The sequence below is a fragment of the Acinetobacter sp. 22512 genome (assembly GCF_052044755.1).
In the GTDB taxonomy this organism is placed as follows: domain Bacteria; phylum Pseudomonadota; class Gammaproteobacteria; order Pseudomonadales; family Moraxellaceae; genus Acinetobacter; species Acinetobacter pittii.
Genome location: NZ_JBQENP010000006.1, coordinates 57672 through 115342, shown reverse-complemented (window position 1 = coordinate 115342; position 57671 = coordinate 57672). Strand labels below are relative to the sequence as shown.

The 57671-nt window shown below is 39.2% G+C and carries 51 protein-coding genes (2 of these 51 cut by a window edge); 21 read left to right on the top strand and 30 right to left on the bottom strand.

Annotated features, from left to right (window positions below; all coding sequences use genetic code 11):
- A protein-coding gene (locus ACTJJG_RS08720; protein WP_002117749.1) for a hypothetical protein crosses the window boundary here: on the bottom strand, positions 1-265 show its 5' portion. It extends 248 nt beyond the left edge of the window; the window shows 265 of its 513 coding nt (coding positions 1-265); it begins with the start codon at positions 263-265; its stop codon lies off the left edge, out of view.
- Between the two features lie 213 nt (positions 266-478).
- Between ACTJJG_RS08720 and ACTJJG_RS08715 the strand changes: the two genes are divergently transcribed.
- Positions 479-1036 (top strand): DUF2239 family protein, encoded by a 558-nt coding sequence (locus ACTJJG_RS08715; protein ID WP_080776927.1) that lies wholly within the window; start codon positions 479-481, stop codon positions 1034-1036.
- 48 nt (positions 1037-1084) lie between these two features.
- Here ACTJJG_RS08715 and ACTJJG_RS08710 read toward each other — a convergent pair whose 3' ends face one another.
- The 6 genes from ACTJJG_RS08710 to lysS all read right to left on the bottom strand — a co-directional run bounded on the left by ACTJJG_RS08710 (position 1085) and on the right by lysS (position 7631).
- Positions 1085-1441, bottom strand: a complete 357-nt coding sequence (locus ACTJJG_RS08710; protein WP_032056837.1) for a hypothetical protein — start codon at positions 1439-1441, stop codon at positions 1085-1087.
- A gap of 90 nt (positions 1442-1531) precedes the next feature.
- Entirely contained in the window at positions 1532-3145 is a 1614-nt protein-coding gene (gene cysN, locus ACTJJG_RS08705; RefSeq protein WP_032056838.1) for a sulfate adenylyltransferase subunit CysN, read from the bottom strand.
- A gap of 30 nt (positions 3146-3175) precedes the next feature.
- Positions 3176-4084: a sulfate adenylyltransferase subunit CysD gene (gene cysD, locus ACTJJG_RS08700; RefSeq protein WP_000140408.1), complete on the bottom strand. Its 909-nt coding sequence runs from the start codon at positions 4082-4084 to the stop codon at positions 3176-3178.
- Positions 4077-4208: a hypothetical protein gene (locus ACTJJG_RS08695; protein WP_002117520.1), complete on the bottom strand. Its 132-nt coding sequence runs from the start codon at positions 4206-4208 to the stop codon at positions 4077-4079. Before ACTJJG_RS08695 ends, cysD begins: the two co-directional genes overlap by 8 nt.
- A gap of 253 nt (positions 4209-4461) precedes the next feature.
- On the bottom strand, positions 4462-5916 hold the full coding sequence (locus ACTJJG_RS08690) for a capsule assembly Wzi family protein (RefSeq protein ID WP_002117621.1): 1455 nt from the start codon (positions 5914-5916) through the stop codon (positions 4462-4464).
- 185 nt (positions 5917-6101) lie between these two features.
- Positions 6102-7631: a lysine--tRNA ligase gene (lysS, locus tag ACTJJG_RS08685; protein WP_002117806.1), complete on the bottom strand. Its 1530-nt coding sequence runs from the start codon at positions 7629-7631 to the stop codon at positions 6102-6104.
- 256 nt (positions 7632-7887) lie between these two features.
- Here lysS and ACTJJG_RS08680 point away from each other — a divergent pair, with 256 nt between their 5' ends.
- Positions 7888-8376 carry a YqiA/YcfP family alpha/beta fold hydrolase gene (locus tag ACTJJG_RS08680; RefSeq protein ID WP_014206073.1) on the top strand — a complete coding sequence of 163 codons (489 nt, stop codon included), beginning with the start codon at positions 7888-7890 and terminating at the stop codon, positions 8374-8376.
- Positions 8377-8391: 15 nt separating this feature from the next.
- Here the strand turns inward: ACTJJG_RS08680 and ACTJJG_RS08675 are convergent, their stop codons facing one another.
- Positions 8392-8832, bottom strand: a complete 441-nt coding sequence (locus ACTJJG_RS08675) for an SRPBCC family protein (protein WP_032056840.1) — start codon at positions 8830-8832, stop codon at positions 8392-8394.
- 446 nt (positions 8833-9278) lie between these two features.
- On the opposite strand from ACTJJG_RS08675, the gene rubA reads away from it, so the two are divergent.
- The 4 genes from rubA (at position 9279) to oxyR (ending at position 12631) form a co-directional block, all read left to right on the top strand.
- Positions 9279-9443: a rubredoxin RubA gene (gene rubA / locus ACTJJG_RS08670; RefSeq protein WP_000760495.1), complete on the top strand. Its 165-nt coding sequence runs from the start codon at positions 9279-9281 to the stop codon at positions 9441-9443.
- A 94-nt stretch (positions 9444-9537) separates the two neighbouring features.
- Positions 9538-10719, top strand: a complete 1182-nt coding sequence (gene rubB, locus ACTJJG_RS08665) for a rubredoxin reductase RubB (RefSeq protein WP_032056841.1) — start codon at positions 9538-9540, stop codon at positions 10717-10719.
- A 52-nt stretch (positions 10720-10771) separates the two neighbouring features.
- Entirely contained in the window at positions 10772-11716 is a 945-nt protein-coding gene (estB, locus tag ACTJJG_RS08660) for an esterase EstB (protein ID WP_032056843.1), read from the top strand.
- Positions 11717-11722: 6 nt separating this feature from the next.
- A complete protein-coding gene (gene oxyR, locus ACTJJG_RS08655; RefSeq protein ID WP_005070616.1) occupies positions 11723-12631 on the top strand; it encodes a LysR family transcriptional regulator OxyR in 909 nt (302 codons plus the stop codon).
- 29 nt (positions 12632-12660) lie between these two features.
- Here the strand turns inward: oxyR and ACTJJG_RS08650 are convergent, their stop codons facing one another.
- A complete protein-coding gene (locus tag ACTJJG_RS08650) occupies positions 12661-13245 on the bottom strand; it encodes an SPOR domain-containing protein (protein ID WP_039757134.1) in 585 nt (194 codons plus the stop codon).
- A gap of 57 nt (positions 13246-13302) precedes the next feature.
- On the opposite strand from ACTJJG_RS08650, the gene ACTJJG_RS08645 reads away from it, so the two are divergent.
- Positions 13303-13431 (top strand): hypothetical protein, encoded by a 129-nt coding sequence (locus ACTJJG_RS08645; RefSeq protein ID WP_081318620.1) that lies wholly within the window; start codon positions 13303-13305, stop codon positions 13429-13431.
- Between the two features lie 60 nt (positions 13432-13491).
- Here the strand turns inward: ACTJJG_RS08645 and ppk1 are convergent, their stop codons facing one another.
- Together ppk1 and mtgA are read right to left on the bottom strand one after the other, a co-directional pair.
- Positions 13492-15570: a polyphosphate kinase 1 gene (gene ppk1, locus ACTJJG_RS08640; protein ID WP_002117516.1), complete on the bottom strand. Its 2079-nt coding sequence runs from the start codon at positions 15568-15570 to the stop codon at positions 13492-13494.
- Positions 15571-15675: 105 nt separating this feature from the next.
- A complete protein-coding gene (mtgA, locus tag ACTJJG_RS08635; RefSeq protein WP_372552576.1) occupies positions 15676-16353 on the bottom strand; it encodes a monofunctional biosynthetic peptidoglycan transglycosylase in 678 nt (225 codons plus the stop codon).
- A 76-nt stretch (positions 16354-16429) separates the two neighbouring features.
- On the opposite strand from mtgA, the gene ACTJJG_RS08630 reads away from it, so the two are divergent.
- Positions 16430-17239, top strand: a complete 810-nt coding sequence (locus ACTJJG_RS08630; RefSeq protein ID WP_033848616.1) for a rhomboid family intramembrane serine protease — start codon at positions 16430-16432, stop codon at positions 17237-17239.
- Position 17240: 1 nt separating this feature from the next.
- Here ACTJJG_RS08630 and ACTJJG_RS08625 read toward each other — a convergent pair whose 3' ends face one another.
- Together ACTJJG_RS08625 and ACTJJG_RS08620 are read right to left on the bottom strand one after the other, a co-directional pair.
- Complete coding sequence (locus tag ACTJJG_RS08625; RefSeq protein ID WP_372552574.1) at positions 17241-19700, bottom strand: ABC transporter permease; 2460 nt, start codon at positions 19698-19700, stop codon at positions 17241-17243.
- A gap of 3 nt (positions 19701-19703) precedes the next feature.
- Positions 19704-20396, bottom strand: a complete 693-nt coding sequence (locus ACTJJG_RS08620) for an ABC transporter ATP-binding protein (protein WP_005802976.1) — start codon at positions 20394-20396, stop codon at positions 19704-19706.
- 44 nt (positions 20397-20440) lie between these two features.
- On the opposite strand from ACTJJG_RS08620, the gene ACTJJG_RS08615 reads away from it, so the two are divergent.
- A complete protein-coding gene (locus tag ACTJJG_RS08615; protein ID WP_005075467.1) occupies positions 20441-21064 on the top strand; it encodes an arylesterase in 624 nt (207 codons plus the stop codon).
- A gap of 35 nt (positions 21065-21099) precedes the next feature.
- Here ACTJJG_RS08615 and ACTJJG_RS08610 read toward each other — a convergent pair whose 3' ends face one another.
- Positions 21100-21714, bottom strand: coding sequence for a carbonic anhydrase (locus ACTJJG_RS08610; RefSeq protein WP_002117769.1), 615 nt, complete (start codon positions 21712-21714; stop codon positions 21100-21102).
- Between the two features lie 284 nt (positions 21715-21998).
- Between ACTJJG_RS08610 and ACTJJG_RS08605 the strand changes: the two genes are divergently transcribed.
- Both ACTJJG_RS08605 and ACTJJG_RS08600 read left to right on the top strand, forming a co-directional pair.
- The gene (locus ACTJJG_RS08605; RefSeq protein WP_206261125.1) at positions 21999-23024 is read left to right on the top strand and encodes an alpha/beta fold hydrolase; all 1026 of its coding nucleotides are present in this window, start codon (positions 21999-22001) and stop codon (positions 23022-23024) included.
- Positions 23025-23049: 25 nt separating this feature from the next.
- Positions 23050-24057, top strand: a complete 1008-nt coding sequence (locus ACTJJG_RS08600) for a hypothetical protein (RefSeq protein WP_069119994.1) — start codon at positions 23050-23052, stop codon at positions 24055-24057.
- 23 nt (positions 24058-24080) lie between these two features.
- Here ACTJJG_RS08600 and ACTJJG_RS08595 read toward each other — a convergent pair whose 3' ends face one another.
- Positions 24081-26345 (bottom strand): TonB-dependent siderophore receptor, encoded by a 2265-nt coding sequence (locus ACTJJG_RS08595; protein WP_057062135.1) that lies wholly within the window; start codon positions 26343-26345, stop codon positions 24081-24083.
- Positions 26346-26514: 169 nt separating this feature from the next.
- Positions 26515-27153: a Fe-S biogenesis protein NfuA gene (gene nfuA / locus ACTJJG_RS08590; RefSeq protein ID WP_002117617.1), complete on the bottom strand. Its 639-nt coding sequence runs from the start codon at positions 27151-27153 to the stop codon at positions 26515-26517.
- A gap of 158 nt (positions 27154-27311) precedes the next feature.
- On the opposite strand from nfuA, the gene ACTJJG_RS08585 reads away from it, so the two are divergent.
- The 5 genes from ACTJJG_RS08585 (at position 27312) to ACTJJG_RS08565 (ending at position 33153) form a co-directional block, all read left to right on the top strand.
- On the top strand, positions 27312-27929 hold the full coding sequence (locus ACTJJG_RS08585; RefSeq protein WP_002117778.1) for a rhomboid family intramembrane serine protease: 618 nt from the start codon (positions 27312-27314) through the stop codon (positions 27927-27929).
- Positions 27930-28099: 170 nt separating this feature from the next.
- The gene (locus ACTJJG_RS08580) at positions 28100-29776 is read left to right on the top strand and encodes an arylsulfatase (RefSeq protein WP_372552573.1); all 1677 of its coding nucleotides are present in this window, start codon (positions 28100-28102) and stop codon (positions 29774-29776) included.
- Entirely contained in the window at positions 29773-30777 is a 1005-nt protein-coding gene (locus tag ACTJJG_RS08575) for an SUMF1/EgtB/PvdO family nonheme iron enzyme (protein WP_372552571.1), read from the top strand. Before ACTJJG_RS08580 ends, ACTJJG_RS08575 begins: the two co-directional genes overlap by 4 nt.
- 109 nt (positions 30778-30886) lie before the next feature.
- Positions 30887-31051, top strand: coding sequence for a hypothetical protein (locus tag ACTJJG_RS08570; RefSeq protein WP_000854552.1), 165 nt, complete (start codon positions 30887-30889; stop codon positions 31049-31051).
- A 554-nt stretch (positions 31052-31605) separates the two neighbouring features.
- The gene (locus tag ACTJJG_RS08565) at positions 31606-33153 is read left to right on the top strand and encodes a hypothetical protein (RefSeq protein WP_372552570.1); all 1548 of its coding nucleotides are present in this window, start codon (positions 31606-31608) and stop codon (positions 33151-33153) included.
- Between the two features lie 47 nt (positions 33154-33200).
- Here ACTJJG_RS08565 and ACTJJG_RS08560 read toward each other — a convergent pair whose 3' ends face one another.
- Both ACTJJG_RS08560 and ACTJJG_RS08555 read right to left on the bottom strand, forming a co-directional pair.
- Positions 33201-34535, bottom strand: coding sequence for a D-serine ammonia-lyase (locus ACTJJG_RS08560; protein WP_372552569.1), 1335 nt, complete (start codon positions 34533-34535; stop codon positions 33201-33203).
- Between the two features lie 166 nt (positions 34536-34701).
- The gene (locus ACTJJG_RS08555; protein ID WP_032055079.1) at positions 34702-36333 is read right to left on the bottom strand and encodes an inorganic phosphate transporter; all 1632 of its coding nucleotides are present in this window, start codon (positions 36331-36333) and stop codon (positions 34702-34704) included.
- 462 nt (positions 36334-36795) lie between these two features.
- Here ACTJJG_RS08555 and metH point away from each other — a divergent pair, with 462 nt between their 5' ends.
- Positions 36796-40482 (top strand): methionine synthase, encoded by a 3687-nt coding sequence (gene metH / locus ACTJJG_RS08550; RefSeq protein ID WP_372552568.1) that lies wholly within the window; start codon positions 36796-36798, stop codon positions 40480-40482.
- A gap of 79 nt (positions 40483-40561) precedes the next feature.
- On the opposite strand, the gene ACTJJG_RS08545 is transcribed toward metH, so the two are convergent.
- From ACTJJG_RS08545 to ACTJJG_RS08525, 5 genes are all read right to left on the bottom strand, one after another.
- Positions 40562-41161 (bottom strand): hypothetical protein, encoded by a 600-nt coding sequence (locus ACTJJG_RS08545; protein WP_017387128.1) that lies wholly within the window; start codon positions 41159-41161, stop codon positions 40562-40564.
- Between the two features lie 329 nt (positions 41162-41490).
- Positions 41491-42495, bottom strand: a complete 1005-nt coding sequence (locus ACTJJG_RS08540) for a transketolase family protein (protein ID WP_032056859.1) — start codon at positions 42493-42495, stop codon at positions 41491-41493.
- Positions 42496-42505: 10 nt separating this feature from the next.
- Positions 42506-43351 carry a transketolase gene (locus ACTJJG_RS08535; protein ID WP_080631221.1) on the bottom strand — a complete coding sequence of 282 codons (846 nt, stop codon included), beginning with the start codon at positions 43349-43351 and terminating at the stop codon, positions 42506-42508.
- Between the two features lie 19 nt (positions 43352-43370).
- The gene (locus ACTJJG_RS08530; protein WP_069120006.1) at positions 43371-44672 is read right to left on the bottom strand and encodes an MFS transporter; all 1302 of its coding nucleotides are present in this window, start codon (positions 44670-44672) and stop codon (positions 43371-43373) included.
- A 78-nt stretch (positions 44673-44750) separates the two neighbouring features.
- Positions 44751-45500 carry an SDR family NAD(P)-dependent oxidoreductase gene (locus tag ACTJJG_RS08525; protein ID WP_069120008.1) on the bottom strand — a complete coding sequence of 250 codons (750 nt, stop codon included), beginning with the start codon at positions 45498-45500 and terminating at the stop codon, positions 44751-44753.
- 184 nt (positions 45501-45684) lie between these two features.
- Between ACTJJG_RS08525 and ACTJJG_RS08520 the strand changes: the two genes are divergently transcribed.
- Positions 45685-46560 carry a LysR substrate-binding domain-containing protein gene (locus ACTJJG_RS08520; protein WP_081037658.1) on the top strand — a complete coding sequence of 292 codons (876 nt, stop codon included), beginning with the start codon at positions 45685-45687 and terminating at the stop codon, positions 46558-46560.
- Positions 46561-46571: 11 nt separating this feature from the next.
- On the opposite strand, the gene ACTJJG_RS08515 is transcribed toward ACTJJG_RS08520, so the two are convergent.
- Entirely contained in the window at positions 46572-47018 is a 447-nt protein-coding gene (locus ACTJJG_RS08515) for a hypothetical protein (protein WP_440608922.1), read from the bottom strand.
- Positions 47019-47210: 192 nt separating this feature from the next.
- Here ACTJJG_RS08515 and ACTJJG_RS08510 point away from each other — a divergent pair, with 192 nt between their 5' ends.
- The gene (locus ACTJJG_RS08510; RefSeq protein WP_069120013.1) at positions 47211-48356 is read left to right on the top strand and encodes an aldose epimerase family protein; all 1146 of its coding nucleotides are present in this window, start codon (positions 47211-47213) and stop codon (positions 48354-48356) included.
- Between the two features lie 67 nt (positions 48357-48423).
- Here the strand turns inward: ACTJJG_RS08510 and ACTJJG_RS08505 are convergent, their stop codons facing one another.
- A complete protein-coding gene (locus tag ACTJJG_RS08505) occupies positions 48424-49644 on the bottom strand; it encodes an MFS transporter (protein ID WP_069120016.1) in 1221 nt (406 codons plus the stop codon).
- 106 nt (positions 49645-49750) lie between these two features.
- Here ACTJJG_RS08505 and ACTJJG_RS08500 point away from each other — a divergent pair, with 106 nt between their 5' ends.
- Entirely contained in the window at positions 49751-50539 is a 789-nt protein-coding gene (locus ACTJJG_RS08500; protein WP_005075440.1) for an AraC family transcriptional regulator, read from the top strand.
- Here ACTJJG_RS08500 and ACTJJG_RS08495 read toward each other — a convergent pair.
- Together ACTJJG_RS08495 and def are read right to left on the bottom strand one after the other, a co-directional pair.
- A complete protein-coding gene (locus tag ACTJJG_RS08495; protein ID WP_114259783.1) occupies positions 50506-51828 on the bottom strand; it encodes a glutaminase in 1323 nt (440 codons plus the stop codon). The genes ACTJJG_RS08500 and ACTJJG_RS08495 overlap by 34 nt on opposite strands.
- A gap of 178 nt (positions 51829-52006) precedes the next feature.
- Positions 52007-52489, bottom strand: coding sequence for a peptide deformylase (gene def, locus ACTJJG_RS08490; protein WP_069119735.1), 483 nt, complete (start codon positions 52487-52489; stop codon positions 52007-52009).
- A 235-nt stretch (positions 52490-52724) separates the two neighbouring features.
- On the opposite strand from def, the gene ACTJJG_RS08485 reads away from it, so the two are divergent.
- Positions 52725-54023 carry an MFS transporter gene (locus tag ACTJJG_RS08485; protein ID WP_069119733.1) on the top strand — a complete coding sequence of 433 codons (1299 nt, stop codon included), beginning with the start codon at positions 52725-52727 and terminating at the stop codon, positions 54021-54023.
- 61 nt (positions 54024-54084) lie between these two features.
- Here ACTJJG_RS08485 and ACTJJG_RS08480 read toward each other — a convergent pair whose 3' ends face one another.
- The 3 genes from ACTJJG_RS08480 to ACTJJG_RS08470 form a co-directional block, all read right to left on the bottom strand.
- Positions 54085-55281: a hypothetical protein gene (locus tag ACTJJG_RS08480; RefSeq protein WP_069119731.1), complete on the bottom strand. Its 1197-nt coding sequence runs from the start codon at positions 55279-55281 to the stop codon at positions 54085-54087.
- Positions 55282-55436: 155 nt separating this feature from the next.
- Positions 55437-57077: a thiamine pyrophosphate-binding protein gene (locus tag ACTJJG_RS08475; protein WP_069119729.1), complete on the bottom strand. Its 1641-nt coding sequence runs from the start codon at positions 57075-57077 to the stop codon at positions 55437-55439.
- A 38-nt stretch (positions 57078-57115) separates the two neighbouring features.
- A protein-coding gene (locus ACTJJG_RS08470) for an aldehyde dehydrogenase (RefSeq protein WP_069119727.1) crosses the window boundary here: on the bottom strand, positions 57116-57671 show its 3' end. 911 nt of this gene lie beyond the right edge of the window; 556 of the gene's 1467 nt are visible here — the last part of the coding sequence; its start codon lies beyond the right edge, outside the window — the gene reads right to left on this strand; its stop codon occupies positions 57116-57118.

The following is a 57671-nucleotide window of genomic DNA, read 5'->3' as shown; positions in this document are numbered from 1 at the left end:
AAATACGAATTCGATCTTTTTTATAGCGAATTTTTTTAGCTTGAGCTGCATTTAAACCTAGTGCAAGAGTAACTGCCTCTACAAACTTTTCTTCAAAATTTGTATTCAGTGCCACTAAAGCCTGTTTATGTGCTTCCTGGCGTCCTGCTTTTCCCCCGTTACGGATGATCTCATTTGCTTCCGTATCTAGCTTATCTTTTTTCATCGACTGTAAAATGTCTAAAATTTCGATATCGCTTAAAGATTCAGGAGATTGCTCAAACATAGGAGTCTCTATACATACAACTAAAGGCGTATTCTCTCATAAAAGCAATACTAAAGCAGAGTAAAATTTTAAATAGCTCATTATCTTGACTATTTTTATAGTCCTAACTTCATCGACTACACTCATAAAATCAAATAATTCTTTGGTTATAATTTTAATTATTTGCCAAATTAATTTTACCCTGATAATATTATTTTACCCAGATAAAAATATATGGCTAAAATGAATACTAAAATCACCTATACTGCCTTCACTGGAAGCACGCTTATTGCGAGTGACTCCCTTATTGAACTTGCAAAAAAACTCAAAGATCTTCCGAAAACAACGGAAAATATTCTGATTTTTAATGATCAAACAGGTCAACAAATTGATCTTGATCTTTCTGGTTCGGAACAGGAAATTCAACAACGTTATGCTGAACCAGAAGAAATTAAAAAAGTTGGACGACCTAAACTCGGAGTAATTTCTCGTGAAATCACTTTACAGAAAAAACATTGGGATTGGTTAGATCAACAAAGTGCGAGTGCATCAGCAGTAATTCGTAAGTTAATTGATAAAGAGTTAAATAACTCAAATTCTGAAGGTAATATTATGCTCGCTAAACAAGCCATCGACCGTTTTATGTCTGCCATGTTGGGCAATATGCCAAATTACGAAGAAGCAACACGTGCCTTATATCAAGGTGATCGAGATATATTTTTAAAGATGATTCAGAACTATCCTAAAGATATAAAAGAGCATCTGATTCAAAAAACCCAAAATATTTTTTAATTTTTTGATTATTCCAGCTTCTTGATAAGCGGAACAATCAGACATAATCTATAAATCATCTTCATCATTTATTGAAGATGTCATTTTCATATCAAGATTTTTATAATCAACCCCCTGCAAACAACTTAGACATCTCTCTTTCAATTCATCAATCATTTGCTGTTGCTTTACCTCTCCTCCATCAAAGCTAGATAAAGCATCAATCTCATCAAAACATGCGATTACATATTTTAGATCGTTAGAAATTATTGTAGATTTTAAAAGTTCATTAGAAAAGCTCGACCTTGCTAAAGACCATATTCCAGCTTCAGGAGAAAGAATTCCCTGTTTCATTCCCTCTAAAACTCCCAAAGCTAGTGAAGCGATATAGAATTCAGCATTTTTATTAAGGGTTTCAAGTTTCATATATTAGAGATGTAGTTATATAAAAATATAGAGTATACACAATACAAAAAAACCCGCTTACGCGGGTTTTTTCAAAATCAATTCAGTCTATTAAAGACGAACTAATTCCACAACTTTTTCAGCTGCCTCTTCAACGGTTTCAGCAGTAACTTCTGTATCTGTACCATCCACAGCCGTAGTAATAACTACAACACCTGTCTCACGCAATAAAGTAATTTGATCAGCAGTTAAGTTGGCTTTTGCAATCGCAACTACACCTTGTTGGATCAATAAACTTTCTAAAACTTGAGCTTTCTCGATTAACTGTGCAGAAATCCCAATCACCGCTGGCTTTTGGCCCAAACGTGCAGCACGATCTTCAGCTGTTACAGGATTGCTATGTGCAGTCCATTCAACAGCAGCCTCAACCATACCTGCACCAACAGTTACGTTGCTTAAGCGGTCAATGAAGATGAATGAACCTGTATAACGAGAATCTTGATATTGATCAAACACAACTGGCGCATCGAACTCAACTACAACATCTGCAATTGCATTTAACTCAAGCTCTTCCACATGAGTATGTTCAAGTGTATTCACATTCACTCGATAGTGAATATTAGTGACTTTAGCAGGAACAGTCTGGGTACCAATCTTAACGTTGTATAACTTACCTTTCACGAGCGGATGTTCATTCATCCACACCACTGAAGCACGAACACTACGTGAAATTAACGGTTGCTCGCCAGCACGTACCAAAACGTTACCACGGCTAATATCAATTTCATCATTCAGGGTCAATGTAACCGCTTGACCCGCTACAGCCTGCTCAAGGTTTCCATCAAAAGTAACGATTTCTTTAACTGTTGAACGCTTACCTGATGGCAGTGCAACAATCTCATCACCAACATTGATTTCACCTAAAGCAACAGTACCCGCAAAACCACGGAAATCAAGGTTTGGACGATTTACATACTGAACAGGGAAACGGAATTCGTGTTTGTTTGATTCACGACTAATTTCCACCGACTCAAGAATGCTCATCAAGGTTTGACCCTTGTACCACGGCGTATGAGCTGACGGATTCACAACATTATCGCCATTTAAGGCAGAGATTGGTACAAACTGAATATTGGCTGGACGACGATCACCTAATTGGCTTACGAAAGCATCATATTCAATCTGAATTTCAGTGAAACGCTCAGGTGAATATTCAACCAAGTCCATCTTATTGATTGCAACAACAATATTTTTAATACCAAGCAAACTTGCAATAAACGTATGGCGACGAGTTTGAGTTTGTACACCATAACGTGCATCGATCAGGATGATTGCCAAGTCCGCAGTTGACGCACCTGTTGCCATGTTGCGTGTATATTGCTCATGCCCTGGAGTATCCGCAATAATAAACTTACGCTTTTCTGTTGAGAAATAACGGTATGCTACGTCAATGGTAATACCTTGTTCACGTTCTGCTTGAAGGCCATCTACTAGTAACGCCAAGTCTGGTGCATCACCCGTAGTTCCTACTTTTTTACTGTCTCGCGTTACAGCTTGCAATTGATCTTCATAAATCAATTTTGAATCGTAGAGTAAACGTCCAATAAGCGTACTTTTACCATCGTCTACGTTACCGCAAGTCAAAAAGCGTAGAAGGTCTTTTTGTTCATGTTGCTTTAAATAGGCCAAGATATCTTGACTGATTAATTCTGATTGATGAGACATTGCTCAAACTCCACAAATTTAGAAATTGTCTTAGAAATAGCCTTCTTGCTTTTTCTTTTCCATTGAGCCCGCTTCATCATGGTCAATCATACGACCTTGACGCTCAGAACTCGTGGCTAAAAGCATCTCTTGGATAATTTCAGGTAACGTATCTGCTTCAGACTCAACTGCACCAGTTAACGGGTAACAGCCAAGCGTACGGAAACGTACAGACTTCATCTGTGGAACTTCACCCTCTTTTAGACGCATACGCTCATCATCAACCATGATTAACGTACCGCTACGCTCTACTACTGGACGAACAGCAGAGAAATAAAGAGGAACGATTTGAATATTTTCTAAATAGATATATTGCCAGATATCCAACTCAGTCCAGTTAGATAAAGGGAATACACGAATACTTTCACCTTTGTTCACTTTACCATTGTAAAGATTCCAAAGTTCAGGGCGTTGGTTTTTCGGGTCCCAACGGTGTTTGCTATCGCGGAATGAGTAAACACGCTCTTTTGCACGTGATTTTTCTTCATCACGACGTGCACCACCAAAAGCAGCATCAAATTGATATTTATCCAAAGCCTGTTTTAAAGCTTGGGTTTTCATAATATCGGTATATTTTGAACTACCATGATCAAATGGGTTGATCCCAGCTTCACGGCCTTCTTTGTTCTGATGAACAATTAAGTCAAAACCATGAGTTTTTGCCATGTTATCGCGAAACGCGATCATGTCTTTAAATTTCCAACCCGTATCTACATGTAATAATGGGAATGGAAGTTTAGCTGGATAAAATGCTTTTAACGCAAGATGAAGCATAACAGCCGAGTCTTTACCAATTGAGTAAAGCATGACTGGGTTTTCGAATTCTGCAGCAACTTCACGGATGATATGAATGCTTTCCGCTTCAAGCTGTTTGAGATGTGTGAGTCTTGATTCAGTCATGAACACGTCCTTCTCTATCCATTTTGCCCATAAAATCTAGAAGTAGTATTAAACCACCACCTAGAAGACCATGTGGAGGAACGAGTGCCATAACAACTCCAATTTTTCGTGATAGATAATCCAACCACAAGCCTTTATATGGCTTATAGCATTAGTTATGCATTATAGTGATTTAAAACCGATTCCTTTTGCTTGTTTTTTCATATTGATATTCGATTTAATCATATACATGTAATATGCTGATTCACTTGCATAACTTTGTAATCCTAGCTTGTGTAACCAACTTAAGCAAATCATGTTCTAGTCTTTAGTTTTCTTTAAAAGCCATAAAAAAGAGAAGCATTAATCGCTTCTCTTTTCTAAAACATGATCTAATCTTAGAAACCAAACATTTTACGTTCTAATGGAATTTCAACACCAATAGATGCACCTGCATCATTACCCTCAAGATCCGAATCACTTACCCATCCATTAATTTTTAATGGAAGATCAGGTTTGATGAAATGCGTCCACGTTAAATCAAGTGCTTTAATTTCATCATCTTTAGGGAATGCTTTATTGATTGCCAAGTTAGATTGGTTAACTTTAACCACCATAGCGCGACCACTTAAACGGTTCATGACATCAAAGCGGATATCGCCACCCACCGAATACATTTGCCCGTCACCACCCATCGCATGACCTAACGAGAAACCATGTTGATAATAGCCATCTGTATATTGGTGGTGATTATATGAAATCCCTCTTGCATCACCATTTGTACGTGTATCTGCCCATTCAGCATAGAGTTGATAAGGCATATTATTAACTATTGAAGAATAATCTGCTCCAGCCAAATACATTTTTTTAGATGGTAAACCACCCGCCTCATCTTCCCCTACATATTGCCCGTAAACACTGACTGGGATATTAAACAACGGTTGTAATTGTAAACGAGCATCAAAACCTGCTAACTGATTAGATGCATTATCTTCGCCTACACAACTACTTTCAGTACAACCATTATCTTTACCGATAATCGCATTCCAATAGGCTTTAAAACTATTTGGCTGACCATCTCCACCAATTTGAATCGCTCTAGAAGCACCAAGTTCTAAAGCAGGAAATGGTTGTGCAGTTAAACGCATCCCAATTAATTTTGCATTATGTATTTTATAATCATCTAATTGACCAGCAAAAGCTTGATATTGCCAAGGTCCAATCCAAGACAACCATTTTGTCTCAAAAGCATTTTGCACAGCACGTTGTGCAGTTACCCCATAAACTGGTCGACTTGCATCACCACGAATTAAGCTACCATCATGTCCAGGTCCCCACCATGTTGGAATTTGACCTGCAACTACCCATTGATTCCAAAGTTTACCAGCGACATATGAACCCTCAACATTGACATCTTGACCATTATCAATTTGTGGGTCTTTTTCTGCATTTACTCGGATTTTAGCGTCCCAGTTTTCACCGCCAGCATTAAACTCTAATGAACCTTGGTACTGTGATTTTTGGTTATCGCCAAATGCTTGTGGAATATTTTTAATATCAGATTCAGCAAAAGCACCCACTTTAACTGTATTGTTATCTGCTTTTAACGCATTAAGTACTGAATTAATAACTTTTTGTTGAGCTGGATGCGTCACTTTTGCTTGAGAAAGTGCTCTTTGAATTTCATCACCACTTAACGGCCAAGTTGAAGTGCTAATACTGATAACACCTTGTTGATTTAACCAGTTTAAGTCGGTACGTAAGTCTTCATTATTTAGCACTAAACCTTGTGCAAAAATAGCGGATGAAGCAGTTGCCAATATTGCAATTGAAAGTGTTTTTCTTAGAAACATGCCAGCCAATTCTCAAAGTTATTTATGAGCAACACCTTAAATTTTTTATCACAACTTTGCAATTGTTAAACTGTGCAATTACATTTTTTAACGCTATCTTAAGATTAGTATAATTAGGTAAGTTTCTAGATATAAAAAGTAATAAAAAAGGCAGTATAAATACTGCCTTTTTGCATCTTAGAAGATTAACCTTCTTTACGGCGCATATGCGGGAATAAAATTACATCACGAATACTTGGTGCGTCAGCAAATAACATAACCAAACGGTCAATACCAATACCTTCACCTGCTGTTGGAGGTAAACCATATTCAAGTGCTTCAACAAACTCTGCATCGTAATGCATTGCTTCATCATCACCAGCGTCTTTTTCAGCAACTTGCGCTTGGAAACGCTCAGCTTGATCGATTGGGTCATTTAACTCGCTGAAGCCATTTGCTAACTCACGACCACCGATGAAGAATTCAAAACGATCTGTAACGTGTGGATTGTCATCATTACGACGCGCCAATGGAGAAGTTTCCGCTGGGTAATCAGTAATAAATGTTGGCTGACGAAGTTTAGTTTCAACAGTTTCTTCAAATACGATTGTTTGAAGCTTACCTAAACCAAAACCTGGCTTAACCTCTTCTTTCAACTCTTCACGAATAAATTTTGCAAGAAACTCGCGATCACCTACATTTTCAGGTGTGAACTGCGGATTATTCTCTAAGATCGCATCGAACATAGAGATTTTCTTGAATGGTCCTTTGAAGCTAAATACTTCACCTTGGTAAGGAACATCAGTTGTACCTAGAATATCCAAAGCCAACTTTTCAAGCATATTTTCAGTCAATGCCATTAGGTCTTTATAATCAGCATATGCCTGATAAAACTCGATCATCGTGAATTCAGGGTTGTGACGTGTTGACACCCCTTCATTACGGAAGTTACGGTTGATTTCAAACACACGCTCAAAACCACCCACAACTAAACGCTTCAAATAAAGTTCAGGCGCAATACGTAAGAATAAAGGCATATCCAAAGCATTGTGATGTGTTTCGAATGGACGTGCAGAAGCACCACCTGGAATCACATGCATCATTGGCGTTTCAACTTCCATGAAACGCTCATTGTTTAAGAATGCTCGAATACCTGCAACAACTTTGGCACGGATTTCAAAAGTCTTACGTGTTTCTTCATTCACAATTAAGTCAAGGTAGCGTTTACGGTACTTAACTTCTGTGTCATTTAAGCCATGAAATTTATCTGGTAACGGACGAAGAGATTTTGTAAGAAGTTCAAAACCTTCAAGATGAACATATAAGTCACCTTTGCCTGAACGTCCGATATAACCTTCGGCAGCAATAATGTCACCGAGATCTAAACCTTTAATGGTTTCAAGAATATCTTTTGGTAAGCCTTTACGGTCAACATATAACTGAATACGACCTGTCATGTCTTGAATCACCATGAAAGAACCACGGTTTAACATGACACGGCCGGCCACTTTTACATAGACATGCTCAGCGCTTTCAATTTGTTCTTTCGACTGATCTTTAAATTGTTCTTGTAGATCAGCTGCGTAATGTTCACGCTTAAAAGTATTTGGCCAAGGACTCTTTCCAGTTTCCTTTGCAACATCTTGGATTTGCTTTAATTTGGCATGACGCTGTGCAATTAAATCGTTTTCGGAAATAGTTGGTTCAGAAGTCGATTGAGCGTTTTGTTGCGTCATCTCTGCCTCGATTAAGTAAAAATGAAGTGGCATAGCTTAACAGATTGCAGGAGTTTTTCGAATGATTTCAATCAAACAAAAATGAAAAAAGACAATTTATGGAAACGAGCCGTACTTTTTAAAGGCAAAATGACTTAGACCAATCGCTAAGATCATTTTTTAAAGCTTTTAGTAAAATATAAAAAAATCCAAATAACCTCGATATTCAAAGGCCCTTTTTGCCTTTTATTTTATCAATGAGATTGTGTCGTAAATAATGAAAATTCTATTTTTACATGGCTTGGATTCTTCTCGTGAATCGACAAAGTTCCACGCCATTTTACATCCTGAAAAATTTTGTATTGACGTTGATTATCGTAACCTAAGTTATGCGTCTGTTGAGTACTTCTATCATCAGGCTATTCAGACGATTAAACCAGATTTACTGGTTGGTCACAGCCTTGGAGGATATTGGGCCTTAAAAACTGCCGCTCAACATAAATTAGCTGTGATTGTGGCAAATCCAAGTCTTACGCCTAGTTTTCGACCTGATTATCCTCAGCTTTCCGAAGAGGAACTTACCCTCTCTAATCCTAAAATGGCTTATTTAGAATTAGGAGATGAGCAACTTGATATGTATCAGGTTCAAGAAACACTTGCACCCTACATGAATATTGAAACCTTTGAAGGCGGACATCATCGTTTGGCCTACCCTTCTCGTATCAATGATTTGATTATGAAAATTTATAAAAAATATTTGGCTTAAATTGATGCCGATTGCCTATTTTTCTTCTGCTAATTTCTTAATCACCTCAAAACCTTGAACGAAGCCACTTTTCAACATACCCATATATTCAGGTAAGGTGGCTAATTCAACTTTTAAAGTAGTTACATTATCGTATTGGCTTAAAAAATATTTTTCTAGAGAACCACTCCAGCCTTTAACTTCTTCACTTTCTAAATCTTCCTTATCATCCTTAATCATTCCTAAATGTTTAAAAATCAAGATTTCCGGCTTTTTCAATTCTTCAATGGTGGAAACCATGCCATTGCCTTCACCATCTAGGAAATAAGTTTTGCCACCGATTTGCCAATCGGTACGCATTGAGGAATCTGGAGCAAAAAATTTTGTCCAAGCATTATATGTCTCGTTATTCCAAAGTAATTCCCATACTTTTTCTATAGGTGCCTCAATTTCTACTTCGTATACTAAATTTTCCATACTTAACTTCCCTGATTTATTCCGTTCTTATACTGCCGAATTTTAATTTTCGCGTTTAATGATGACATCTGTTGAATCTTTATTTGTTGTTATTTAGCTTTCTTATTATATAAATGTTTTAAATGAGCAGAAACTTTTTATCTCTTAATAATTTCACAAACAAGATTAAGTTTAAAATTAACGTTAAGAATGTATTAGTTATTATTAATTTATGCTCAAGTTTTGCCTAAAAAACCACTTATTTGTCCTAACCTGCCATTCATCTTTGCTTACGAATGATTAAACTCCGTTATTTGCTTTACATTAAATGTAGAACTGCGTAAAAATTTGATATCCGATCAAAGGCACATTGGTTATTATTGACCGGATCGTGGTTACATTATTAATAGATGGAATAGTTTTACTGAAAGGCAGCTTTGAGCAAACTTATCAGTGCGGAGAGTCTCATGAAAAAATATCAATGTATCGTTTGTGGATGGATTTACGATGAAGCAGAGGGTTGGCCACAAGACGGCATTGCAGCTGGAACAAAATGGGAAGATATCCCTGATGACTGGACTTGCCCTGATTGCGGCGTTTCAAAAGCTGACTTCGAAATGATCGAAATCTAATGATTTAAAGCAAAAGGCCATGATTGACATGGTCTTTTTTACGAATATTCCCAATCACCGTATTAAATAAACAATTCTAACTCTGGAGAGAAAAATGCATCCTATCGTCATTATCGGATCAGGCATGGCAGGTTATACCTTAGCACGTGAGTTTCGTAAGCTTAGCCCAGAGCAAGAACTTGTGATGATTTGTGCGGATGATGCAGTGAATTATGCAAAACCAACATTATCAAATGCATTTGCAGGTAAAAAAGCACCTGAACAGATTGCTTTAGGTGATGCTGCTAAAATGGGTACCCAACTCAATATGCGTATTGAGCCTTTCACTTTTGTAAAAGAAATTTTAGCTGAACGTCATGAGCTTGTTCTTGAAAAAGACGGGGTAATTTCGAATCAACCCTATTCAAAACTGATTTTAGCTGTTGGTGCTAACCCAATTCGTCTTGCAATTGCAGGCGATGGCAGCGATGACATTCATGTAGTGAACTCACTCATTGACTATCGTGCTTTCCGTGAAAATCTAGCTCAACGTAAAGACAAACGTGTTGTTATTTTAGGTGCTGGTTTAATTGGTTGTGAATTCGCCAATGACTTACTTCACAGTGAATATGACATTACTGTCATTGATTTGGCACCTCAACCATTAGGTCGCTTATTGCCAGGTCATATTGCTTCTGCATTCCAGCAAAATCTCGAAGAGGCTGGTGTTAAATTTGCATTAGGCACAACCGTTGAAAAAGTTAGTAAAATTAATAATGGCGAAGATTATGCGATTACACTCGCAAACGGCCAAACTTTGGTAGCCGACATCGTTCTTTCAGCGATTGGTTTACAGCCAAATATTTCACTTGCTAAAAGTGCAGATATTCAAACAAGCCGTGGAATTATTACCAATAGTTTACTTGAAACAAATCAAGCCGATATTTATGCGATTGGCGATTGCGCTGAAGTAAATGGCACGCTACTTCCGTATGTAATGCCGATTATGCAGCAAGCTCGTGCTCTTGCAAAAACCCTCAGCGGACAACAAACTGCCGTGCACTATCCTGCTATGCCAGTTGCAGTAAAAACTCCTGCAGCTCCACTTACAGTGTTACCAGCTCCAATGGATGTAGAAGTGAACTGGGAAACAGAAGAGTTCGACGATGGTATGCTTGCTAAAGCAATTGACAATGAAGGAACATTGCGTGGTTTCGTATTGTTAGGTGCAACAGCAGGTAAACAACGCTTAACTTTAACAAAGCTTGTTCCAGATCTTATTCCAGCCCAAGCATAAGGTTTGAATCAGGAATACTCTTTTGTGAGTATTCCTTTAAGGAATGAATAACATGAATAGTGCCTTACAGTTTAACATTTCGCCGTACACATCCTTCATGCAAGAAACCAAGGTCAACTTAGGCAATGGTATTGAGCTACATGTAGAAGTAGGTGGAAAACCGGAACATCCAACCATTTTGCTGATTATGGGTCTTGGCGCTCAAATGCTTTTCTGGCCGGATTTCTTCTGTAAATCACTCATTGATCAAGGTTTTCGTGTTATTCGTTTTGATAACCGTGATATTGGCCTTTCTTCAAAAGTACGTCATGAAGGTAAACGGCTAAATACGGTTAAATTGATGGGTCGCTTTGCGCTCGGACTAAGTAATCAAGGTGCCCCTTATACTCTGCATGATATGGCAGATGACGTATCAATGCTCATTGACCGCTTAGGCGTGGCTAAGACACATGTCATTGGTGCATCAATGGGCGGGATGATCGCTCAAATTCTTGCAGCAAAATATCCTGAAAAGGTTGAGAAATTAGGGCTCATGTTTACAAGTAATAATCAGCCTTTTTTACCCCCTCCTTTTCCGAAACAGCTTTTGAGTTTAATTGGCAAACCTGAGTCACGTGACGAAGAAGGTATTGTTAATCACAGTTTAAAACTATTTCAATTGATTGGTTCACCTGGTTACGTCAACCAGATTGAAGCAATGCAAACTGCACGCAAACTTTATCAACGTAGCTATTATCCTGCTGGTGTACTTCAACAGTTTTTAGCAATATTATGTACAGGCTCCTTACTTCAACTGGACCGTGAAATTAAGCAACCCGCGTTAGTCTTACATGGCTCTCGTGATCGCTTACTTCCACCTAGTCATGGTAAGGCTGTAGCAAAAGCAATTTCCGGTGCTAAGTTTGAATTAATTGATGGAATGGGGCATGATATCCCTGCACATTTTATTCCTCAGCTTAGCGGTTTATTTGCGCATCATTTTAAATCATCATACTAGGACACTATGGCTGCATTACCCTCACTAAGACAGCTATCATATTTAGTTACGTTGTCGGAAACTTTGCATTTTACTGAAGCAGCACGCCGCTCTTTTGTCACGCAATCGACGTTATCAGGCGGCATCATGGAGCTTGAACGATTGTTAGGTGGCGTTCTGGTAGAGCGTGACCGTCAGAATGTGCGTTTAACACCATTGGGTGAACAAGTTGTTGCTCGTGCCCGTGTATTACTAGCAGATGCTCAAGATTTAATGCGTTTGAGCCGTGAAATGAGTGAACCGTTAACAGGTGATTTGCATTTGGGCGTTATCCCAACCATTGCACCTTTTATCCTGACACGGTTACTTGATGAAGTGCATCAGCAGTTACCTAAAATTCAGTTGCATCTGCATGAAGCTCAAAGTGAAAAAATTGTAGAGCGTCTAGAACACGGTAATCTAGACATGATTGTTCTTGCTCTACCGTTTGATACTAGAGGCCTAAAAGTCGCTGAAATCTCGAAAGAAAATTTGTACCTTGTATGTAGTAAGCAAGATACAAATGCTTTGCAAGCAAACTCCCTAGATGATCTTGATTTATCGAGATTAATTTTGCTTGAAGAAGGCCACTGTTTACGTGACCACGTTTTAAGTGCATGCCCTATCGGTGAACGTAAAAACGACAACCGTTTAAAAGCAAGCTCTCTACCAACTTTAGTTGAAATGGTTTCTTCTGATTTAGGTTTTACCCTTTTACCAGAAATTGCAATTGATAACAGTATGATCAAGTTTAATGATCAAATTACTGCAAAACCAATTGAAGATGCCCCGAGTCGCACTTTAGCGCTAGTCACTCGTAAAAGTACGCCGCTACAAAGTGAATTCGACGTGTTACTGCAAATTATGCAGAAAATCACGACAAACCTACATGAATAAAAAAAGGAGTCTTCGGACTCCTTTTTATTTTATTGAGGTGTAAGGGATGCCCACTTAAACACCCAAGCAGATTGCATATTCAAACTATTATCAGCAATAATTTTTTCTCTAATAATCTGTGCTATAGCATAGTCGTTGGCTGGATCTATCATGACTCGTATTCCTTTAGTGGTTGAGCTGGTTACAACCTTATAGCCCTTTGCTTCAAGCTGTGACTGAATCTTATTTGCTTTATTTTGATTAGAAGCTAGCGCAACTTGTACCATCCATTTTTTTTCACCATTTTCTAAAATTTCTTTAGCGATCGCAGCATCAAGTTGTTTTTTATTTTCAGAATTTTTCTTTTCTTCTTTTGTGTGAACTTCCTCATTTTTCTTTTGCGCTAAAAACTCATCTTGCTTTTGTTTTCTTTTTTGGATGATTATTGTTTTATTCCTTACCTCACTCTTTTTAGTTTTATCATTGGAAACGGGCGCAAAATAAGGATATATCGCTTGATCATCAAACCTTTGAAATACGATAATATCCCCATAACACTTCTGATCTGCGTAGGCGGTCACTGGCATTATCCCCAAAAGTATTCTAATAAGTAAATTTCTAATAAAGCATTGCATCTTATTCATTTACCGAAGTTAAGTATATTTAATGCGGCGTATTAAAGTAGATTTCACATGATTTGTATATTTATAAAATTCAATGTTTTATGGAAAAAATCACATATTTTAAAAACATCTTGCTGTGCTTCAAATTATTATCGTTTACCCAACAACCATTTAGAAAAACTAATTAAATTATTTTGAATTTCAGTGAATTAAAAAAGCCGACATTTTGTCGGCTTTTTTAATTAAATTTAAAACTTATTATTTAATCATTTCTAATAGTGCCCGTTGAGCATTATGCAATTTTTCACCCTCTGCTGGCTCAGCACGCACCCAAGTACCATCTGACTGTAACAACCAAGCTTGCTGGTTATCTTGCAAATAGTTCACTAGGCCTTGTTGATAAATACGTTTTTTCAATGCAGGATCTTCCACAGGGAAACATGCTTCAACACGGTTAAATAAATTACGATCCATCCAGTCTGCGCTTGAGCAGTAAATACGTGCATCACCATTATTACTAAAGTAATAAACGCGAGTATGCTCAAGGAAACGCCCTACAATTGAACGTACACGAATATTTTCTGATAAGTTGGGCAAACCTGGACGTAAACAGCAAATAGAACGAATAATCAGATCAATCTGAACACCCGCTTGAGATGCTTCATATAATTTATTGATTAATTGAACTTCCGTTAAGGCATTTACTTTCACAATAATTTGAGCTTTACGCCCCGCCTTAGCATTGGCAATTTCTTCATCAATAAAGTTGATGAGCTGAGCATGTAAGGTAAATGGTGCATGTAATAGCTTTTTCAATTTCGCCATTTTGCCCATACCAGTCAACTCTTGGAAGATACGGTGCACATCTTCACACAGATCTTTATCGGTCGTCATGAGACCATAATCGGTATAAATTCGAGCATTCATTGCATGGTAGTTACCAGTGCCTAAATGAACGTAACGCACAAGTTTGTTATTTTCACGGCGTACCACCATAATCATTTTGGCGTGAGTTTTATAACCAACAATACCGTAAACAACCACAGCCCCTGCTTCTTGTAAAACGTTAGCCACTTCAATATTTGATTCTTCATCAAAGCGGGCACGCAATTCAATAACCGCGGTCACTTCTTTTCCATTACGCGCAGCTTCCGCCAAAATTTGTACAATTTCAGAGTCAGCACCACTACGGTAAAGTGTCTGCTTGATTGCCAATACTTGTGGATCGCGAGCAGCTTCACGAAGTAGCTGAATCACGGGAGCGAAAGATTCAAACGGATGATGAAGCAAAATGTCTTGCTTCTGCATTGCAGAGAAAATGCTCTCGGTCTTTTTAAACACTTTAGGCACAACCGGCGTATGTGAGTCATAACGCAAATGAGGGCGTTTAAAATTTGAAACCAGACGAGCCAAGTTTACAGGGCCATCAACTTTGTATAATTGCTCATCGGTTAAATCAAATTCTTCTAATAAGTACTCGTAAATATGCTGCGGACAGTTATGAGTTACTTCTAAGCGAACAGCACGGCCAAAACGTCGAGAACTTAATTCACCTTTTAAAGCTTTTGCTAAATCTTCAACATCTTCATTTAATGCCAAGTCTGCATTACGTGTAACACGAAATTGATAACATCCCGTTGCTGTCATGCCAGGGAATAAATCGGACACATGCTCGTGGATAATTGCAGATAGCATGACGTGATGTTCTTTACCACCTGTTAACTCATCTGGCAGTCGTACAACGCGAGGTAATGAACGTGGGGCTGGAACCACGGCTAAATCAATTTGACGGCCAAAAGCATCTTTACCTTCTAAGGTAATAATAAAGTTTAAGCTCTTGTTTACGAGACGTGGGAACGGATGCGCTGGATCTAAGCTAATTGGGGTTAATACAGGTGCAACTTGTTCTTGAAAATACTTCTTAATCCAAGCTGACTGTGCTGGCGTTAGTTCACCACGACGGAGGAAGCAAATATCTTCTTCACGTAATTTAGGTAAGATTTCTTCATTTAAAATACGATATTGACGTTCAATCGCAGCGTGAGCAGTTTCAGAGATTTTTTGTAAGACTTGTCTTGGCGTCAAACCATCAGGGCTACGACTCTCATTGCCCAGAGAAAATTGCTCCATCACCCCCGCAACACGAATTTCGAAAAACTCGTCTAGATTACGTGAAAAAATGAGCAAGAAATTCATTCGCTCAAGTAATGGATGTAAAGGGTCTACCGCTTGCTCCAATACACGCAAATGGAAGTCAAGAATAGACAATTCACGATTTATATAACGGTCATTATAACTATATTCTGTTGGGGTCGTTGGTGTAATCGCTGTATTCATGTCTAACTCAATTCTCTATCCAGCCAAAATCTCTATAAAACAGTATGCTGCAAAAATATGACAATTTGGTAAAAACTAAAAAATTTACACATCTTTAAAACATCATTATTCAGGAATCTGGGTGCTATTCATATAACGTAGAATAACGCGTTTTCTATACTGTAGTTTACGATCGTTGCGGTGATCTTGATAATATTTCGGATCAGGCAATAATGCGGCCAAAAAAGCAGCTTGTTCGCGCGTTAAGCTTCTCGCACTTTTACCATAATAATATTGCGCGGCTGCTTCTACACCATATCGTTTTTTGCCAAATTCAACAGAGTTCATATATACCTCAAGAATTCGGCGTTTTGACCACATCCGCTCCATCATCCAAGTTGCGATAGTTTCTTGGCCTTTACGAATAAACGAACGCTTATTGTATAAAAACAAGTTCTTTGCCAGTTGTTGAGACACAGTAGAACCACCCGCAACAACCTCTCCTTCTTCATTATTCCGCTCTAGAGCAAAACGAATGCCATCCCAGTCAAAACCATGGTGATGAATAAATTTTGCATCTTCCCCAGCTAAAATCGCATGCTTGAAATTGTCGCTAATATCATCATAGTCAAGCCATTCATGAATGATCGGCTCTGAGGTATCTGACCAATAATCAATTCGCATAAACATGGTGGTATCAACCTCATGTGTACGCCACCAAACCAAACTTGAGAAAATCCAAAGTTGAATAAGGAGAATTGCCCCAATAAAAATTAACAACACGCGAACAATAAAAGCTTTCATGTTCGTCCTGATCTCCTGTATTCAACTTTTTTCATGTTAAGCTGTTAAGCATGTTCATATATAACAAAAGCATAGCATGACTCAATATCAGCCTCCGCACATTAATCGTAAACTCAATGTACAAACTTGGTGGCTGACCGCCTTATTGATCTTGATTAATGTAGGTTTGTTTGTCTGGCAAATTGCAACTGGCGTCGATATTAGCGACCCAGCCATGAAAGATGCTATTCATTGGGGTGCTGATTTTACACCACTTACTTTTTCTGGGCAGCCTGAACGCTTATTTACCAGCATGTTTTTTCATTTTGGTCTTGTGCACCTCATGCTTAACATGTGGGCCCTCTATATTTTCGGTAATGTTGCAGAGTCTCTATTTGGTCGCTTCTATTTTATATGCCTGTATTTAATTGCTGGCTTATTTGGTAGCCTTCTTAGTAGCTATATGACCATTCAAAATGGGCATGAATTACTACAACATTTTGATCAGAGCTTACTTCCTCATGTCAGTGCAGGTGCTTCAGGTGCCGTGATGGGATTAGGTGCTGCGTTAACAGTACTTTCTCTATTTCCTCCGCTTCCGCATCAGGCCTACATACTCGATAAAAAAGCTTTATTAATGGTTATGGCAATCAACCTTATTTTTGGTTTTGTCGCAACGGGTATTAATAATGCCGCGCATATTGGCGGCATGATTATAGGAGCATTCCTTGCACTAATCTGGTACTTAAGCTATGTCAGCAAGTTAAAAACTATACTTAAAATTTTAGGCTTATTAGGCGCAGTAATCATTACGGGTGTTTTTTATATGTACTGTGTACAAATCAATTCACCGTTACTTCCACTCTGGCATGAAATCATCATCCAGAACCCTGACATTATTCCTTAAACTACAATTGGTTTAATTCTCTTAAACTTTGTAAAGGTGGTAAATTACAGAGATAGCCTAGTCGATAACGACCAATCAAAGCACAAACCAGCATCATGCCAAGAGGTAAAATCAGCCAGATTTCAATATGCCACTGTATTGCCATATTCATTTTATAGCTTGCGATCGCACTAATCACTTCTGCAAAACAGCAGGCAACTATGCCTGCTAACAAACCTAAAAACCCAATCTCAAAACTGAGCATTTGCTTCATTTTATTTTTAGATAAACCAAATGAGCGTAGTAAAGCAACTTCACGGCGTCGCTCATCCATTAATAAATTTAGACATGCAATTAAAACGAGTATTCCAGAAAAACCAACTAATGCCGCTAGAACAGTTACTATTTTGACCAAAACATTCATTAAGCGTTTTACTTCATCTAAAATCCGGTCAACATCAATAAATACTGTATTTGAGAACTGCTGAATAATATTGATCATTTTAGATTGATCTTGCTTAGGCACATAGAAACTACCTAAATAACTTCCAGCATTTTTGTCTAAGGTTTTAGGTGAAAAAATAAAGAAAAAGTTAGGGCTAAAGCTTTCCCACTCGACACTCCGAAAATTCACAACTTTGGCCTGTAAGTTGCCTTCGGGCAAACTAAAAGTAAGCTTATCTCCAATTTGGATTCCCAAACTTTCGGCAGTTTTACTTTCGACTGAAACTTGCCCTACGCCATTAAACTGAGCTTGACCATTTGTAATGACATTGTCATTTGGTAGTAGATTTGATTGAGTCAAATTCAGTTCACGGCGCAAAGAATTATTTTGCTTTATAGCCTCTTCTGAAAAAGGCACATCATTCTTAGCTAACAATCGGCCACGAATATTTGGATATAACGGCGTGCTTTGCCAGCCATTCTGCTTTAATTGTTGCTCAAATGCTTTTAAATCAAATGGAGGTAATCCATAAACAAATTGATTCGGTGTCCCTTCTGGAAGTTGTTGCTGCCAACGCTCTAATAAATCTGTTCTTAATACACTGAGTACCGTAATGAGGCTTAAGCCTAAAGCCAATGCGGTAATTTGTAAGGCGCTTTGTGATGGCGAACGAATATAAAAAGACAATCGATTTTTCAGCTTTTTTAAGCTACGAAGCAATAGCCAAACAACGGTGTAAAGCAAAATACAAAGAACAATAATTGCCGCCAACACCAAAATGCTGAGCATTAAGTTTTCACTCAACACCAAACTAAAAACAACTAGGCTAGTGATTCCTGCAAAAAACATGAAGAATAAAGATTTGCGAGATTTGGCTTGCTCCCGAATAACACGAATTGGAGGTGTATTTAAAAGCTCCCAAATGCTTGGCAAAATAAAACCAAGCAGCACAATCACGCTGGTAAAAATCGCAATTGGTAAAGGCCCGATTAAAAGAGGTACAACCGAAAAACTTAACTCTAATTGAGGGATCAATTGCAGCATAAGTTGCAGCAGACCAAACCCCATGATTAAACCTAATAGGCTTCCTAGCACAATTGAAATCGCACTGACAATACAAAGCAATCCAATATATGCCCACAAGATTTGGAACTTACTGGCGCCTAAGCATCTAATAAGTGCAATGTGATCTTGGTTTTGTTGAACATATCTTTGACTCGTTAAAGCGATGGCAATACCACACAATAAAATCGTTAAAATATTGGCCAATTGCAAAAAGGTATCTAAATTTTCAAGCGGACGTAATAACCTACTGTTCGATTCACTTGCATCACGTAAACGCAAGCCAGCCGCTTCATCTACATCTTTAGAAGGTTGATGCTGTTGCTTAAATTGCTTTGAAAATGACTGAACCTGTTCAGGGCTACCTGCCATTAATAAACGATAGTCAATTCTGCTCCCTGTCTGAATCGCATGAGTCTTAGCGATATCGGCTTGATGAATAATAACGGTTGGAGAAAAGCCTGAAAAACCAAGTTCCTGATTTGAATCACGCACAATCACGCCACTAAAACGGAAGGTACCATCAGCAATAGAAACAGTATCTCCTAGCTTTACTTTAAGTAAATCGGCTGCTCTTTGACTTAGCCAAACTTCACCAGATTGAATCGCTTGAGTTTTTGGCGCAATTTCAAGCTGTCCTCTGAGTGGAAATAAAGGCTCAATTGCCTTTACATTCACCATGACAAACTGATCTTGGGTATGTGCCATCGAGCTAAATAGAGTGACATTAGTTTGCTTTAAACCAAGCTGCTCAGCTTTCTCTTTCCACTGCTGTTCAATAGGCTCGTTATTCGACAGAACTAAATCAGCACCCAGCATTTGTGAAGCTTGCAGACTGACTGCATTTTTAACTTGGTCATTACTAAATTTCAGGGCTGTCGTTGCGCTAATCGCAAGCGATAGAGCAATAATGAGTAGATATAATCCACCCGTACGAAAACTCTGTAGCAAAAGTGGTTTGAGAAGATTACGCATAGTTTAACCACCCTGTACTGTCTTTAGTCGGCCATCATCTAACTCAACATGACGCTGACATAGGGTTGCTAAATTACGATCGTGGGTGACTAAAATCAGAGTCGTACCTAACTCTCGGTTTAAATCAAAGAGTAAGCTTTCAATTTCTTGTGCTGTCTGACCATCTAGGTTTCCAGTCGGTTCATCCGCAAAAATAATTTGTGGTTCTGCAATGAGAGCGCGTGCAATGGCTACACGCTGCTGCTCGCCACCAGATAAGACTTTAGGCGTTTGTTCAACTTGACGACTGAGCCCTACTCGATGCAACCAATCTAAAGCTTTTTTCTCAGCTGTTTTATAATCAAAGTCTTTACGTAATCGTAAAGGTAACATCACATTTTCAAGCGCACTCAACTGAGGCAGAAGTTGAAAAGACTGAAATACAAAACCAATATGCTGCATTCTGATTTGGGCACGTTGTTCCTCTGTTAACTGATGAACAGCTTGACCACACAACCAGACTTCTCCTTCAGACGGTTGATCTAAAGTCGCCAAAATTCCTAGTAAGGTTGATTTACCTGAGCCGGAACGTCCCGTAATTGCTACCTGTTCCCCTTCAAAAATCTCTAAATCAATATCTTTTAAAATCGTAAACTGATTTTGGTTAATCTGAATAGTTTGTGTAACTTGATGGGCAGCAATGATGGGTTGTGGCATGATGTAAAAAGTCCTATGTATTCAGAATCAGGGTCGAAGTACAAATGTATAAATCTTTTTTGATTGGTTCTAAAAGCATCATGCTCATCTCATTAAGTATGCTGCCTATGCTTGTATCGGCGAAAACTATTTTAATTTTAGGAGATAGTATTAGTGCCGGTTACGGAATTGATCCCAAACAAGGTTGGGTACAATTACTGCAAAAACGCTTAGACCAACAGTATCCCAAACAACACAAAGTGGTCAATGCAAGTGTTAGTGGAGAAACAACAAGCGGCGCTTTAGCCCGATTACCTAAGTTATTGCAGACCTATAAGCCGAATGTGGTCGTGATTGAATTAGGTGGAAATGACGGCTTGCGTGGGCAACCACCTCAAATGATTCAAAAAAATCTGGATCAGCTCATTCAATTAAGCCAGAAACAAAAAGCCAAAGTTATTCTTTTTGGCATGAAGATTCCGCCAAATTATGGGGCTGCATATAGCAAAGCTTTTGAAAATAATTATAAAGTTGTAAGTCAAAAATATCAGGTGAAACTACTACCGTTTTTTCTAGATGGTGTTGCTGGTCAAAAACAGCTTATGCAAAATGATTTAATTCATCCCAATGCTCAAGCGCAGTCAAAACTACTTAATTTAGCTTACCCATATATAAAAGGTGCCCTATAGGCACCTTTTATCTTTAAGCATTCTTTTTAATATGATCAGAAATCAAAAAAAGTAACTTCACCAGTTTCTAGTGAATATTCTGCACCAACAACAATTAATTCACCTTTTGCAATTAGGCTCTCTAACACCGCTGAACCATGGCGTAATTGATTTACCGAAGCAAAAACGTTTGAACGTACCGCATGACATGAAAGTTTTTTCAAATCATTTTTTAAGTCAGTCTGCATTAAAATTTCAACTGATGGACGAACGCGGTTCACAATCGACATTAGGTTAGATGATGGCGGGTGATCAGGATTCATTAACGTATCAATTGTTGCTTGAATCGCACCACAATGGCTGTGTCCTAATACGACTACAACCGGACAATCATAACGCTCTGCTGCGAACTCAACACTACCGACTTGTGAAGGTGCAACCACATTACCAGCTACACGGATTACGAATAAGTCACCAAGACCTTGGTCAAATACCATCTCTGCTGGAACACGAGAATCTGAGCAGCCAAGTACGATTGCAAACGGATTTTGATCCTTTGCCATTTCAGCGCGTTCTTGATGAGATAAGGTTTTTGCAAGGGAAGTATTTCCATTTACAAATCGTTGATTACCGGCTTTCAGACGATCTAAAACTTCTTGCGCAGTAGGCATTTTATATTTCCATTGTTTTTTCAAGGTTGGAAATCATTTTAATGTGTCAAAATTTGAATGTCACTGACAAAAAATAAATCCTTTTCTATGAAAAAATTTAAAAATACTTAACCTGTTTTAATGTAGAGCTCACTGCATATTCGCTACTGTTTAGTGAAAAAATAGACATACTTTGGTTCTCGGATTGACTATAATTTTCTTCATTCCAAACATTTGGCAAATGACTCATTGGCAAAGTTTTTCAATAATTTTTCAAACTCGCTTAAGCTTCAAGGATGAAATCTATGACAAGGCTGCCCACATCAATTATGGCCTCTATGAAAAAAACTGCTACCGCCCTGACTTTGGCTTGTAGCGTATTGTCAGTGATGAGTATTTCTCAAACACAGGCAGCCGATAATATTGATGTGACATTCCAGAATGTATTACAGCAAGAACGTAGCTGGGCAGGCCTACAAAGCAAAAGCTTAAAAGTCGGTGATGTGACTTGGTCATATAGCGAAGGCGGCTCTACAACAAAACCGACTTTACTCCTTATTCATGGTTTAGCGGGTAGCCGTGATAACTGGAACCGAGTGGCTCGTTATCTCACCACAAATTATCATGTCATTATTCCTGATTTGCCGGGTAGTGGCGAAACTATCGTTTCCCAAGACTTCGATTATTCGGTACCAAATCTTGCTGAAAAATTACGTCGCTTTGTTGAGGCTGCAAATTTAAAAGGTCCAATTCATATTGCTGGGCACTCACTCGGTGGATCTATTGCCCTACTCTATGCTGGACAGTATCCATTTGAAACCAAAAGTTTATTTTTAGTAGATAGCGGCGGTATTTTTCGCTCAGCCAATACAATTTATTTAAAAGATCCTGCTTACCTCAAACAACTGTTAGTGTCTAAAAAAGGTGACTTTAACTATTTGTTAAAACAAACCATGTTTAATCCTCCATTTATTCCTAAAGAGTTTCTTCAAGCTCAAGAAAAGTTGATGATTGATCAGGCACCTCAAACACAAAAACTGGTTGATCAATTGATTGCACTTAATAAAGTCTATACACCAGATTCATTTGCGGTACTTACCAAAACGATTGATGCACCGACGCTCATTCTATGGGGCAAACAAGATAAGATTATTAATGTCGAAGTAGCAAGTGAACTAAAACGACTTTTAAAGAATGCTCAGCCTCCAGTTATTTTAGAAAATGTAGGTCATATGCCAATATTGGAAGCTGAACAGTTAGTTATGCAACAATATCTACCGTTTTTACTTAAAGTAGAAACAAATCAGTCGTCAAAAACGACCACACCTTAATAAAACTTCGGACTTGTGAGACCTTATGTCTACCCAACCACTTATTGAAAAACTTATTGAAGCTCATCTAGATTTTTTAGATGAGCAATTTGCTCAGACTCAGGTGATCCAGCAAGAGTTTGAGCAATTTTATCATTGGTTGGGGAGTCGGCAATTACAACATCTGTGGACTTTTGAACAAATTCAACAGCTCATTCAAAAGCAGATTTTAGATACGCCTGCTTCTGATTTCCTGATTGAACAAATTGCTGAGCATATTCGCTTTGCATTGATTCATCCTGCAAATGAAACCGCAACTGTTGAAGATGTTATTCCTGTTCTAACGATTGACCGAATTGCACAATACGTTGCAAGTAAAGAAGAGCACCGTAAAAAACTGATTAAAACGATTGTGAATAACCCTGCTTTTTCGGCCCTGCTCACGCAACTGATTCAGCAAACAATGCATGATTATTTAGATGAATCCATGTCAAAACGCGTGCCCGGTGTAGGTCGTTTTATGAAAATGGGGAAATCTGTTTTAGAAACAGTAACCGATTCAAATCTGGACGATACGATTAATCATTATTTGCAAAAGAATATTTTAAAACTCAGCCAAATGAGTGAGCGTGTTTTAAACCAACATTTTGACAATGATAAGCTCTACCATTTTCAGGCAAATGTTTGGCATAAAGTTAAAACTATGCCACTTTCTGTTTTAAAAAATTATATAGAAACTCAAGATTTATCAAAAACGGTTGGGTTAGGGCATGAAATCTGGGACCACATTCGCCAAACTGATTATTTAAAACAACAAGTACATGATGGTATCTATACTTGGTATGCACGTAATCAAGAGCGTAGTTTTGACTTGTTACTTCGTGACCTCAATATCGATGAAAGCTTAGTGCAACATGAGCTGACCACGTTACTTGTGCCTGTATTACAGCAGTTAATTACAATAGGACATTTAAGACGTCGTGCCCGTGTGTACTTAGAGAAGTTTTATTATTCTGAAAAAGCATTAGATATTTTAAATAACAAAGGCGCTTAGAGCGCCTTTGTTATTTATGTTGATTAGAAAGAATATTTTAAAGAAGCGTAATAAGCTCGACCTGGTTCATTATAAGTTTGGCTGATTGAATTACTGTCTCTTAAAATTTGTTTATCAAACAAGTTGCTCACACCAACACGCGTACTTATATTGTCTGAAAATTTATAACCGACATTTATTCCAGCGGTACTATAGCTTTTTACAGTACTTGGCTTAAGCGCAGAATTTGCTCCACCTGAACCAATACCAGATTCGATTCTACTTTCTGCAAACTGACGTGATTTTTGACGACCATATTGAGTAAATACAAAATTCACATCTAACTGATCTGTGATGTCATAATCAAAAATTGAGTTAATTGTATAGATTGGAACTAAAGATAATGGATTACCTGTTTGTTTATCTTTTGAATCCATCATATACGTAAAGTTGTTAGTCCAGCGGATATCACCGAAATCTAATCCTAAGCTTCCTTCAAAACCTTGAATTAATGCTTTAGGCGTATTTTCCCAACGTAAGATATTCCACTTAGTATTGGTCACAGCTCCTGTATTTGCATTTGTGCTTGAACCATCAACTGTTCCAACAACGTTTGTACCAGCCACAATTTTATCTTTATAGTCATTGCGGAACCAAGTTAAGCTTGCATTCACGATATCTTTTTGGAACTGGATACCAAGCTCTTTGTTTACCGAAGTTTCTGGTTTTAAATCACCATTACCTTGCAACAAGCAACGTGACTCAATATTGGCCGGACAACCATTACCATTTGTACTTAATAAATACCCTTCGGCATTTTGATACATATTCGGTGCTTTATAAGCTTTTGCTACCCCACCTTTTAAAGTGAAATAATCGTTAAGTCTTTGGGTAATATTTAAGCTTGGGCTCCAGTTAGAACCAGATTTACTATGGTCATCAAAACGAAGGCCTAACACGATATCTGTACTGTCTGTGAGTTTCAAGTTATCTTCGACATATGCAGAAGCAATACGTGACTCCATTTTACTGCGATCGCCTTTAGCCAATTGATCGCCATAGCCTGAACCACTACTGTCTTTCCCTTGATTTGTCGACACATTATCTTTAAATCTGTCTTCAACCCATTCGGTACCAAGTGTTAATACATGTGGTACATAATATTCAAAAGGAATATTGGCTTCACCATTAAATCGAAGAGTTTCTAAACGTGAAGTGGCTTTATCATCAAGGTTATTAATTTTTCCTTCTGTACTACCGCCCAGGCCTTCTGGAAGGCGTTTATTATGCGTTTTGTCATATTGAGCAACGAGTTTACTCTTACCCCAAGACCAATCACCCTCATGGGTTAATGCATAGCTATCACGGTACATAGTATTGGTTTCTTTACCAATAAGTTCCGAAAGAATCGCATCAGCTTCCGCATTTGCATTTAACTGAGAGTCACCAGAATAAATATTACCTTGTTTGCTAGAAGAGACATCAAGCAAAACAGTTTGCTGGTCTGTTGCCTGCCAAGCTAAACGGCCTGAAATATCTTTATTTTTAACGCCTTCACGCCCCGCTGCGGTACTACCAATTGATTTATTAATATCAACATCGTCAGCTTCTGTTTTATTGTAATTACCATATAAACGATAAGACAAAACATCTTTAATCAGTGGCCCACTTACGTTAAAACCAACACGATTTGATGCACCTTCTTTAGAGTCTTCAGGTTGCGATGTATAAAACTCTACTGAGCCATGGGTTTCATTAGTCACTTTTTTAGTAATGATGTTAACCACACCACCTGCCGCACCAGAACCATAACGAGCCGCTGCTGGACCACGTAAAACCTCAATCGACTCGATTGCTTCTGCTGGCACCCAGTTTGAGTCACCTCGTGTATCACGCTCTCCTTTCCAGCCATAACGGACTGAATTACGAGAATTAATTGGTTTTCCATCCACTAAAATAAGCGTGTTTTCGGGCCCCATTCCACGAATATCAATTTGTCTATTATTGCCACGCTGCCCTGTTGCACTGTTACCTGTTAAATTGACACCAGGCATACGGCGCACATAATCAGAAATATCATTACGAACTGGTAGTTTTTCTAAATCTTCTTGGGTGATTACTGATACACCGAGCGACTGCTTCACCTGCTCTTCAGCTGTTACAAAAATTGTTTCCAATTTCACAGGTTCAGCAGGCTTTTCTAATGCTTTTTCAGCTTGTTCTTGCTCATTTTGTGCAGCATAAGCCATAGACATCATACTTGCCAGTACTGAAACAGAAAGCACTGACTGGATAATACGCTTCGACATAAGTATTCCCAATATATTGATTTATTAAACATCTCTCATTTTCAGTTCCGCATTGTAACAAAGATAAATAAAATTACAAATGATATTGATAATAATTATCATTATTTATATTGAATAATAAAAAAACCTCATTGCGAGGCTTTTTTATTTCACTTTTCAAATAATTTAATTATTTGAAGTAAGCACCTTCTGCTTGCGTATGGTCAGTTTGGTCAACCACACGTTGAAGCTCAGGAATGTTCTCTCTTAAAGTAGTTTCTACACCTTGTTTCAAGGTAACATCAATTGCAGAACAACCTTGGCAACCACCACCAAATTTCAATACAGCAGTTAAACCGTGTTCTGGATCATCTTGTACTTCTACCAAGCTACAATTTCCGCCATGCCCTGCAAGACCTGGGTTAATTTCTGCCTGAAGAATGTAAGTAATACGTTCTTCAATCGAAGCATCTGGACCAACACGTGGAACTTTAGAGTTTGGAGCACGGAAAGTGAGCTGACCACCAAAACGGTCCTTGTTGTAATCAATTACGGCATCTAAAAGATAAGGAATAGATGGCGCATCAATATACGCAGGAAAATCAGGATAGTCCTGCTTATAATCCGTTGGGATCACTTCTTCTGGCGCACTATATGCCATACAGCATTCCGCACGTGGCGTACCCGGATGCTCAACAAAAATTCGAACGCCAATTCCCGGAGTATTTTGCTTCGTTAGTAAATCGTGCAAATACTCTTGTGCAGATGGTGTAATCAAAAGGTTTGGAATTTCTTCTGCAACAGCAGTGTTGGTGTTCTCAGTCGACATAACAATATTCCTCAAGCTGATGCCTTTATATTAACCGAAGATGAGGTGGATTTAAAAAAAATCAACTAAATTTGTCGGATTTATACACAACAGGGTTTCAACTTAAGTTTTTAATGGCATTATTGAGCTCAGTATTGATCATTTTTTAAATATTTCTTATGTTGCATTTGCCGTTTAACCATACAGTTACTCTTATTATTATTACGGTCATTATCTCTTTACTTGCTTTTAGCAATCAAAATGTAATGAACCGATTGATTTTTTGGCCGCCTGCAATGCAACGTGGACAAATTGATCGATTCATTACTCATGGCTTTATCCATGCCGACGGAACACATTTACTGTTCAACATGATTACCCTGTTTTTCTTTGGCAGTATTATTGAAAGTTTTTATCGCCAATATTTCTATGATATGGGTTTTGTGTTGTTTTACTTAGGTGGCTTAATCTTTGCGATTTTGCCAAGCTATTTACAACATAAAAATGATGCGAACTGGGCCAGTCTAGGCGCTTCTGGTGCTGTTTCAGCGGTTTTATTTGCTTATATCCTATTCCAACCGTGGAAACTTATCTTTGTATTTTTCATTCCTGTACCCGCTATTATTTTCGCTATTTTATATGTGGCGTACAGTATTTGGGCTGGTAAGCGAGGTAATAGTCATATCAACCATAGCGCTCATTTGTGGGGTGCAGCTTACGGAATCATCGTAACCATTTTACTTGAACCTAAAGTTATTCCACATTTCTTAGACCAGCTTACCCGTCTTCCTTTCTAAACGATATAAATCAAAGAAAAGCCCGTTATGGGCTTTTCTTTTTTTCTGATTTATTTATCTGCATAAATTCTCAGTCTTTTTTCTGATTTTCTTTGATCAATTCGTTGTTTTGTTTGCAAAAACCATCTGATTAAACTCATGCCAATTCTTTTAATAATTCAGATGATACAATGAAGTACAGAGCAATTTTATCTAGCCTTTCTATTGCCTTATTTAGCTTATCTTTGGCTGGATGTAATGACAACGATAATCAAGAAAATGTCGTAAGTACGCCTAAGCAACCCAATATCTTATTTATTATGGCTGATGACTTAGGCTATTCAGATTTAGGGGCTTTTGGTGGCGAAATTCACACCCCTAATATTGATAGTCTGGCTCAAGAAGGTCGCCTTTTAACGGATTATCATACTGCCCCAACCTGTTCGCCAACACGTTCTCAACTTATTTCCGGTACTGATCATCATTTAGCTGGTATTGGGGCAATGGCTGAACTCACACCAGAGCATTTGAAAGGACAACCAGGTTATGAGGGCTATTTAAACGAACGTTCTTTATCGATTGCCCAAGTACTTAAAGACAATGGTTACCGCACGTATATTAGTGGTAAATGGCATTTAGGCTTAACCCCTGAAACCAATGCACATGCTAAAGGTTTTGATCATTCATTTACCTTATTACAAGGTTTAGATCATCATTTTAAACAAGCTCCAAGTGCCTTTAAACGAAATTCAACTTATACAGAAGATGGGCAAATTATTCCTATTTCGGCATTGCCTGATGACTTTTTCTCTACCAACTATTTTACCGATAAATTACTAAGCTACTTAGATTCAGGCAAAAATAGTGGTAAACCATTCTTTGCTTATGCTGCTTACACGGCGCCTCACTGGCCAATTCAAGCCCCAGCCGAATATCGTGAAAAATATCGCGGAGTTTATGATGTAGGTTACGATGCAATTCGTAATGCCCGCATTTCTAGACAAAAACAGCTTGGAATTATTCCTGCAAACTTTGATGCAGCAGAACCAATTGCGACTCAAAATGCTCCACAAAAATATGGGAAATGGGATGAGTTAACAGCCGAACAAAAGGCACTAGAAGCTCGTAAGATGGAAATCTATGCGGGTATGGTAGAAAATCTTGATGCCAATGTCGGCCGCATTATTCAATATCTCAAACAAAATAATCTTTATGACAATACTTTAATTTTCTTTGTTTCAGACAATGGCGCAGAAGGTTTTGTACGTGGCGGATATGGCAGTGAATCTGGTTTTGATAACTCAGTAGCCAATGTTGGTACACCTACTTCATATCACTATATTGGGCCACGTTGGGCCGAAGTCAGTGCGGCACCTTTCCACTTATGGAAAGATACTGCGGGCGAAGGCGCAACGACTGCCCCTGCTATTGTGAAATTACCAAATCAGAAAAAAGCGGAAGAGACAAATCATAGCTTTGCATCTGTACTCGATGTTTTCCCTACCTTACTAGAATATGCTCATATTCCAGTACCTCAAGGCCAATATAATGGCCGAGCCATTAATACACCATCTGGGATTTCATGGAAACCTTTGCTTGAAAACAAAACCGATACTATTCGTCCTGCAAATTTTAGCTTTGCCGATGAGTTACATGGCAGCAAATATGCAAAACAAGGTGAATGGAAAATCGCACTTCAAGGACGACCTGAATTAGGCACAGGGACTTGGGAGCTATACAACATTAAATTAGATCGCGGTGAAAGACAAAACGTTGCTCAGCTTTATCCTGCAAAAGTTCAAGAACTTTTATCGGTCTATCAAAAATATACTGAAAAAAATGGTGTGCAGGAATATAACGCCAAATGAAATTGAAACCTTTTTTAGTCACCACAATCAGCCTGTCTATTATGACGGGCTGTAGCCAATCTTCAAAAGTTTCTGAACCTACATCTTCGACGCAACAGCAAACATCTTTAGCTGATTTAGGATCTATTGAAAAGTGTCAAAACTATACTGGTCTGCCTCAGGGTTGGCTCAAACAGCCTACAGCAGGAATGGTTTTAATTGCCGATGGAGATTTTAACTTTGGTTCTGAAAAGGCCTATCCCGATGAACTTAATTTTGGGAAAAAAAAGCGTGAAGTCAAAGGATTTTGGATTGACCAAACTGAAGTTACGGTCGCTCAATTTGCAAGTTTTGTAAAAGCAACTGGCTATATTACCGATGCCGAAAAACAAAAACAGGCTGCTGTTTTCTCACCAGACCCTCATCACCCACAGAAATGGTGGCAGCTAAAATCAGGGTATACATGGAAAACGGCAAACGGCGGTACTGGAGCTATAGCAAATCCTAATGAGCCTGTAAGGTATGTAAGTAAAAATGATGCTGAACATTATGCAGTGTGGCTAGGACGTGATTTACCAACAGAACTAGAATGGGAATATGCAGCTAAAGCCAATTCAAAAACTGATACCCCTTTACATCAGGCCCCTACTGATGAACATCAACATCCGCAAGCCAATTACTGGCAAGGCGAATTCCCTTTTCAAAACCTAAATCAAGATCACTTTAAAGGTGTTGCACCCGTTGGATGTTTTACGGCAAATAATTTCAAACTATTTGATATGATTGGAAATGTATGGGAATGGACATCTTCTCCTTATCAAGGCGCTCATGACCAGCATATGGGAAATTATTCTGATTTACGTCAACAACAAATCACCAGCACTCAATATGTAATTAAAGGTGGATCTTTTCTTTGTGCACAAAATTATTGTTCACGTTATCGTAGCAGTAGCCGTTATCCACAAGATTTTGATTTAGCTGCAACACATGTTGGATTTCGGACTATTTTACGGTCTCCTTAATTTCTACTTAATTCGACTTATTAAAGATATTTTTTAACCAAAATTAGGTCGAAAAATAATCAAAATATTTTTATAGTACAAGTGAGAATGATAAAAAAGTGAGAACAAGATGAAAACTTTACTTCTTTGTGCCGCAGCAATTTTCACAATGTCACTATCAGCCTGTGCGGTCCATACACCTGAAGGTAGTATTGTGATTGACCCTGATTCACCATATTACGGACATCCAGGAGGCTTTTGCCCACCAGGACAAGCTAAAAAAGGACGTTGTTAGAAATGCCCTCTTTTAAAGTAATTTTGAAGTTACTCTAAAGAAATAGGCTTCAATCAAGTGATGAATTGAATACTAAATGGAGGGTTCCAGCCCAAAAATAGATGGGATGAAACTAGAAAATTATGGTGTAAAAAAATCACCATATCCCCAAGATTTTTAAAAGACAATCTTACGTTGTCTTCTATCTAGTTTCACCCCAATTCTTTCTTATTCCGTTTGACTTTTCTTACCGCTTAAGAAAAAAGTCTAGTTTTTAATCATTTCTGTATCTCTATTATTGATACATTTTGAACATTTTACCTTCAGGTTAATACTGATGTATTTGCTTAATACAAAATAAACATTTATGTAACGTAAGTCTATAAAAATGTTCTAAAAATGTGAAAAAAATTAAGGCCAAAATGAGATGAATTTATCATAATAACTTTCTCTTTCACGTTTCATCACATAAATAATCAATATTATTTTGTCAGTTATTGCCACTCGTTTCCTTTCATTGGCATAGATAATGTATACACATGTATATTAACCCAGTCGTATAAACGAGATATTTTATGTCCAGCACAAGTCAAGTCGAAGGTCTACAATTTCCGGTACACGCCTCAACAAAAAAACAAAGTACATCTCTTACAGGCCAAGAGATTTTGTCAGAGGCCTTATCTATTGTAGATAATAAAACCGCACAACAAGTGTTGAATGAAAAAAACTGGCGAAAAAACTATCCTTTATATTTTAAAGCTCTTGTTAAACAAGGGATTTCTAATATCAACAACCCAATTACTATTGCGAAGCAAGGATTGCATAAAGCTCACCATATTTTTGATTATTATCGTGATGGTAAACACTACCTTTTAAAAGATGCCGTTCATATTGCTTCATCTACTCCTCTTTATACAGTAAAACTTAAAGGTGAAAGTGACGCAGCACCTGAATGGTATGTTCCCTATAAAGGACAAAAACTAAGTGGACAAAGCTTATTAGACCAGATTCAACGCTGGGAAGAGACTGGTATTATTGAGCCAAGTCATGCAAAAGCACTTCGTGAAGCTATTGCTCATCCAGAATGGTTCGATTTGTCTGACCGTACGATGGTGCTGTTTGGTGCAGCCTCAGAAGCAGGGCCACTGCCTTGGTTAGCCAAATGGAAAGCAAATATTGTTGCTGTAGATTTACCAAACTCACGAGTCTGGGGCAAAATCCTAAATACAATTCAACAAGGGAATGCAACACTCATTGCACCATGTGTTGAAGCCGTTGATTCGTCAGCAAAAGCTTCGGAGTTAAAAGATAAGCTGGGTGCAAATTTACTGAATCAATTACCAGAAATAGCGCAGTGGCTGGTGCAGTTTCCACAAAAGTTAGATTTGGCAGCAATCGCCTATTTAGATGGTGAAAAGCATGTCCGCGTTTCCATGGCAATGGATAGCATCATGCAATTTGTGAGCGAGCATAAATCTGATACAAGCCTTATGTTTATGTGTACTCCAACCGATGTTTATGCAGTACCAAAAGAAGTTGCAGAGGCTGCTCAAGAGAAATTTAAATCCCGCAGAAAAATGCAAAAATTGGCAGTAAAAGGTGTTTCTGCTCTTTCGCTCAATCGTTTTTTTCAAGCGCCATACCAAGACTTGGTTACATGTGAAAATGGAAAAACTTATGGTATTGCCGACTGCTTAGTGGTTGAACAAGGTCCAAACTATGCTTTGGCAAAACGTATTCAACAATGGCGTGCTATTTTGGCCCGCCATCAAGGACAACGTGTCAGTATTAATATTGCACCATCGACAACCACTCATTCAGTGACTAAAAATCCATTATTGAAAGCAGCTTTTAATGGCGCAGAACTTTTCGATGTAGAAGCATTTAGCCCTGAAACCACCAATGCCATTATGGCGGCGCTCTGGATTCATGACTTAAGAAATGAGTCTTCTGTGGCGAATCCTGAAACTGTATTAGACCATCCGCTTGAACTTATGATGGAAGGTGCCAATCATGGTGGATTATGGCGTGTGGCTTATTTAGCACGAACTGCCCTGCCTTTCGCTGCAATTTATGGTTTTGCTACCGAAAAACTCCCTTTTAGAAAATCATCTAAAAAATAATTTGATTAAAGCCCAATCCTAGAATTGGGCTTTTTTCTAACGTATCTTTATTTATCTTGAAAGTGCGATAGATATTTTTGCATTTCATCAGGCGGCACCATGCCACCCCCGGTAGCCCATATTACATGATTTGCTTGCTGCAACTGCTCAGCTGTTAACTGGTGTAAAGCCAAGTAATCAGGACTAGTCTCTACATAATACGGCCCCATCATGCCTGCTACCGCAGAAGGCTCAAGCTGAATATTCTCAGTTTGATTTAAAAGCGCAATGAGCTCATATAAACGTTCATCGTGAATGGTGTAATAGCCATCAATTAACTGTTGCATAGCACGCCCGACAAAACCTGAAGCACGCCCTACCGCAAGCCCGTCTGCCGCAGTAACGTTATCAATGCCAATGTCATTAACTGAAATCTGATCATGCAAACCTGTGTGGACACCAAGTAACATGCACGGCGAATGTGTGGGTTCTGCAAAGATACAATGTACATGCTCACCAAAAGCCAGTTTTAGTCCAAAACTCACCCCACCAGGCCCACCACCGACGCCACAAGGCAAATAAACAAATAATGGGTGTTCAGCATCGACTTTAATTTGGTTTTGCTCAAATTGCTGTTTTAGGCGTATTCCTGCAACGGCATAACCTAAAAATAATGTTGTTGAGTTTTCATCATCAATGAAAAAGCAGTGTGGATCTTGCTCTGCGGCTTTACGTCCCTCTTCAACAGCTACGCCGTAATCACTGGCATATTCTACAACGTTAACGCCGAGTGAACGTAGCTTGTCTTTTTTCCACTGTCTAGCATCAGCCGACATATGAACAGTTACTCTAAAGCCGAGTTTGGCGCTCATAATGCCAATAGAAAGCCCAAGATTGCCCGTAGAACCTACTGCAATTCGATACTTAGAAAAGAATGCCCTAAATGAATCCTGATCTAATTTACTATAATCATCTTCTGGTTTGAGTAACCCTGCCTGCATGGCAAGTTTTTCAGCATGTGTGAGCACTTCATAAATACCACCACGTGCTTTAATTGAGCCTGAAATAGGTAGATGACTATCCTTTTTCAGCCAGAATGTTCCGTTAAGCTGTACTTGTTTTGCTGAAGAAAGTGCTTGTTGCATATGAGCAATTTCAACAATATCTGATTCAATTTTTCCATGTTGTGCTTGAGTTTCAGGAAATACTTTTGCCAAATAAGGTGCGAAACGCGCTAGTCTTGCTTCTGCTTCACTTACATCTTTAGCGGTTAGTCCAACTTTTTCTAAAGCTTCCTTTAAAGGATATCGATGAGGTGTAAACCAAAATGTTTCTTGATAGGCTTGAAGTGTTTGAATAAGTGGAAATTGTTGTTTTAGCTGATGTATTTGAACCGCATTCATAATATATCCTGATATAAAATTTTAAGCCCAGCCTATAAAGCTGTTTGATGACCTATAACAACTTATTAATTTATAGATGAATGTACATGAAAAATAGTCTCAACTTTAAAAACTAAACAAATAAAAAAGCCACTGTGAACAGTGGCTTTAATTTTTTTAAATGCGTTTATACAAACTGTAAGAATAACCAGTACAAACCACCTGACAAGCAGATTGTTGCAGGAAGAGTAAATACCCATGCAGAGAGTATTGTCTTCACGGTATTAAAGTTTAAACCTGATTTATTCGCGACCATCGTACCCGCAACAGCACTGTTTAAAACGTGTGTTGTTGAAACTGGCATACCTAAACCATCGGCAGCTGCAATTGTACTCATTGCAACAAGCTCAGCAGACATCCCTTGACCATAAGTCATGTGGTGCTTACCAATACGCTCACCTACAGTCACAACAATACGTTTCCAACCCACCATTGTGCCTAGACCAAGTGCTAAAGCAACAGCCACTTTTACCCAAGTCGGAATGTATTGTAAGAATGAATCTAAGCTACTACGGTATTCTTTCACGAGCTTTTTCTGTGAGTCATCCATTTTTGGTAAAGCATCTGCTTTATCCAAACGCTTAAACGTGGTTGTACTCAAATACATGTCATTACGAATTTCGCTAATAGCAGCTTCAGGAATATCTTTTAAGTTGTTATAGCTAGAAACTCGCTCCCCCAAGTGATCAGTCATACTTGCCAATGCAGGCACAACTTCTGGAGTTTGCTGTTTAGTTTGAATATATTTAGTCAAAATAACACGTGCTTTTTCATCGGTTAATTCTGGCTGATTTTGATTCAAAAATACGGCAGTTTGAGAAGAAAGCTGATGGAATGATTGAACTTGCTGAGTATCAAGATTTTTATTTAATGAATAAGCCAACGGCACCAGACCAACCAAAATCAGCATGATGAGTCCCATACCCTTTTGACCGTCATTAGAACCATGTGCAAAACTCACACCTGTACAGGTAAAGATCAAAATTGCACGAATGATTGCTGGTGGTGGTTTATTCCCTTCAGGTGGCTGGAATAATTCTAATTGGCGTTTAAAAATAGTTTTAACCAACAAGAATACAATCGCTGCAAAAGCGAAACCAATTAAAGGTGAAAATAATAATGCCTTACCGACTTTAATCACCTGATCCATATCAACACCACTGGTCGTTACGCCAGTCGATGCACTCAATAGATGGTTCATAATGCCCACACCCAAGATTGAACCAATCAAGGTATGTGAGCTAGATGCAGGAATACCTAAGAACCAAGTACCCAAGTTCCAGAGAATCGCAGCAATAAGAAGCGCAAAAACCATTGCGAAACCTGCACCGCTACCCATATTCATGATCAATTCAACAGGTAACAATGCAATAATGCCGTAAGCGACTGCGCCGCTTGCAACCATTACCCCAAGGAAATTACAAAAACCAGCCCACATGACTGCAACCGGTGCTGGTAAAGCATTGGTGTAAATCACTGTTGCCACTGCATTTGCAGTATCGTGGAAGCCATTTACAAACTCAAAGCCTAAAGCAATCAAGAGTGCAGTTGATAAAAGAATAACTGAATAAAGACTCAAAGGTGGTACATGTGCTAAATCAGCACTCACCTGAAATCCAATATAAATAAGTGTTGCAACAATAATCGTCAGAAACACCGGCATAAAAAATTTAGGTGTCGGGACATGTACATTCGTCGATTTGACTTGCAGGTTTGCCGCAAGTTTTGAATCCGAAACAGGGGGTAGATTAGAATTCATGCAGACGGTAAGAGGATAAAAAAATCCTCTGTATTCTTAAATTAAATTATGACAATTATATGACAAAGCGGCGCCTGATGAAGTCAATTTTTCACATTTTGACCTCATTTGATGCACCTTTCCTCTATGATTTTTATTTTTTTATTTAAATACAATAATTTACATAAATCCCCACCCATCTATTTTATGACTATTTTTGAAGCAAAAATATCTAAAAAATTACCTAAACGTCTACTTTTTAAACACTACAACTGTCATAAAACCGAATATTGGAGATGAAATATTTCAATATCATGATCATTTTATGAATATTTGATGAAAAAACACCCTCTTGTTGTTCGAAAACACTTTTTTACGACTAATTTACGGTGAATGGTGGGTCGTTATAGGTCATCAATTGCGCAACTATTCTGTTACAATAGCGCCGCATTTTTAAATTCATATAAAAGATCGGGGTTTTCTATGTCTACGCTTGCCACCCTAAAAGCGCTTCTTGCTAAACGCATTCTGATTATTGATGGTGCAATGGGAACTATGATCCAGCGCCATAAATTGGAAGAAGCCGACTACCGTGGTGAGCGTTTTGCCGATTGGGCACATGACTTAAAAGGTAACAATGACCTTTTGGTTCTGACCCAGCCTCAAATCATTCAAGGTATTCATGAAGCTTATCTTGATGCTGGTGCAGACATTATTGAAACTAATAGCTTTAACGGCACGCGTGTTTCAATGTCTGACTATCATATGGAAGATCTTGTTCCAGAGATTAACCGTGAAGCAGCACGTTTAGCTAAAGCAGCTTGTGAGAAGTATTCGACTCCAGATAAACCGCGTTTTGTCGCAGGTGTCCTTGGGCCAACATCGCGTACTTGTTCAATTTCACCGAATGTAAATGACCCTGCCTTTCGTAACATTACTTTTGATGAGTTAAAAGAAAACTATATTGAAGCGACTCATGCGCTGATTGAAGGCGGTGCAGATATCCTTTTGATTGAAACCGTATTTGACACATTAAACTGCAAAGCTGCAATTTTTGCGGTTAAAGAAGTCTTTAAACAAGTTGGTCGTGAATTACCAATCATGATTTCAGGGACCATTACCGATGCATCGGGTCGTACCTTAACAGGTCAAACTGCGGAAGCGTTCTGGAACTCTGTACGTCATGGTGACTTACTATCGATTGGTTTTAACTGTGCGCTTGGTGCAGATGCCATGCGTCCTCACGTAAAAACCATTTCCGATGTAGCAGATACCTTTGTTTCAGCGCACCCAAATGCGGGCTTACCAAATGCTTTTGGTGAATATGATGAAACGCCAGAACAAACTGCAGCATTCTTAAAAGAATTTGCAGAAAGCGGCTTAATCAATATTACTGGTGGTTGCTGTGGTACAACACCAGACCATATCCGCGCGATTGCCAATGCGGTAAAAGATATTGCGCCTCGTCAAGTTCCTGAAACTGTACCTGCATGTCGTTTGAGTGGTTTAGAACCATTTAATATTTATGATGACTCATTGTTCGTTAACGTGGGTGAACGTACTAACGTTACAGGTTCGAAAAAATTCTTACGCTTAATTCGTGAAGAAAACTTTGCCGAAGCTTTAGAAGTGGCACAGCAGCAAGTTGAAGCTGGCGCTCAGATTATCGACATTAACATGGATGAAGGGATGCTCGATTCGCAAAATGCGATGGTGCATTTCTTAAATCTTGTGGCTTCTGAACCAGATATTTCACGTGTGCCAATCATGATTGACTCATCAAAATGGGAAATCATTGAAGCTGGCTTAAAATGCGTACAAGGTAAACCCGTTGTTAACTCAATTTCTTTAAAAGAAGGTTATGACGAGTTTGTAGAAAAAGCTCGCCTGTGCCGTCAATATGGTGCTGCGATTATTGTCATGGCATTTGATGAAAAAGGTCAGGCCGACACTGCTGAACGTAAACGTGAAATCTGTAAACGTTCTTATGATGTTTTGGTTAATGATGTCGGCTTCCCTGCTGAAGATATTATTTTTGACCCAAACGTATTTGCAGTAGCAACAGGTATTGAAGAACACAACAATTATGGCGTCGATTTCATTGAGGCCACAGGTTGGATTAAACAAAACTTACCGCACGCTATGATTTCTGGTGGTGTGTCGAATGTTTCGTTCTCGTTCCGTGGTAACGAGCCTGTTCGTGAAGCCATTCACTCTGTGTTCTTGTACCATGCCATCAAGCAAGGCATGACCATGGGTATTGTGAATGCTGGCCAAATGGCAATTTATGATGATATTCCAGCCGAGCTAAAAGAAGCTGTTGAAGATGTCATCTTAAACCAAAACCAAGGTGAGTCTGGTCAGGCGGCGACTGAAAAATTGCTTGAAGTGGCTGAAAAATACCGTGGCCAAGGCGGTGCTACAAAAGAAGCCGAGAACCTTGAATGGCGTAATGAATCTGTAGAAAAACGTCTTGAATATGCGTTAGTCAAAGGTATTATCACTTACATTGATGAAGATACCGAAGAAGCTCGCCTCAAAGCCAAACGTCCTTTAGATGTAATCGAAGGCGCTTTGATGGACGGTATGAACGTGGTTGGTGACTTGTTCGGTTCGGGCAAAATGTTCTTACCACAAGTTGTGAAATCTGCACGTGTTATGAAGCAAGCTGTGGCTTGGCTCAACCCGTACATTGAAGCTGAAAAAACAGGTAGCCAATCTAAAGGTAAAGTCCTGATGGCAACTGTTAAGGGCGACGTACACGATATTGGTAAAAATATTGTAGGTGTAGTACTCGGCTGTAATGGTTATGACATTGTTGATCTTGGCGTGATGGTCCCTTGCGAGAAAATCTTACAAACTGCAATTGATGAAAAATGTGACATCATCGGCTTGTCAGGTCTGATTACTCCATCTTTAGATGAGATGGTATTTGTTGCGAAAGAAATGCAGCGCAAAGGCTTTAACATTCCTTTATTAATTGGTGGTGCGACTACTTCTAAAGCACACACTGCAGTAAAAATTGATCCTCAGTACCAAAACGATGCTGTGATTTATGTTGCCGATGCTTCACGTGCGGTGGGTGTTGCAACCACTCTCCTTTCGAAAGAAATGCGTGGAAACTTTATTGCAGAGCACCGTGCTGAATATGCCAAGATTCGCGAGCGCTTAGCCAACAAACAGCCAAAAGCTGCAAAATTGACCTATGCTGAGTCAGTTGAAAACGGTTTTAAAATTGACGAAAGCTATGTACCACCAAAACCAAATCTTTTAGGAACACAAGTTCTCACTAACTACCCTCTTGCAACCATTGTAGAGTATTTTGACTGGACACCATTCTTCATTTCTTGGAGCTTGGCAGGTAAATTCCCGAAAATTTTAGAAGATGAAGTGGTCGGCGAAGCTGCAACAGATTTGTATAACCAAGCTCAAGCGATGTTGAAAGATATTATCGACAACAATCGTTTTGATGCTCGTGCCGTATTCGGTATGTTCCCTGCACAGCGCACTGATGCAGACACAGTGAGCGTATTTGATGAAGCTGGTCAAAATGTTACGCATACTTTTGAGCACTTACGTCAGCAATCTGACAAAGTGACAGGTAAACCAAACTTGTCTTTGGCAGATTATATTCGTACTGACCGTGAACAACAGGACTACTTAGGCGGATTCACTGTATCGATTTTTGGTGCAGAAGAACTGGCAAATGAATACAAAGCTAAAGGTGATGACTACTCTGCAATTTTAGTTCAGTCATTGGCAGACCGTTTTGCTGAAGCTTTTGCCGAACACTTACATGAACGCATTCGTAAAGAGTTCTGGGGCTATAAAGCGGATGAACAGCTTAGCAATGAAGAACTGATTAAAGAGAAATATGTCGGTATTCGCCCTGCACCGGGTTACCCTGCTTGCCCAGAGCACTCTGAAAAAGCGGTGTTGTTCGACTGGTTAGGTTCTACCGACAAAATCGGTACTAAACTGACTGAACACTTTGCAATGATGCCACCATCTTCGGTGAGTGGTTTCTATTATTCTCATCCACAAAGTGAATACTTTAACGTGGGTAAAATCTCACAAGACCAACTTGAAGATTATGCAAAACGTAAAGGTTGGACACTGGATGAAGCGAAGCGTTGGTTAGCGCCGAATTTAGATGATTCGATTGTTTAAAATCAAAATAAATCCATTCATTCCCGCTTGTTCGGGAATGAATGGATTTATTTAACTTAATTGAACTCTTACTTTATGTTTATCTCATATCGACATGAAGTATGCGACTAACCCTGCTAGGTTTTTTAAAAATTAAAACTTTCTGAGGTATAATTTCAATATAATTATTTTTTATATTCTTGGCAGATACAAATCTACCAACATTCTCAGAATTCCCATCTGGAGCCGTATAAAAAAATTTAATATAAGACTGGTTTGTATTTAATAATCGTTTAAACCGTTTGGCGGCATCTATAGTACGTATATAAAATAGTCCATCTTTATCTTCTACTTCCCAATAATCATTCAATAACAAGCTCCCATAACTTGCAGCCTCCGAATGATTTAATACAATATCCGCAGACCACACACATCTTGTAATTTCAACATACTCTGAACAACCTCTAAAATTAAAATTAAGTTTAGAAAATAATCCAAGATTATATAGGAGTGATAATGATTTTTTATAAAAAATCATTCCTTGATGACGTTTATTTTTATTAAAAAATACAACACCTTCTGGAGTTTTGGTGACAGCACTAAATACGTAAATTGCGTCTGGCTTAGTATATGGAGAATATAAGCATGATGCCAATAAAAAACTTAATAATAAAATGCATATATTTTTAATTAAACTCAATAGACCGCCCTCATTTAATATAATTATAAAAATAAAAGTTTATACCATAAAAAATTTTCATTTAATAATAGAATATATATAAAACAATCCTATATACTCCAATCAACCCTATAAATATTTAATATTTTGAAAATTCTATTTGTATTTAACAAACAAATATACATTAAATAAAAATAAAATTCACCTCAATTCTGTTAAAATTAAAATTTTAAATATTCTTAGCTACCTATTATATTTTATTATTGAATTTAAACAAAAAATCCCCCAACTTTTAATATTAGGAGATTTTAAATAATCTATTTTGGATTCTATCCTAAACAGAAATTAATCTACTTCAAATGTGACTTAATCTTCTCTTTAACTGCTTCAGTTGAAATACCATATCGATCATGCAAAGTGGGTAATGCGCCTGCATCTAAAAATGCATCTGGCAAACCAATCATGTCAAAACGAGGATGTTGCCCATTTCTTAGAAGTAGTGAGCCGACAGCTTCACCTAAACCACCAATCACTGAATGATTTTCGGCAGTTAAAACAGAACGGCCACCTTTTGCGACTTCGGCCAAAATAGTTTGTTCATCTAAAGGCTTAATGGTAGGCACATGCAGCACAGAAACCTCAATGCCCTCTTTTTCAAGCTCTTCGGCTGCCTCAAGCGCACGCATGGTCAATAAACCAGTCGAAATAATGAGTAAGTCTTTACCGGGTTTAATCACCTGTGCCTTACCCAATTTAAACTGGTAGTTGTATTTATCGAGCACTAATGGAACCTGACCACGCAATAAACGCATATATACGGGGCCATTATGCGCGGCAATCTGAGGAATCGCCTGTTCTATTTCCAAGGCATCACATGGATCGATAACCATCAAGTTCGGCATAGCGCGGAAAATTGCAATATCATCCGTTGCCTGATGACTTGGGCCGTAGCCCGTGGTTAACCCCGGAAGTGCCGCCACAATTTTGACATTCAGGTTATCCTCTGCAATTGCCATACAAATAAAATCGTAGGCACGGCGTGATGCAAACACGGCATAGGTCGTCGCAAAAGGAACAAATCCTTCACGAGCAAGTCCTGCTGCTGCACTCATCAAAAGTTGTTCTGCCATGCCCATTTGGAAAAACTTGTCTGGGTTTTCTTTAGCAAAAATATGCAGGTCTGTATATTTTGATAAATCTGCTGACAAACCTACGATATTGTCACGCTCTTTTGCCAAGGCATTCAGTGCATGTCCAAATGGTGCTGGTTTGGTCGGTTGGCCCTCGGCAGCAATAGAAGCAATCATTGCCGAAGTGGTTAGTTTTTTCTTAGGGGGATTAGCTAACTGGCTCATGGTGTATTCCTTACTGTCCGTAGTGGGTCAAAATATTTAAAGCATCATCCCATTCATGTTCATCAACACGAATAAAGTGTGTTTTTTCGCGGCTTTCCAAGAACGACACGCCTTTACCCATTTTAGTGTCACAAATAATGACGCGTGGGCATGTACCTTTATGGTTTCGCGCTTGATCGAATGCTTCAAGCAAAGCTTCCATGTTGTTGCCATCTACACGTTGGGTGTACCAACCAAATGACTGCCAACGATCAACAATTGGCTCAAACGCTAAAATTTCGCTGGAGTGCCCATCTGCCTGCTGATTATTCACATCAATAATCGCAATCAAGTTATCTAGTTTCCAATGAGAAGCAGACATTACGGCTTCCCACGTTGAACCTTCATTTAGCTCCCCATCGGACAGTAAGTTATAGACAAAAGCATCTGATTTTTTCTGTTTCAGTCCTAGACATGCACCAACTGCAATTCCAAGACCATGACCCAATGAGCCACCTGTAATTTCCATACCGGGTGTATAGGAAGCCATGCCCGACATTGGTAACCGACTGTCATCGGCTCCGTAGGTTTCAAGCTCTTCAAGCGGAATAATTTTTGCTTCAATTAAGGCTGCATAGAGTGCAATTGCATAGTGCCCAATAGAAAGATAAAAACGGTCACGGCCTTCCCATTCAGGGTTTTCTGGCTGATATTTCATCGCATGAAAATAAGACACGGCGAGCAAATCTGCTGCACCTAAAGCTTGTCCAACATAGCCTTGGCCTTGTACTTGCCCCATACGTAAAGCATGTTGGCGAATGTGGTAGGCACGTTGTTGCAACTCGGCAATTTGGCCTGCTTTATCAACATTTAACATTGTCATTTACTATTCCTTATTAACGATTGACCAGTTTTGCCGGAACACGCAGAACCAAACTGGCACCGAAAATTAATACTGCTGTGATTAAGAACATGCCGATTGCATTTGAACCTGTGTTGGTAGTGACCCAACCGATTAAATAAGGTGAGCAAAATCCTGCAAGATTGGCGAAGCTATTCACTGCTGCAATACCTGCCGCTGCGGAAACACCACCCAAAAAGTTGGTCGGTAACATCCAGAATAAAGAGGATGCCGTCAGCACACCTGAGGCTGCGATGCAAAGGCAAATTAAAGAGAGCATTAGATTTGAAGCGAATAAAGTCGCAAATGTGAGTGCTATAGCGCCTGCACACATTGGAATAATTAAGTGCCAGCGGCGTTCTTGGAAATGGTCACCACTACGCCCTGCCAAAATCATGACCACAATGGCACACATATAAGGCAGGCTTGTGAGCAAACCTATATGCCAGTTATCACTAATGCCCGAGTTACGAATGAGAGTTGGTAGCCAAAATGTAATGGCGTATTGCCCCATCACGACACAAAAGTAAATACCTGCCAATAGCCATAAGCGTTTATCTGCGATGAACTCTTTGACGCTAGCATGACCTTCTTTGTGCTGGTTATCCTGAGCAAGCTCTTGCTTCACCAAGTTCTTTTCGTCTTGGGTTAACCAGTTGGCGTCTTGAACCGAATCTTTTAAAACAGCAAGTACAAGTAAGCCGACAATCACTGTGGGAATAGCTTCGATCACAAACATCCACTGCCAGCCAAACCAGCCATGTACGCCGCTCATTCGGTCCATGATTAAGCCTGAAAGTGGTCCACCAATCATTCCCGAAATTGGAATCGCGATAAACCAAAGAACTGTCATGCGTGCGCGGCGGTAAGATGGGAACCAGTAAGTGAGATAGAGCAATAAACCCGGAGCTAGCCCAGCTTCGGCGACTCCCAGTAAAAAACGTAAGGTGTAAAATTGCCATTCGGTTTGAACAAAGGCAAAACAACCTGACAAAATGCCCCATGTAATCATGATACGGGCAATCCAACGTCTTGCGCCTACCTTGTGAAGTACAATGTTACTTGGTACTTCACAGAGGAAATAACCAATAAAGAAAATCCCTGCGCCTAGACCATATACAGCTTCACTAAACTGTAAATCGCTCATCATTTGGAGCTTGGCAAAACCCACGTTTACTCGATCTAAATAGGCACAAAAATAACAAAGCATTAAAAATGGCATGAGCCGAAATGCAATTTTTCGATAGGCAGATTTACGAACCGCCGTATCTACTTCAGATGAAAATACTGTATCCATCATGCGAATCCCTTTACATTTGGCCACAGTATCCTCTTGTGACCATCATTCTATTTTTAGTTTTGAAATAGTGAGCGATTAATGAATCAGCATGCCACCATTTACATCGAGTGTGACACCAGTTAAGTAAGCTGACAGATCACTTGCCAAAAATAATGCTGCATTTGCAACATCTTGCGCTTTACCTAAGCGGCCGAGAGGAATACCTGCCAAAATGTCATGACGACGGTCATCATTCATTAAACCGCCAGTAATATCAGTCTGGATTAGACCGGGAGTAAGAGAATTTATACGGATCTGATCGCCACCAAACTCACGTGCCATCGCTTTTGCCAGACCTAATACACCTGCTTTGGCAGCGCTATAGTGTGGCCCGCCAAAAATACCACCACCGCGCTGCGCTGAAACTGAAGATAGGCATACAATGCTTCCACCACCATTTGCCTTCATGGATGGAATAACAGCTTGCGACATAATCAGTGTTCCGCGTAGGCTAACATCTAAAATGCGGTCATAGTCATTGCGCTGGATTTCGAGTGTTTTAACTGGCTGAGTAATACCAGCATTGTTAATTAAAATATCAATCTTGCCATAGTGCTGTAGCGCTTGTTCAACAGCTACTTTGACCTGTTCTTCGTTCGCAACGTTTGCAGCAAGACCTAAATGTCCTTCACCAAGTGCCTTTGCAGCGTTTTGGCTTTGAGCAAGATCTAAATCAACAATAATGACTTTGGCACCCTGTTGTGCAAAGATTTCTGCGGTTGCTCGCCCAATTCCACGTTCTGATGCTGCACCAGTAATTAATGCCACTTTTCCTTGTAGTAACATGTTCAATCCTCTTTTACGCTTTATATCCTGAGTTCTGACTTAGAATCTCTTTTTTCACAAAGCCCAGCAATCAGCTCGAATTCAACAAGGCATGAAAAAAATTCATGCCTATGCTATTTTTAAATAAGTTTTAGGGATAAAAACGGATCATTTCATGGATAGTAGTGAAAACAATTTCAACCAGATGCCCTCAATTAAAACATTACAGGCTTTTGAACAAACTGCCCGTTTCGGCAATGTTGCCAAGGCAGCCGAGCATTTGAATCTCACCCCTTCAGCAGTAAGTCATCAAATTGCTAAGCTTGAAGAAATGATTGGGCAGAGTTTATTTATTCGTGGTGCTCGTGGTGTGACGCTTACCCCTTCTGGCGAACGCTATTTTCAAGATGTCACGACCATTTTGCATAACCTCATGTTAGCCACGGAAAAAGCTGCTGATAAAAGCCCTAAAGACAGTTTATATATTCATTCATCTCCAAGTTTTGGTTTGCTCTGGTTACTGCCTCGCCTTGAATCATTTAAAGAAAAATTTCCAATGATTCAGGTCAATCTGTCGTGTTCTTATGAAAATTTGCACTTTACTCGCGACAAGATCGACATTGATATTCGTCATGGTTTGCCCAACTGGACAGGGGTAGAAATCAGAACGATTCGTAATGAAAAGCTAGAAGTACTTGCATCCCCCAAACTACTTGAACGTAGTCCAGTAAATAAACCTCAAGATTTATTAAAAAAAGAACTGATTTTATCGCGCTCAACCTTAGTTACTTGGCCCCAATGGTTTGCCCATCAGGGTTTAAGCATTCCTGAATTTCCCTACACTTTGAGTTTTGACCGCTCTTATATGTCACTTGAGGCGGCCACACACGGGTTAGGTTTTGTTTTGGAAAGTAATTTGCTTACTCAAAATTACTTAGAATCTGGAAAGTTGGTTAGAGTTTTTGCAGATGAGCTATCGATTCCAATCTCTGCTCATCATTTGGTGTATCCACGAACGCATCAATTTATTCCTAAAATTGAACTGTTTTTAAACTGGATTCATGATGAGTTAGCGGATTGAGAAAGTAATTATTAAATGATTTGAATTTGCTCAATTCTTAAGTGATGCGTCATCTCTCGAATAAATACAAAGTAGGTAAAAATATAAAGCTCATCTGGGGCTACTTGGTTTGTGTAGTAACTCAAACGCTCAATAAAACTATTAAAACCATGCTCAAGCTCAGTACGGCTGATTTGCTTTTTAGCACTAAAAAATAACTCACTGAGTTGTGTCATGACTGCATCAGATGTAACAGCTACACTACTTATATTTAGATTTCTGAGGGGATTTGACTCGATGATTTCTTCAATAAAATAAATCATCTTTTCGATAGCAAGCTCATCAATAACACCATCGCTGACACTTTTTGAATTAACAAAACCTAAGCACTGCTCATGGTGAATGTGTTGGCTGTCTACATCAAACGAGAGACTATTTAGACCAAGTGAAAATTTTAAAACCGATTCGGGATGATTCATAAAAATAGCCTATCGTCGAATTTTGCGCATAAGATTAATTTCTTTATAAGCCTAAATTGAACCAATTTTTCCAATATTTAACATTAACTACTCGATTATTATTAACACTATATATAATAAAAACCTCTTTAAAAAGATGAAAAATCAATCTTATATTCATCCAGTCTTACTATTACAAAATAGAGTATAAGCATGAAAAAATTAGCAATTTTAGGTGTTACGGTTTATAGCTTTGCACAACTTACCAATGCAGCAACGTTAAATGTAAAACCATATGGTACGACTCAAAATGGCCAAAAAGTTGATTTATACACCATGAGCAATAACAAAGGCGTCTCTGTATCTTTTATTAGTTATGGTGGTGTAATTACACAAATTTTGACTCCCGATGCACAAGGTAAACAAAATAATATTGTTTTGGGCTTTGATGATCTAAAAGGTTATGAAGTCACTGATACCAAGGAAGGCATTCATTTTGGCGGATTAATTGGTCGTTATGCGAACCGTATTGGCAATGCTAAATTTAACTTAGATGGAAAAACGTATAACCTTGAAAAAAATAATGGGCCAAATTCATTACATAGCGGTAATCCTGGTTTTGATAAACGTGTTTGGCAAGTTAAGCCCCTCGTTTCTAAAGGTGAAACCGTTAAAGCTTCTCTTAAGTTAACCAGTCCAAATGGCGATCAAGGTTTTCCCGGAAAATTAGATGTAGAAGTGATCTACAGTCTTTCAGATCAAAATGAATTCCAAATCGAATATAAAGCCAAAACTGATCAACCGACAGTCGTCAATCTCACCAACCACAGTTATTTCAACTTATCAGGCGCTGGCAATAACCCTTATGGCGTGCTAGATCATATTGTACAACTCAATGCAGACCGTATATTGGTAACCGATCAAAACTCTTTACCCACAGGTGAAATAGCTTCGGTTGCAGGTACACCTTTTGATTTTCGGACACCTAAAGCAATTGTGAAAGATATTCGAGCGAATAATCAGCAATTGGCCTATGGATATGGCTATGACCAAACTTGGGTAATTAATCAAAAGTCTCAAGGGAAACTCAATCTTGCAGCTAGTGTGGTTGATCCAAAATCTAAACGGACCATGCAGGTTTTAACTACTGAACCAAGCGTTCAAATGTATACAGCCAATCATTTATTAGGAAATATTGTTGGCGCAAATGGTGTGCTCTATCGACAAGCAGACGCGCTAGCATTAGAAACACAGCATTTTCCAGACAGCCCTAATCAACCATCCTTCCCTTCTACACGTTTAAACCCGAATCAAACTTATAACAGTGTTACCGTATTTAAGTTTGGTGTTCAAAAATAGTCTTTTCAATGAGGCTATGTTCATATTAAAAAGACTCTCAGCTAAGTATGGCTGAGAGTCTTTTCATTTATTTTACTTTTGTGTTGGGTAAAAATGCAGTTGCAAAACCAAGTAATGGCAACAATGAACATAAACCAAATACCCATTCAATGCCATTAATATCCGCTAAATGCCCTAACCCAGCTGCGGCAATACCACTTACCCCAAACATAAGACCAAACATAAGACCTGCAATCATACCCACACGGCCCGGAACAGCTTCTTGTGCGTAAACCACCATTGCAGCAAAAGCAGACGACAACACTAAACCTGCAATAATTGAGAAAACTGTTGTCCAAAATAAGTTTGCATACGGCATCATTAATGCAAACGGTGCCATACCAATAAATGAAACCCAGATCACTGCTTTACGGCCAATTTTGTCACCAATTGGGCCGCCTGCAAATGTACCTAAAGCAACGGCTGCCAAAAAGGCAAACAAATGCAACTGAGCTGTTTGAATACTGATATGGAACTTTTGAATTAAGTAAAAGGTAAAGTAGTTACTAATGCTAGCAATGTAGGTAAATTTGGCAAACATCAACACACTAATTGTGCTCAAAGCAATAATCAGCTTACGGCCATGCAATTTAGTATGTACTTGGGTAGCACGTGCAACCACCTGACTTTTAGCATGGCTCACTGTCCAACGGCTTACACCAAATAAAACCCAAATCGCTAAAAGCGCAAATATCACCAAGCCCGCAACTGCATGCTGTCCAAACGGGACAATTAGTAAAGCTGCCAACAATGGACCAATGGCTGTACCGGTGTTTCCGCCCACCTGAAAAGTCGACTGCGCTGTACCGAAGCGCCCGCCCGATGCCATTCGTGCCACTCGTGAAGCTTCTGGATGAAAGGTTGCAGACCCTACCCCAATCAACGCAGATGCACATAACAACACAGCAAAACTTGGTGAAAATGCTAACAAGATAATGCCGCAGAATGTGACAACCATTCCGAGTGGTAGAAGATATGGTTTTGGATGTTTATCGGTATAAAGTCCAATCCAAGGCTGTAGCAGTGAACCTGTAATCTGGTATACAAACGAGATTAGGCCAACCTCCGCAAAACTCAGCGAAAAGTTTGCTTTTAGCATTGGATAGATGGCTGGTAGCACCGCCTGAATTAAATCATTCAGTAAATGTGCGACTGCCACGGCGCCTACAATTTTAATAATCATTCCTTGAGGCTGATCATTTGCAACGGTATTGGCAATACCATCTTTCAATTGTATTGAAGACGTCATACCTGAAAAACTCCAATATTTTTAAATGAGATGCTTATTGTAAATTGTCGCTTATAAAGTTATCTTCCAATAATCATCGTATAAGTGACAATTTTTAGGATAGTTTATGTCCGATTCTCTTATTCAGTCTGATTTGTCTGAACTTGTGATTGGGCTATCTTCTGAGCATTCTTACCGAGAAATCACGCCTACCCATACGCATACACGTGCGCAGTTTTTATATGCCTCTACTGGAACTATTCAGGTTTTTACTCCTAATCATGTGTGGATTGTGCCACCCATGTGCGCGTTATGGATTCCAGCACATGTAGAGCACAGCGTGATTTCACTGAGTCATGTTAAGTTAAATACGGCATTGGTTGAAGTAAATGCAGCAGCTTTAATGGGACAACATTGTTTTATTATTCGGGTAAGCAATCTGTTGCATGAGCTTTTGATTCGTTTAAATGAAATTGAACGAGAAGACACTCCAAATACAGCAACCTCTCAAGAGCTTTCCCGTTCTTTACAAATTTTGATTTTTGAAGAAATTCATCGAGCCAATTTGTTGCCCATTCAGATTCCGTGGCCGAAAGACAAAAGACTCTTAAAAATTTGCCAAGAGTTATTACATACGCCTGACAGTTCAAAAGATTTAACAGATTGGGCTGATGATATTGGTGCGAGTTCTAGAACCCTAATGCGTATGTTCCAAAAAGAAACTGGGCTGTCATATCGGGCATGGTTACAACAAATGCATATTGCACTTGCCTTAAGTAAAATCGCGAATGGTGAATCTATTGCTCAAATTTCAGAGTCACTGGGGTATACAAACCCCAGCGCGTTCAGTGCGATGTTTAAGCGACATCTAGGAAAAACACCTCAGCAGTTTAGAAGTGCCGCGATGTCGCTATAAGTCTTTTTTTTTGCAGGTAGGTCATGCTTTTCGAGCAAATCATCGAAATCATGATAGACATGCAGTTCTCGATCTTTACCAGTTCTGGCATGGTCTAAGCGCTGTTCAGGGTCGACTAAAACAAGAGTATGGCCGTCATCAATCAGACGATCTACGCCTTCTAAAAACATACGTTTACCCACATCGTGGATAAGTGAAATCTGGGTTAAATCAATAACGATCGTGCTTTGGTCAGTTGTCTCGTCTTGTAAAATACGCAACAACATTTCAGCTTCGGTAAATTTCAATACGCCCCGAAGCACATACACACTTAATGATGCATCTTTTCCTGTACGGTAATGACTTTGTACAATGGTCTGGGCAGAAGGTGTACCTTCCATGAGATGTAATCCCATGTCACGAGATAATCGTTCTAAAATATCGATACCTCGAACACTATGACCATGCTCATCTAGTCGAGGTGAAAAAGCAGCAATACTGACCTGCCCCGGTAGCACACCCAAGATACCGCCTGCTACACCACTTTTAGCAGGAATACCTACAGTTGAAAGCCAGTCACCCGCTGCATCGTACATACCACAGCTCATCATGACACTGAGGACTTGTCTAACTACAGATCGATTTAATAGGCGCTTTCCAGTTCTAGGATCGACCCCGCCATTAGCAAGTACACTGCCCATACGTACCAAGTCTTTAACTGTAACCATGATCGCACATTGACGAATGTAACCATTCACAATATCGACAGGGTCAGTTTCCAAAATCCCCACCGTACGCAACATATAACCGATCGAAAGATTACGGTAGGCTGTTTTGACTTCCGAATCATAAACAGACTCATCAAAACTTAATTCACGACCAGCAAGCTCGCTCATAAAACGGCGTAGAATTTCTGCGCTATGTAAACCATGCTTGACCTGAATCAAGGAATGTACAGTAATTGCGCCAGAGTTAATCATCGGATTTTTTGGACGACCATCTTTACCCAATGAAATTTCATTGAAGGCTTCACCAGAAGGCTCTACCCCTACTTTCGCAAGTACTGCATCAATGCCAAGCTGTTGTAAAACATAAGCATATACAAATGGTTTAGAAATTGATTGTATGGTGAATTCAACATCATCATCGCCGACCGAATAAATTTCACCATCTACCGTAGACATTGCTAAAGCTAATCGATTTGGGTTTGCATTTGCCAACTCAGGAATATAATCGGCGAGATGACCGCTGTTATCGATGTCACAGGCTTCAATAACATTTGCCAAATATTCTGGGAGAGGGGTTTTCATGGTTAGTAACCTTAAATGAGGAGATTTACAACATCGCGCAAAATTTCAGCACAACCTGCTGATAATATTAAAATTATATCTTTTGTAATGAGTTAAAAAACACGATATAAGTATTTTAATTCCGTTGTCTTATTTATTTCAAGCTCATTATAGGTTTTTCAAAACTTTAAACAGAAGATTAGCTTATTCTTTCTACGAACAAGATCCCATTTAAATGATCGACCTCATGTTGAACAATACGAGCAGGAAAACCATGGAAAATCGTTTCCACCGTCTCGCCCTGAAGTGTTAAATATTTCACCTTGACCATTTCTGCACGTTCAACTTGTCCACGCTCATCCGGCACACTTAAACAGCCTTCTTCACCTAAACAAACTTCGTTTGAGAACTCTAAAATTTCAGGATTCACCATGACCACCGCTTCCATTTCAGGTGCATCTGGATAGCGTGGATTTGGTCGAGAAGCCACAATAATGACGCGTTTAGAGATGTAAACTTGCGGTGCAGCAATCCCTACTCCATTACGCTCAAGCATTGTTGCATGCATAGCGTCAGCAAGCTGATAAAGCCAATTACTGTTTAACTCATTTACAGAAACGGGAGCCGCAATTAGTTTTAAAATATCTTCGCCACGCTTCGCGACAGGTAAAACCACACTCATCCTTTGACTCTCTCATTAAACTGGCTATGACAAGTTTTATTGTGTCGCTGAACAAGCCAAAAGAAAAGCTATTCCTACATCTGTTTTTGTTTCATCTAAAGCGTTTTTTTGTTTTAAAGCTTTTTGTTCTGAGTAAGTCCAATCGACGTTGCTATATAGAACAAATTTCCTCCATTTACTTTTACTTCACTTTTCCATTAATATCCAAACTTCAATTACAACAATTAAGTAAAAAATGGATCAGGAATTAACTTTGCAGGATGCGAACTATCTTAATAAAGAAGATAAACGAACCCTCGCCCTTTCTTCATTGGGTGGAGCTTTAGAGTTTTATGATTTTGTGATTTATGTATTTTACGCCAAAATCATTTCCGACCTCTTTTTCCCCAGCACACTTAGTCCGTTTTGGGCCATGCTCAACACTTACGGTATTTTTGCAGCAGGTTATTTTTTTAGGCCCTTAGGCGGGGTTGTCATGGCCCATTTTGGTGACTTAGTCGGGCGTAAAAAACTATTTTCGCTTTCTATTTTACTGATGGCACTGCCTACCCTATTTATCGGGATATTGCCTACCTTTGAAAATATCGGATATTTGGCACCCCTACTTTTATTACTCATGCGTGTAGTACAAGGTATTGCGATTGGGGGTGAAATTCCAGCCGCGTGGACATTTGTGTCTGAACATGTACCTGAAAGAAAAATTGGGCTAGCAAACGGTTTACTCACCGCTGGGCTGTCTTTAGGAATTTTATTGGGTGCACTGATGTCTTTATGGATTTCACTGAATTTTAATGAAGGACAAATCTATGACTGGGCATGGCGTATTCCTTTCATTGCAGGTGGTATTTTTGGTCTGGTTGCACTTTATTTACGAACTTATTTAAAAGAAACGCCTGTGTTTAAAGCCATGCAGGCCCGTAAAGAAATTTCTAAAGAAATGCCTGTAAAACAAGTGTTAAAAACGCATAAAACAGCCGTTGCAATTGGCATGTTATTTACATGGTTTTTAACAGGCTGTGTGGTGGTGGTGATTTTAGCCATGCCAAATTTATTAACTGGTACGTTTGGCTTTGAGCGCGCACAGACTTTTGAAATGCAAAGTGCCGCGATTGTTATGCAAATGGTCGGTTGTATTTTGGCAGGCTATTTTGCTGACCGTTTTGGTTGTGGCAAAGTCATGATGTTTGGTGCGCTTGCCGTAGCACTCACAGCAGCAGTTTTTTATAACAGTTTAGGACATTCTGCCAATTCAACTATTTTTGGTTTATATATGTTGTTGGGTCTATGCTCTGGTACTGTCGGCATGGTGTCGAGCAGTATGGTTAAAATGTTCCCCGCACCTGTTCGCTTCTCGGGCATTTCATTTTCATATAATTTGTCATATGCGATTGTTGGTGGTATGACCCTGCCTTTAGTGCATTGGCTCAGTCAATATAGTGATATTGGTGCGATGTATTATATTTTCGCACTGACCATTTTGGCCTTTGTGACTGCCTTTGTGTTTTGGAATAAGTTTGAAAAAAACAGGTATTAAAAATTTTCACTTATTAAATAAAAAACCACGCCAATTGCGTGGTTTTTTATTGCAGCTTACTTTAGAAAGTAAACCCGATATTAAAGTTAATACGGTATAGCCACTTATCACTATTTGGTGAAGTGGCAGAAGTATACCCTGTTGAGTTGGTCGAGCCACCAATGATGTTGGAGTTTTTACCCCACGTATAATCTGCCCAAACCATAAATGGTGAAGCAATAAACATCATCCCTGTGGTGTTCATTTGCGAATCTGACCAATCATCACGTTTTTTATCGAGATAACTATAGTCATTATAAAACTTAATGGCTTTTAGCTTACCCATATTGGTGACAGGCAACGTATAGGCAAGATTTAAACTGGCAATCGTACCTTCCGAAGCAATGAAATAAGCAGGCGTAAGGCCATTCGCTCCCATCAAAGTCATATCACTATTTACACCATCCGGATTTTTAGCATCGTATTGATAGTGAATGACCGAACTTTGTAAGTTAAAGCGCTTATAGTTGTTTTCGGTATGCAAACCGACTGCATAATATTTGCCGTCTTTATCGGTAATATCATTATGTAGCTGGGCAATTGCACCCGACACGCCAAACTCTTGTTTACCGAAATCAGTTTCTAACTTGCGAACAATGCGGGTATTCACCTGATTACGCTTTTCATTTTGATAGGCTTTTTGAGATGGAAATGCATTTCCTGCCAAGTCATCATAAGTTGCACTTTCAGGGGAATAACGCAGGTTCGTCTCTAACATTTGAGGATAATAACCGAGTTTTACATCCCAATCTTTGTTGTGATAATTCCAGTTGATCCCCGGTGCAATGTTATTGCCATAACCTAAAAAGAATGGAATGTGATAGGTCCAGCCATTTTGTGGATAAGGATAAATCGTAAAAGGTTTATAGACCAGACCTGCTTCAATGCTGTTATTGGCATTCAGGTTATAGCCAACATATGCTTTTTCAATGGATGTTTTCTGTTGGTCTTGAACCATATAGCTAGCATTAATATAGGCATCATCAAACTTACCTTTGAGATCTACCCTAAAAATATCAAAATGGAGCTTACCAAAACCACGGTTTGGCCCTTCCCAATCTTCATAGCGTTGATTTAACCGAACCACCCCACCTAACTTTAATGAGTCGGTGCCATCATCACTTTTCCATTCAAGCAATGAATCTTTTGCAAATGCATTGACGCTTACCCCCAGCGTAAGCGGTGCAATGAATGCCATGATCAATGAAGTCTTTTTCATCTCTACATCCTTGATTGAGTTCCAACGTCCTGCTGGAACTTTATTTGTTTTACCTGTAAAACTTCGTTTTTATTGTTTTTTAGATAAAAAAATTTATCTAAAAAAAGGATGGCTTAGCAGCTCCCATCGCATATGTACTAAACCATCCAAACTGGTTAATACAGTTTCTTTTGCGGTGGACCCGCGAAGTTTAATGGTCCAATCGAGTTCATATCGAGCTCAATTACGGTTGGCCCTTCAAAAGCGACAGCCTCTTGAATAACTGTTTTAAACTCTTCTGCACTGCCAACTTTCCAGCTCTTCACACCCATTGATTCGCCAAGAAGTTTGTAGTCAGGTGTATGTAATTCATTGAAATACTGACGACCACCAAAGTAGTTATTTTGAATGCCACGCATTACGCCATAACCACCGTCATTCATAATCATTAAGACCATGTTGGTGTTTTCTTGCACCATGGTTGCAATTTCACCAATACCCAGCATTAAACCGCCATCGCCGACTAAACCAATTACTTTTTTGTCAGGGTTAGCAACTGAAGCTCCGATTGCTGTTGCAAGGCCTAAACCAATTGCACCCGCGAGTGAGTGGATGTTTTGGTTTGGTGCTTGTACAGGGAATAAACGACTGCCCCATGTACTACCCGACATGGTGATGTCACGTACAAAAATGCCGTCTTGAGGTAAAGCTGCGCGCAAGTGATCACAAATTAATGCGTACTGATCGATTTGTTTACGCAGTGCATCAATTGCAGCCTGTTTAGCAGCCACTACAGCAGCATCGTAATCGGCATCAACTTTTGAAGTCCCCTGAAGCTGTTCCAACACACGTGTTAAGACATCTTTGGCATCACCACAAATGAAGTTGCGGATTTTGTAATTACGTTGCTGAGCCACTGGGTTGGCATCCACCTGAATAATGTTTTCAGGGAATTCAACCGAATAAGTTTTAGTTTCATTACTACGTAAACGAGAACCCACCACAACCATTAAGTCGGCATCTTTTAATAACTGCTCAACACCTGCTGAGTTATGGAAAGCACCCAAACTACGTGGATGATCATCTGCCAACACCCCACGACCATGTGTAGATGACACAACAGGAATACCTAAATCTGCAATTGCTTTAACTTCGGCAACGCTATTTAAAGTTCCACCGCCAATCCAGAAAATCGGACGTTTTGCTTTTTTGATTTCACTGACAAGATGGTCAATTTCTGCTTGCTCTGCCTGTGGTAACTCAAGTGCTTTGACTGGCCCTAAGTTAAGTGGCAAATCAATTTCTGCTGCCTGCACATCAATCGGCAGCTCAACACTTACCGGACCCATTGGAACTGTGGTTGCTACACGGATGGCTTCACGTATTACACCAACAGCATTGTCTGGGCTGGTAATACGGAACGCCGCTTTGCTTGATGCGCGCAAGAATGTAAGTTGGTCTTTAGTTTCATGGATGAAGCTTGCATCACGGTCGAGATATTCACGCTCAACTTGACCTGTTAAATGCAATACAGGGCTACCCGCATTAATTGCTTCAATGAGTGAACCCACCGCATTACCTGCACCAGCACCCGTACTGGTTAACGCTACCCCTAGGCCTTTAAAGCGTGAGTGTGCATCTGCCATAGTAACCGCACCCGCTTCACCACGAGCTGCGACAAAGCGCATTTTTTCACGGCGCCCTACCGCATCGGCAATAGGTAAATTGTGGATGGAAATAACACCATAAATACTATCAACTTGGTGCGCTTCTAAAACTCTTGCGATTGCTTCGCCTACATTTACACGTTCAGTCATGTCTGTTCCTCAAAATTTGTTTTCAGTCCTTGAATTTATTAATCGCACCAAGGGTTAGGCTGTTCATTCAGCCCCATATAAATACTTTTTTGTTGCATGTACGATAAAATGCCCAAACGGCCTTTCTCGCGCCCAATTCCACTATCTTTAAAGCCACCAAACGGCGCACTAATCGAGAATTTTTTGTAGGTATTAATCCATACCGTTCCAACTTCTAATGCACGTGCAATACGCCAAGCTTTACGGTAGCTTTCAGTCCAGATGCCTGCGGCAAGACCAAAACAACTGTCATTGGCTTGGGCAATTAAATCTTGCTCGTTGTCATATTTCATAACGACTAAAACAGGGCCAAAAATTTCTTCCTGACAGGTTTGAGCACTGTTATTTAAGCCCGTGATAATGGTCGGTAAGTAATAACTTCCTTTGGCATAATCACCAGTCGTAAGTGCCTCACCACCAATCAGAACCTGACCACCTTCGCTTTTAGCAAGTTGCACATAGCGATCAACTGACTGCAAATGTTTGTCATTGACCAGTGGTCCTAAATGCACGCCTGCCTGTTCCGGATGGCCCACACGTAAGCCTTTGGTAATT

Excerpts from the sequence above, each read along its gene's own strand:
- ACTJJG_RS08715 (WP_080776927.1), top strand. The coding sequence starts at position 479 with ATGGCTAAAATGAATACTAAAATCACCTATACTGCCTTCACTGGAAGC.
- ACTJJG_RS08710 (WP_032056837.1), bottom strand. The coding sequence starts at position 1,441 with ATGAAACTTGAAACCCTTAATAAAAATGCTGAATTCTATATCGCTTCA.
- cysN (WP_032056838.1), bottom strand. The coding sequence starts at position 3,145 with ATGTCTCATCAATCAGAATTAATCAGTCAAGATATCTTGGCCTATTTA.
- cysD (WP_000140408.1), bottom strand. The coding sequence starts at position 4,084 with ATGACTGAATCAAGACTCACACATCTCAAACAGCTTGAAGCGGAAAGC.
- ACTJJG_RS08690 (WP_002117621.1), bottom strand. The coding sequence starts at position 5,916 with ATGTTTCTAAGAAAAACACTTTCAATTGCAATATTGGCAACTGCTTCA.
- lysS (WP_002117806.1), bottom strand. The coding sequence starts at position 7,631 with ATGACGCAACAAAACGCTCAATCGACTTCTGAACCAACTATTTCCGAA.
- ACTJJG_RS08680 (WP_014206073.1), top strand. The coding sequence starts at position 7,888 with ATGAAAATTCTATTTTTACATGGCTTGGATTCTTCTCGTGAATCGACA.
- ACTJJG_RS08675 (WP_032056840.1), bottom strand. The coding sequence starts at position 8,832 with ATGGAAAATTTAGTATACGAAGTAGAAATTGAGGCACCTATAGAAAAA.
- rubA (WP_000760495.1), top strand. The coding sequence starts at position 9,279 with ATGAAAAAATATCAATGTATCGTTTGTGGATGGATTTACGATGAAGCA.
- rubB (WP_032056841.1), top strand. The coding sequence starts at position 9,538 with ATGCATCCTATCGTCATTATCGGATCAGGCATGGCAGGTTATACCTTA.
- estB (WP_032056843.1), top strand. The coding sequence starts at position 10,772 with ATGAATAGTGCCTTACAGTTTAACATTTCGCCGTACACATCCTTCATG.
- oxyR (WP_005070616.1), top strand. The coding sequence starts at position 11,723 with ATGGCTGCATTACCCTCACTAAGACAGCTATCATATTTAGTTACGTTG.
- ACTJJG_RS08650 (WP_039757134.1), bottom strand. The coding sequence starts at position 13,245 with ATGCAATGCTTTATTAGAAATTTACTTATTAGAATACTTTTGGGGATA.
- ACTJJG_RS08645 (WP_081318620.1), top strand. The coding sequence starts at position 13,303 with ATGATTTGTATATTTATAAAATTCAATGTTTTATGGAAAAAATCACAT.
- ppk1 (WP_002117516.1), bottom strand. The coding sequence starts at position 15,570 with ATGAATACAGCGATTACACCAACGACCCCAACAGAATATAGTTATAAT.
- mtgA (WP_372552576.1), bottom strand. The coding sequence starts at position 16,353 with ATGAAAGCTTTTATTGTTCGCGTGTTGTTAATTTTTATTGGGGCAATT.
- ACTJJG_RS08630 (WP_033848616.1), top strand. The coding sequence starts at position 16,430 with ATGACTCAATATCAGCCTCCGCACATTAATCGTAAACTCAATGTACAA.
- ACTJJG_RS08625 (WP_372552574.1), bottom strand. The coding sequence starts at position 19,700 with ATGCGTAATCTTCTCAAACCACTTTTGCTACAGAGTTTTCGTACGGGT.
- ACTJJG_RS08620 (WP_005802976.1), bottom strand. The coding sequence starts at position 20,396 with ATGCCACAACCCATCATTGCTGCCCATCAAGTTACACAAACTATTCAG.
- ACTJJG_RS08615 (WP_005075467.1), top strand. The coding sequence starts at position 20,441 with ATGTATAAATCTTTTTTGATTGGTTCTAAAAGCATCATGCTCATCTCA.
- ACTJJG_RS08610 (WP_002117769.1), bottom strand. The coding sequence starts at position 21,714 with ATGCCTACTGCGCAAGAAGTTTTAGATCGTCTGAAAGCCGGTAATCAA.
- ACTJJG_RS08605 (WP_206261125.1), top strand. The coding sequence starts at position 21,999 with ATGACAAGGCTGCCCACATCAATTATGGCCTCTATGAAAAAAACTGCT.
- ACTJJG_RS08600 (WP_069119994.1), top strand. The coding sequence starts at position 23,050 with ATGTCTACCCAACCACTTATTGAAAAACTTATTGAAGCTCATCTAGAT.
- ACTJJG_RS08595 (WP_057062135.1), bottom strand. The coding sequence starts at position 26,345 with ATGTCGAAGCGTATTATCCAGTCAGTGCTTTCTGTTTCAGTACTGGCA.
- nfuA (WP_002117617.1), bottom strand. The coding sequence starts at position 27,153 with ATGTCGACTGAGAACACCAACACTGCTGTTGCAGAAGAAATTCCAAAC.
- ACTJJG_RS08585 (WP_002117778.1), top strand. The coding sequence starts at position 27,312 with ATGTTGCATTTGCCGTTTAACCATACAGTTACTCTTATTATTATTACG.
- ACTJJG_RS08580 (WP_372552573.1), top strand. The coding sequence starts at position 28,100 with ATGAAGTACAGAGCAATTTTATCTAGCCTTTCTATTGCCTTATTTAGC.
- ACTJJG_RS08575 (WP_372552571.1), top strand. The coding sequence starts at position 29,773 with ATGAAATTGAAACCTTTTTTAGTCACCACAATCAGCCTGTCTATTATG.
- ACTJJG_RS08570 (WP_000854552.1), top strand. The coding sequence starts at position 30,887 with ATGAAAACTTTACTTCTTTGTGCCGCAGCAATTTTCACAATGTCACTA.
- ACTJJG_RS08565 (WP_372552570.1), top strand. The coding sequence starts at position 31,606 with ATGTCCAGCACAAGTCAAGTCGAAGGTCTACAATTTCCGGTACACGCC.
- ACTJJG_RS08560 (WP_372552569.1), bottom strand. The coding sequence starts at position 34,535 with ATGAATGCGGTTCAAATACATCAGCTAAAACAACAATTTCCACTTATT.
- ACTJJG_RS08555 (WP_032055079.1), bottom strand. The coding sequence starts at position 36,333 with ATGAATTCTAATCTACCCCCTGTTTCGGATTCAAAACTTGCGGCAAAC.
- metH (WP_372552568.1), top strand. The coding sequence starts at position 36,796 with ATGTCTACGCTTGCCACCCTAAAAGCGCTTCTTGCTAAACGCATTCTG.
- ACTJJG_RS08540 (WP_032056859.1), bottom strand. The coding sequence starts at position 42,495 with ATGAGCCAGTTAGCTAATCCCCCTAAGAAAAAACTAACCACTTCGGCA.
- ACTJJG_RS08535 (WP_080631221.1), bottom strand. The coding sequence starts at position 43,351 with ATGTTAAATGTTGATAAAGCAGGCCAAATTGCCGAGTTGCAACAACGT.
- ACTJJG_RS08530 (WP_069120006.1), bottom strand. The coding sequence starts at position 44,672 with ATGGATACAGTATTTTCATCTGAAGTAGATACGGCGGTTCGTAAATCT.
- ACTJJG_RS08525 (WP_069120008.1), bottom strand. The coding sequence starts at position 45,500 with ATGTTACTACAAGGAAAAGTGGCATTAATTACTGGTGCAGCATCAGAA.
- ACTJJG_RS08520 (WP_081037658.1), top strand. The coding sequence starts at position 45,685 with ATGCCCTCAATTAAAACATTACAGGCTTTTGAACAAACTGCCCGTTTC.
- ACTJJG_RS08515 (WP_440608922.1), bottom strand. The coding sequence starts at position 47,018 with ATGAATCATCCCGAATCGGTTTTAAAATTTTCACTTGGTCTAAATAGT.
- ACTJJG_RS08510 (WP_069120013.1), top strand. The coding sequence starts at position 47,211 with ATGAAAAAATTAGCAATTTTAGGTGTTACGGTTTATAGCTTTGCACAA.
- ACTJJG_RS08505 (WP_069120016.1), bottom strand. The coding sequence starts at position 49,644 with ATGACGTCTTCAATACAATTGAAAGATGGTATTGCCAATACCGTTGCA.
- ACTJJG_RS08500 (WP_005075440.1), top strand. The coding sequence starts at position 49,751 with ATGTCCGATTCTCTTATTCAGTCTGATTTGTCTGAACTTGTGATTGGG.
- ACTJJG_RS08495 (WP_114259783.1), bottom strand. The coding sequence starts at position 51,828 with ATGAAAACCCCTCTCCCAGAATATTTGGCAAATGTTATTGAAGCCTGT.
- def (WP_069119735.1), bottom strand. The coding sequence starts at position 52,489 with ATGAGTGTGGTTTTACCTGTCGCGAAGCGTGGCGAAGATATTTTAAAA.
- ACTJJG_RS08485 (WP_069119733.1), top strand. The coding sequence starts at position 52,725 with ATGGATCAGGAATTAACTTTGCAGGATGCGAACTATCTTAATAAAGAA.
- ACTJJG_RS08480 (WP_069119731.1), bottom strand. The coding sequence starts at position 55,281 with ATGAAAAAGACTTCATTGATCATGGCATTCATTGCACCGCTTACGCTG.
- ACTJJG_RS08475 (WP_069119729.1), bottom strand. The coding sequence starts at position 57,077 with ATGACTGAACGTGTAAATGTAGGCGAAGCAATCGCAAGAGTTTTAGAA.